We start from the raw sequence: 57,671 nt of genomic DNA on the forward strand, positions 1-57,671 counted from the left end.
GATCGCTGCCGTCAGAGACGTCTTGCCGTGGTCAACGTGGCCGATCGTGCCGATGTTAACGTGCGGCTTGTTGCGCTCAAACTTACTCTTTGCCATTTCGGCTCTCCATTCTTGCTAGTCCCCGAGGGACTTAATTCTTGTTATCGGTCAATTGGTATTCCGGTCACTTCTGACCGGAATACTTTGCCTGGATCTCGGTCGCGACGTTCGACGGGACCGGCGAGTAGTGATCGAAGGTCATCGTGTACTGAGCGCGGCCCTGCGACATGGAGCGCAGGTTGTCGACATACTTGAACATGTTTGCCAGCGGAACGTTCGCGTTGATGACAACAGCGATACCGCGGCTTTCCTGGCCCTGGATCTGACCACGACGCGAGTTCAAGTCACCGATAACGTCACCGACGTAATCTTCGGGCGTCACGACCTCGACCTTCATCATCGGCTCGAGGAGCTGAGCGCCGGCCTTCTTGGCTGCTTCGCGGAAGCAGGCACGCGAAGCGATTTCGAACGCCAGAACCGACGAGTCAACGTCGTGGAAGGCACCGTCGATGAGCGTCGCCTTGACGCCGAGCATCGGGAATCCAGCCAACGGACCGGACGACAGAACGCTTTCGATACCCTTCTGAACGCCCGGGATGTATTCCTTCGGAATAGAACCACCAACGATCTTGGATTCGAACTTGAAGTCGTCGCCTTCTTCATTCGGTTCGAAGACGATCTTGACGCGCGCGAACTGACCGGTACCACCGGACTGCTTCTTGTGCGTGTAGTCTTCTTCGTGCTTCTTCGTAATGGTTTCGCGGTAGGCAACCTGCGGCGCGCCGACAGTTGCTTCGACCTTGAATTCGCGACGCATGCGGTCAACCAGGATATCGAGGTGAAGCTCACCCATGCCTGCAATGATCGTCTGGCCAGATTCCTGGTCGGTCTTTACGCGGAACGACGGATCTTCAGCGGCCAGACGGTTGAGCGCGAGGCCCATCTTTTCCTGGTCGCCCTTGGTCTTCGGCTCGATCGCGATCTGGATGACCGGCTCGGGGAATTCCATGCGCTCGAGGATAACCGGCTTCAGCGGATCGCAGAGCGTATCGCCAGTGGTGGTTTCCTTGAGGCCTGCGAGAGCAACGATGTCGCCGGCAAAGGCCTCTTCGATGTCTTCACGCGAATTGGAGTGCATCTGAAGCATACGACCGACGCGCTCGCGCTTGTCCTTGACCGTGTTGATGACAGATGTGCCCTTCTCGAGCTTGCCCGAGTAGATGCGTGCGAAGGTGAGCGAACCGACGAAGGGGTCGTTCATGATCTTGAATGCCAGCATGGACAACGGTTCGCTGTCGTCGGCATGACGTTCGATTTCGGCTTCGGTCTTGAAGTCGATGCCCTTGATGGCAGGAATGTCCATCGGCGAAGGCAGGTAATCGCAGACGGCGTCGAGCAGAGGCTGGACGCCCTTGTTCTTGAAAGCCGTGCCGCAGAACATCGGATGGAACTTGACATCGATCGTACCGCGGCGAACGAGCGCACGGATCTGATCGTTGTCAGGCAGAACGCCTTCGAGGTAGGCTTCAGTCGCGGCTTCGTCGATCTCGACAACGGTCTCGATCAGCTTTTCGCGATATTCCTCTGCCTTGGCCTTCATGTCATCGGGGATCTCGACGACGTCCCACTGAGCGCCGAGCGATTCGTCGCGCCAGATGAGCGCGTTCATCTCGATCAGATCGATGACACCCTTGAATTCGGTTTCCGCACCGATCGGCAGCTGCATGACAACAGCCGTGGCGCCGAGACGGGTCTTGATCATCTCAACCGAGCGGTAGAAGTCCGCGCCGGTCTTGTCCATCTTGTTGCAGAAAATCATCCGCGGAACGTTGTACTTCTCAGCCTGGCGCCAGACGGTTTCCGTCTGCGGCTCTACACCGGCGTTGGCATCGAGAAGAGCGATCGCACCGTCGAGAACGCGCAGCGAACGTTCGACTTCAATGGTGAAGTCGACGTGGCCGGGGGTGTCGATGATGTTGAAGCGGCGGGTCTTGCCGTCGCGGCCCTTCCAGTAGGTCGTGGTCGCAGCGGAAGTGATCGTGATCCCACGCTCCTGCTCCTGCTCCATCCAGTCCATCGTGGCTGCGCCATCGTGCACTTCGCCGATCTTGTGCGACTTGCCGGTGTAATAAAGGATACGCTCCGTCGTCGTCGTCTTGCCGGCGTCGATGTGCGCCATGATACCGAAATTCCGGTAGTCTTCGATTTTATATTCGCGAGCCATGATGGACTGCCTTTCGATACCGTTCGGGATTACCAGCGATAGTGCGAGAACGCACGGTTGGCATCAGCCATCTTGTGCGTGTCTTCGCGCTTCTTCACGGCGCTGCCACGGTTGTTGGATGCATCGAGAAGCTCGCCCGAAAGGCGATCGACCATAGTCGTTTCGTTGCGCTTGCGAGCAGCAGCGATCAGCCAGCGAATTGCGAGTGCCTGACGGCGCTCCGGGCGAACGTCGACCGGAACCTGGTAGGTGGCACCACCGACGCGGCGCGAACGGACTTCGACGTGCGGGGCAATGTTGTCCAGCGCGGAATGGAACACGACAAGCGGTTCCTGCTTGGACTTACCTTGCACGGAGTCAAACGCACCGTAGACGATGCTTTCAGCGACGGACTTCTTGCCGTCGAGCATGATGGCATTCATGAACTTGGTGACGATGAGATCGCCGAACTTCGGGTCCGGGTTGATCTCGCGCTTTTCTGCTCTGTGACGTCTGGACATAACTTCTCGTCTCTTAATCGTTAAGGCGCTTTATCACGCGGAGGACCTCACGCAGCGCCGGATTTTCCAAAACCGAATTACTTCGGACGCTTTGCACCATACTTGGAGCGGCGCTGCTTGCGGTTCTTGACACCCTGGGTATCGAGAACGCCGCGGATGATGTGGTAACGAACGCCTGGCAAGTCCTTTACGCGGCCGCCACGGATCATGACGACAGAGTGTTCCTGAAGGTTGTGACCTTCGCCGGGAATGTAGCCGATGACTTCGAAGCCATTGGTCAGGCGGATCTTGGCAACCTTACGCAGAGCCGAGTTCGGCTTCTTCGGGGTCGTCGTGTAGACGCGGGTGCAAACACCACGCTTCTGCGGGTTTTCCTGCAGTGCAGGAACCTTGTTACGCTTTACGTTCGGCTGGCGCGGCTTGCGGATCAGCTGGTTTACGGTAGGCATTCAACCATCCCTTACGTTTGTATCTCAGACCCTTGCGGGCGTAATTCACGCCGTCTCCGGCAAGATCACACGCTTGTATCAATGCGCAAAACGTGGCCCGATCCGCTTTCGCAGATGGACCACAGAGAGCAGAGGACGCAAAAGAAATGCGTCATGCGTGCAGGCAACATATCTTCAACGTGCGTTTCGAACCTTGTTTGAGGTGATCTCCTGAGCGTGTCGCCCAGAATGGCCATGCCTCACATGGGTTCCGATGGCGCGGGTACTACTGGTTTCCCGCCGTCCCGTCAAGGCTGTTAAGAAATAATCTTCGCCGGAACGGCCTGAAACGCGGCCTTTCGGCCTGCTTTTGGGGTCCTTGAACAAATTCGCCGGCGGCAGGCAAGATAAACTTGGGCATTGTGGCGAAAGCGGCTAAGGAATCACAGATTGCAGACGCCGTGCTGCTGGAACAGATTCAAATCTCGAATCGAAGGACGAATGATGATTACTACCCCCGACAACGACAACAACACGGAAGGCCCGATGGTTTTCATCATCATCGGTAAGGGATACGAAACCGATGGCAGCGACGCCGTTGACCTTCATATCATGCTGAAAGCCGCCGACGACGACAGTGCCGTGCGCGAAGCGCTCAACGCACTGGCCGAGGAAGGCTTCATCGAGGCCGATCTCGACCAGATCGGGATGCTGACCGAGATCCCGGAGGAGGAGCCGCATGCCTCGGCCTATCAGGGTGCCGTCGACGGCGAAGTTGCGATCATTCGCTTCAGCTGAGTCCATCGATGAAGCCGGATGCCTTGAAGGTTCTGATCTATGCAACCTGGCGCGACCGGCTTCTTGTTTTCGACGAGCCCGACTTTCCTCACGTCCAGTGGCAGGTGCCGGGCGGCACTGTCGAGGACAGCGAGGATGTGGCTGACGCCGCCAGCCGCGAGTTTCAGGAAGAAACGGGCCTAACGCCGCCGGCTCCCCTCACCCAGCTCGCCGTTCACGACTATCACTTTTCATTGAAGAGCGGCGATACCGTCTTTCACCGCCGTCACTATTTTCACATCGGCCTCGACGGCAATCAGTCAACGGGCTGGCTTCACCAAGAGCTCACCCCCTTCGGCGGTGGCGCGCCTGTCCTGTTTCGTTTCTTCTGGATCAGCCTTGCAGAGGCGAAAGTGAGGCTCGGCTATGGCATGGAGGAGTGCTTGCCGCTGATCGGATGAGGATTTTTTGCCGCCGGCAGTACAGACCCCTACCCCGTAAAATCAGCTGAAACAAAAAACCGCCCGGATCGCTCCGGGCGGCTTTCAATTTCAGACCGTGTGCCGATTATTCGGCAGCTGGTGCGGTCTCGCTTGCGAGATCCTGAAGCATCGGGGTTGCAACATCTGCACCCGTGCCCTTGCGGCGCTCTTCCAGGATCATCTCGTCGCGCGACGTGGCGATACGGCGGATCTGGGTCATGGTGCCACCAGTACCGGCCGGGATAAGGCGGCCGACGATGACGTTCTCCTTCAGACCCTGCAGGCCATCGGTCTTGCCAGCGATCGCAGCTTCCGTCAGCACCTTCGTCGTTTCCTGGAAGGAAGCGGCGGAGATGAAGGACGGCGTCTGCAGCGATGCCTTGGTGATGCCGAGCAGAACCGGATCGCCGTAGGCAGGCTTCTTGCCCTGTTCGATCAGGCCGTCGTTGACGTCCTCGAGCTCGATACGGTCGACGTTGTCGCCAACGATATAGGTCGAGTCGCCTGCATCGGTGATTTCCACCTTCTGCAGCATCTGACGGACAATCACTTCGATGTGCTTGTCGTTGATGACAACGCCCTGCAGGCGGTAGACTTCCTGGATTTCGTTGACCAGGTACGAAGCGAGTGCTTCGACGCCCTTGATCGCCAGGATGTCGTGCGGAGCCGGGTTACCGTCGAGGATGTAGTCACCCTTTTCGATGTAGTCGCCTTCCTGAAGGTGGAAGGGCTTGCCCTTCGGGATCAGGTATTCGACAGGCTCGACACCGTCTTCAGCCGGCTCGATGATGACGCGACGCTTGTTCTTGTAGTCGCGGCCGAGGCGGATCGTACCATCGATCTCAGCGATGATGGCGTGGTCCTTCGGACGGCGAGCTTCGAACAGTTCGGCAACACGCGGCAGACCACCGGTGATGTCCTTGGTCTTGGCGCTTTCCAGTGGCGAACGTGCAAGCACGTCACCCTGAGAAACCTTCTGACCAGGCTCGACCGAGAGGATCGCATCAACCGACAGCTGGAAGCGTGCATCGGCACCGCGCGGCAGCTTCATGACGTTGCCGCTGGCATCCTTGACGACGATTGCCGGCTTGAGGTCCGAACCGCGCGGGGTCGAACGCCAGTCGATAACCTGACGCTTGGTGATGCCCGTGGATTCGTCGGTTGCTTCGAGCACCGAGAGACCGTCGACAACGTCTTCGAACTGAACGGTACCGGCTACTTCCGTCATCATCGGACGTGTGTAGGGGTCCCACTCGGCCAGACGCTGACCGCGCTTGACCTTGTCGCCTTCGTCGACGTGCAGCTTCGAACCGTAAGCGACGCGCTGCGAGGAGCGTTCGACACCGCGCTCGTCCAGGATCTGGACGGTCATGTTGCGGCCCATGGCGACGAGAACGCCGTCCGAGTTACGCAGCATGTTGCGGTTCTTCATCTGCACCGTACCTTCGTACGACGCTTCGAGGAACGACTGGTCGACCACGGTTGCCGTACCACCAAGGTGGAACGTACGCATGGTGAGCTGGGTGCCCGGTTCACCGATCGACTGAGCCGCGATGACGCCGACTGCTTCGCCCATGTTGACTGGCGTACCGCGAGCAAGGTCGCGGCCGTAGCAAACTGAGCAAACGCCGGTCTGGACTTCGCAGGTCAGTGCCGAACGGATACGGATCGACTGGATACCAGCCTTTTCGATCTCGATGACATCGGGCTCGAGGATCATCTTGCCGGCATCGACGATACGCTCGCCCGTGACCGGATGATCGATATCGTCGAGAGCCGTACGGCCGAGAATACGGACGCCGATGGAAGCAACAACCTGACCGGCATCGACGATGGCAGTCATGGTGAGGCCCTTGTCGGTGCCGCAATCGACCAGGTTGACGATGCAATCCTGTGCGACGTCAACGAGACGACGTGTCAGGTAACCGGAGTTGGCCGTCTTCAAGGCGGTGTCCGCCAGACCCTTACGAGCACCGTGCGTCGAGTTGAAGTACTCGTTGACGGTCAGGCCTTCCTTGAAGTTCGACGTGATCGGCGTTTCGATGATTTCGCCCGACGGCTTGGCCATGAGGCCGCGCATGCCGCCCAGCTGGCGCATCTGGTTCGGAGAACCACGAGCGCCCGAGTGCGACATCATATAGATGGCGTTCATCGGCTTCTGGCGGCCGGTTGCCGGATCGAACTCGACAGCCTTAATGCGGGCCATCATGTCTTCAGCGACCTTCTCGGTGGCCTTGCCCCACGCGTCGACGACCTTGTTGTACTTTTCGCCCTGGGTGATCAGGCCGTCATTGTACTGCTGCTCGTATTCCTTAACCAGGTTTTCGGTGTCACCGACAATTTTCGCCTTGGTTTCCGGAATGACCATGTCGTCCTTGCCGAACGAAATGCCGGCGCGGCAAGCATGGCCGAAGCCGAGCTGCATGATGCGGTCGCAGAAAATGACCGTGTCCTTCTGGCCGCAATGACGGTAGACCGCGTCGATCATCTTGGAGATGTTCTTCTTGGTCATTTCCTGGTTGCAGACGTCGAAGGTCACCTTGCCGTTCTTCGGCAGGAGTTCACCGATGAGAAGGCGTCCAGGCGTCGTCTCATAGATCTTCGAGTAGGGCTTGCCTTCCTCGTCGACCGACTTGAAGCGGCCGCGGATCTTGGTGTGCAGCGTGACAGTCTTGGTCTCGAGCGCATGATGCAGTTCACCGAGGTCGGAGAAGGCCATGCCTTCGCCCGGCTCGTTCTGGTTCATGATCGAGAGGTAGTACAGGCCGAGAACCATGTCCTGAGACGGAACGATGATCGGTGCACCGTTTGCAGGGTGCAGGATGTTGTTCGTCGACATCATCAGAACGCGTGCTTCGAGCTGGGCTTCCAGCGAGAGCGGCACGTGAACAGCCATCTGGTCACCGTCGAAGTCGGCGTTGAAGGCCGTGCAGACGAGCGGGTGCAGCTGGATCGCCTTGCCTTCGACCAGGGTAGGTTCGAAGGCCTGGATACCCAGGCGGTGCAGCGTCGGTGCGCGGTTCAAGAGAACCGGATGCTCGCGGATGACCTCGTCGAGGATATCCCAGACTTCCGGCTTTTCCTTTTCGACCAACTTCTTGGCCTGCTTGACGGTCGAGGAATAACCCTTGGCGTCGAGGCGGGCATAGATGAACGGCTTGAACAGTTCGAGCGCCATCTTCTTCGGAAGACCGCATTGATGAAGCTTCAGTTCCGGACCGGTCACGATGACCGAACGGCCGGAGTAGTCGACGCGCTTGCCGAGCAGGTTCTGACGGAAGCGGCCCTGCTTGCCCTTGAGCATGTCGGACAGCGACTTCAGAGGACGCTTGTTGGCGCCGGTGATGACGCGGCCGCGGCGGCCGTTGTCGAACAGGGCGTCAACGGATTCCTGCAGCATGCGCTTTTCGTTGCGGATAATGATACCCGGCGCACGAAGCTCGATCAGGCGCTTCAGACGGTTGTTACGGTTGATGACGCGGCGGTACAGATCGTTCAGATCCGACGTCGCGAAACGACCGCCATCGAGCGGAACCAGCGGACGCAGGTCCGGCGGGATGACCGGGACGACCTTCATGATCATCCATTCCGGACGGTTGCCGGACTCCATGAAGTTCTCAACGATCTTCAGGCGCTTCATCAGCTTCTTCTGCTTGAGATCCGACGTGGTGTCAGCCAGATCCGAGCGCAGGTCGCCGGCAATCTTCTCAAGGTTCATCGATGCCAGCATCTCGAAGATGGCTTCGGCGCCTATCATGGCAGTGAACTGGTCTTCACCGTATTCGTCGACGGCCAGCATGTACTCCTCTTCCGAAAGAAGCTGATGCTCCTTCAGGGCGGTGAGGCCTGGCTCGGTAACGATGTAGTTTTCGAAGTAGAGAACGCGCTCTACGTCCTTCAGCGTCATGTCGAGCAGCGTCGAGATGCGGCTCGGCAGGGACTTCAGGAACCAGATGTGGGCAACGGGAGCGGCGAGCTCGATATGACCCATACGCTCACGACGAACGCGCGACAGCGTGACTTCAACGCCGCACTTTTCGCAGATGATGCCCTTGTACTTCATGCGCTTGTACTTGCCGCACAGGCACTCGTAATCCTTGATCGGTCCGAAGATGCGCGCGCAGAAAAGACCATCGCGTTCAGGCTTGAACGTACGATAGTTGATCGTTTCCGGCTTCTTGATCTCACCATAAGACCAGGAGAGAATCTTCTCCGGAGACGCAATCGAAATCCGGATGGAATCGAAATTCTGCGCAGGCACCTGCGGATTGAAAAGATTCATGACCTCTTGGTTCATGCCTGTCTCCTTCATGGGCTTAGCGCCCTCAATTGCGATGGTCAGCGGCAATTCCCGGGCGCCGCGCCATAGCGAAAAACGACAATAACCGCAGAATGCGGCGAAATCGTCCCTGCCCGGCCGACACGAAATGGGGCCAAGCGGGAACGGTGCGCGCTGCAGGACAGCGCGCACCCTATCGGTGATTACTCGGCGGCGTCCGGCAACTGGCCGGCCTGCTGCTCGTCAATCTTGGAGTTCTCCAACTCGACGCTAAGACCCAGCGAGCGCATTTCCTTGACGAGAACGTTGAAGCTTTCCGGAATACCGGCTTCGAACGTATCGTCGCCACGAACAATGGCTTCGTAGACCTTGGTACGGCCGGCGACGTCGTCCGATTTCACCGTCAGCATTTCCTGCAGCGTGTAGGCTGCACCGTATGCTTCCAGAGCCCAGACTTCCATTTCGCCGAAACGCTGACCGCCGAACTGCGCCTTGCCACCGAGCGGCTGCTGGGTGACGAGCGAGTAAGGACCGATCGAACGGGCGTGGATCTTGTCGTCGACCAAGTGGTTCAGCTTCAACATGTAGATGTAGCCAACGGTCACCTGGCGGTCGAACTGTTCGCCGGTACGACCGTCGTACAGTGTCGACTGGCCGCTTTCCTTGAGACCAGCGAGAGCCAGCATGTCGTTGACGTCACCTTCATGCGCACCGTCAAAGACAGGCGTCGCAATCGAAACGCCACGCTTCCACTGGTCAGCCAGACGAAGAACAGAGTCATCGTCGAAGTCCTTGACCTGTTCGGCCTTCGGACCGTCGCCGACAACGTCGCCGATCGTCTTGCGCAGCGGCTCGATGTTGCCGTTGGCCTTGTACGCTTCGATCAGTTCGCCGATCTGGCGGCCCATGCCGGCGCAAGCCCAGCCCAGGTGCGTTTCGAGGATCTGACCGACGTTCATGCGCGATGGCACGCCCAGCGGGTTCAAGACGACGTCGACGTGCGTGCCGTCTTCGAGGAACGGCATGTCTTCGACCGGAACGATACGTGAAACAACGCCCTTGTTGCCGTGACGGCCGGCCATCTTGTCGCCTGGCTGGATCTTGCGCTTTACGGCGACAAAGACCTTGACCATCTTCATGACGCCCGGAGGCATTTCGTCGCCGCGCTGGACCTTTTCGACCTTGTCCATGAAGCGCTGTTCAAGGCGCGACTTGGATTCGTCGTACTGACCACGAAGCGCTTCCAGTTCGGACTGAACCTTCTCGTCTTCGACGGCGAACATCCACCATTGCGAACGCGGATACTCGGAAACGACGGCGTTCGACAGCTCGGCGCCCTTCTTGAAGCCCTTCGGGCCTGCGATGGACGACTGGCCACGGAGCATCTCGATCAGACGGCCGTAGACGTTACGGTCGAGGATTGCCTGCTCGTCGTCGCGGTCCTTTGCAAGACGCTCGATCTCTTCGCGCTCGATCGCCATGGCGCGTTCGTCTTTTTCAACACCGTGGCGGTTGAAGACACGGACTTCGACGATCGTGCCGTAGGTGCCCGGAGGCATGCGCATGGATGTGTCGCGAACGTCGGAAGCCTTTTCACCGAAGATGGCGCGCAGAAGCTTTTCTTCCGGCGTCATCGGGCTTTCGCCCTTCGGCGTGATCTTTCCGACGAGGATGTCGCCAGGAGCAACTTCCGCACCGATATAGACGATACCGGCTTCGTCGAGGTTCTTCAGCGCTTCTTCCGAGACGTTCGGAATGTCACGCGTGATTTCTTCCGGACCAAGCTTGGTATCACGCGCCATCACTTCGAATTCTTCGATGTGGATGGAGGTGAACACGTCGTCGGCAACGATACGCTCGGAGAGCAGGATCGAGTCTTCGTAGTTGTAACCGTTCCACGGCATGAACGCGACGAGCGCGTTGCGGCCGAGTGCGAGATCGCCCAGATCCGTCGACGGGCCGTCGGCGAGAATGTCGCCGCGGTTGACTTCGTCACCGACGGTGACTAGCGGACGCTGGTTGACGCAGGTGTTCTGGTTCGAACGCTGGAACTTCTGCAGACGGTAGATATCGACGCCGGACTTGCCGGCTTCGAGGTCTTCCGTTGCACGGATAACGATACGCGTCGCATCGACCTGGTCGACCACACCGCCGCGGCGGGCGCCGATAGCAGCGCCGGAGTCGCGGGCAACGACCGGCTCCATGCCGGTACCGACGAACGGAGCTTCAGCACGCAGCAGCGGAACGGCCTGACGCTGCATGTTCGAGCCCATGAGCGCGCGGTTTGCGTCGTCGTTTTCCAGGAACGGGATGAGAGCGGCTGCGACCGAAACGACCTGCTTCGGCGAAACGTCCATCAGGTTCATGCTGTCGCGCGGAGCGAGCATAACTTCGCCAGCGTGACGGCAAACGACGAATTCGTCGGTGAACGAACCGTCAGCACCGAGCTCGGCGTTGGCCTGCGCGACGTAGTACTTCGCCTCTTCCATTGCGGAGAGATAAAGAACGTCGCTCGTCACCTTGCCATCGACGATGCGGCGGTACGGGCTCTCGATGAAACCGTACTTGTTGACGCGCGCAAAGGTCGCCAGCGAGTTGATCAGACCAATGTTCGGGCCTTCAGGTGTTTCGATCGGGCAAATACGGCCGTAGTGGGTCGGATGAACGTCGCGGACTTCGAAGCCAGCGCGCTCGCGGGTCAGACCACCCGGACCAAGTGCCGAAAGACGACGCTTGTGGGTAATTTCCGAGAGCGGATTCACCTGGTCCATGAACTGCGACAGCTGCGAGGAGCCGAAGAATTCGCGGACGGCAGCAGCCGCCGGCTTGGCGTTGATCAGGTCCTGCGGCATGACAGTGTCGATTTCGATCGAGGACATACGTTCCTTGATCGCACGCTCCATGCGGAGCAAACCGAGACGGTACTGATTTTCCATCAGTTCGCCGACAGAGCGAACGCGACGGTTGCCGAGGTTGTCGATGTCGTCGATCTCGCCCTTGCCGTCGCGCAGTTCTACCAACATCTTGACCACGGCCAGGATGTCGTCCTTGCGCAGGACACGAACGGTGTCTTCGACATCGAGGTCGAGGCGCATGTTCATCTTGACGCGGCCGACGGCCGAGAGGTCGTAACGCTCGGCATCGAAGAACAGCGAGTTGAACATCGCTTCAGCCGAATCCATTGTCGGCGGTTCACCCGGGCGCATGACGCGATAGATATCGAACAGAGCGTCCTGGCGGTTCTCGTTCTTGTCTGCGTTCAGGGTGTTGCGGATGTAAGCGCCCACATTGATGTGGTCGATGCCGAGAACCGGAATCTCTTCGAAGCCGTGGGACAGGATGACCGGCAGGGTCTTCTCGTCGATCTCGTCGCCTGCCTCGAGGTAGATTTCGCCTGTCGAGTAGTTGACGATGTCTTCGGCCAGGAAGTTGCCATACAGGTCTTCGTCGGATGCCTTCAGGGCCTTGAGGCCCTTGTCGGAGAGTTGGCGAAGCAGACGCGGGGTCAGCTTCTTGCCGCCTTCGACAACGACTTCGCCGGTGTCGGCGTCAACCATATCGGTGATCGTCTTCGCGCCCTTGAGGGTCTCGGGCGTGAACGGAATCCGCCAACCCTTGCCATCACGAACGTAGTCGGACTTGGTGTAGAAGGTCGACAGGATTTCTTCGCCATCCATGCCGAGCGCCATCAGTAGCGACGTTACCGGCAACTTGCGGCGGCGGTCGATACGGGCGTAGACGATGTCCTTGGCGTCGAATTCGATATCGAGCCAGGAACCGCGGTAAGGGATGACGCGGGCAGCGAAGAGCAGCTTGCCGGAAGAATGGCTCTTGCCCTTGTCGTGGTCAAAGAAAACGCCCGGCGAACGGTGCATCTGAGACACGATAACGCGCTCGGTGCCGTTGACGATGAACGTACCGTTGTTGGTCATGAGCGGCATGTCGCCCATGTAAACCGACTGTTCCTTGATGTCCTTGATGGACTTCGCACCCGTATCTTCGTCGATATCGAACACGATCAGACGGAGAGTCACCTTCAGCGGCGCGGCATAGGTCAGGTCGCGCTGGCGGCATTCATCGACGTCGAACTTTGGCGGCTCGAACTCGTAGGACACGAATTCCAGCATGGAAGCGCCGGAAAAATCCGTGATCGGAAATACGGACTTGAAAACGGACTGAAGGCCCTCGTCAGGGCGACCGCCCTTGGGCTCTTCAACCATCAGGAATTGATCATAGGATGCCTTCTGAACCTCGATGAGGTTTGGCATCTCTGCGACTTCTGGAATCTTACCGAAAAACTTGCGTACGCGCCTACGACCATTGAACGAAAGGGTCTGAGCCATCGTCGCTCCTTCAAAATTGCATCCGGGCCTGCAACGGACGGGAACCGATGGCCAGTCGACCCCGTCAACACAATGTGAACTTCAAACTCGTCTCACTTCCCGAAACCACGAGGCCGGATTGCCTACGCGTCTCGGTTCGAGACCATCCTCTTGAAGAACCCATTACCCAAAAGCCGTTTTCACGTGGCTTTTGGGTAATTTGTTCCGGAAACGGCAAATGGGAGGCGGGAAACCCGCCTCCCAGATGTATTTCAAGCTTACTTAACGTCGGCCTTGGCGCCAGCGTCTTCAAGCTTCTTCTTGATGTCAGCAGCTTCAGCCTTGGAAACAGCTTCCTTGACAGCCTTAGGAGCGGCTTCAACGAGGTCCTTAGCTTCCTTCAGGCCGAGGCCTGTGATCGCGCGGACTTCCTTGATGACGTTGATCTTGTTAGCGCCAGCTTCGACGAGGATAACGTCGAACTCGGTCTTTTCTTCTTCAACGACAGCAGCAGCAGCACCGCCGCCAGCAGCAGCAACGGCTACCGGTGCAGCAGCAGATACGCCCCACTTTTCTTCGAGAAGCTTGGACAGTTCTGCGGCTTCCAGAACGGTCAGCGCGGAGAGGTCGTCAACGATCTTTACGAGATCAGCCATGTTATCAGTTCCTTTTGTTCGGTTCGAACCGGTTGTTTATAAACAGCAAAAAACCGCCTTATGCGGCTTCGTCCTTCTTGGCGTAAGCCGAAAACACGCGAGCAAGCTGGCTTGCCGGTGCTGCAACAACGCCTGCGATGCGGGTAGCTGGCGTCTGGATCATGCCCAGCAGCTTCGCGCGCAGTTCGTCCAACGAAGGCAGGGTCGCGAGCGACTTGACTGCATCGGCGTTGAGCGTGGTTGTTCCCATGGCGCCGCCGAGGACAACGATCTTATCGTTGGTCTTGGCGAAATCCACGACGACTTTCGGAGCGGTGATCGGGTCATTGCTGTAAGCAATGAGCGTCTGACCGTTGAAGAGATTAGAAATCCCTTCCGCTTCCGTACCCTGAAGGGCGATCTTGGCCAGGCGGTTCTTCGCGACTTTGACGGTACCGCCAGCAGCACGCATCTTTGAACGGAAGTCGTTCATCTGCGCGACTGTAGCACCAGCATAGTGGGCCACGACGACTGAGCCCGAAGCCTTGAAGACTTCGTTCAGTTCCGTGACGAATTCGCGTTTTTCCGCTCTTTCCACTGCCTATCTCCAGTAGATGGGACCGTAAACGGACCCATCGGGTTGCCTTTGCCTCTTGGGATCAGAAGAGAACCCAAGCGACGCTTGAGGATCCTGTCCCCTCGCGCTCCGCGCCAGTTAAGGCTGAGAGGCACAAGGCATCCTAGGCTCGAACCAAATTCATCGAAGCAGAGCTTCATGCAATTCGGGTCTTACCCGTCTCATGCAGGCATCGTGATTAAGGGAAAACCACCTGCAATCTCGGACAGGATTCCGGATTTCTCCGGAATATTCCGGCCCCTTGCGAGGCCGGAATTCGTGAACCGGGCCGAAGCCCGGCAAAATTTGTTACGCCGTAACCGAAGCGAGTTCGATCTTGACGCCTGGGCCCATGGTCGAAGAGATCGCTACGCGCTTGACGTAGTTGCCCTTTGCACCAGCCGGCTTTGCCTTGATGACTGCGTCGGCGAAAGCCTTGATGTTTTCTTCAAGAGCCTTGGCATCGAACGAAGCCTTGCCGATGCCAGCGTGAACAATACCGGCCTTCTCGACGCGGAACTCGACAGCGCCACCCTTGGAAGCCTTGACGGCACCAGCGACATCCATCGTAACCGTTCCGACCTTCGGGTTTGGCATCATGCCACGCGGGCCGAGAACCTTACCGAGGCGACCGACCAGCGGCATCATATCAGGCGTTGCGATGCAACGATCGAAGTCGATCTTGCCGCCCTGAACGATTTCAACGAGTTCTTCGGCGCCGACGATGTCCGCACCAGCAGCCTTGGCTTCATCAGCCTTGGCGCCACGTGCGAAGACAGCAACGCGAACGTCGCGGCCAGTGCCGTTCGGCAGGTTGACCACGCCGCGGACCATCTGGTCTGCGTGACGCGGATCGACGCCGAGGTTCATCGAAACTTCGATGGTCTCGTCGAACTTGGCGACAGCCCGTTCCTTGACCATGCCGATAGCAAGGTTCAGATCGTAGAGCTTCGTAGGATCAACACCTTCGTTGATCTTCTTAGTGCGCTTGCCTGCCATGGTCTTATCCTACCACTTCCAGGCCCATGGCGCGGGCAGAGCCCTCGATCATCGCCATTGCACCTTCGATATCAGCTGCGTTCAGGTCCTTCATCTTGGCTTCGGCGATCGACTTGATCTGAGCCTTGGTGAGCTTACCTGCGGTTGCGCCCTTACCAGGCGTCTTCGAACCGGACGAGATCTTCGCTTCCTTCTTCAGCCAGTAGCTGACCGGAGGCTGCTTCATCGCGAAGGTGAAGGACTTGTCCTGGTAATAGGTAATGACGACCGGGATCGGCATACCCTTTTCCATTTCCTGCGTAGCGGCGTTGAACGCCTTGCAGAATTCCATGATGTTAATGCCACGCTGACCAAGCGCCGGGCCGATTGGCGGGGACGGGTTTGCCGATCCTGCCTTGACCTGAAGCTTGAGCTGGCCTGCAACTTTCTTAGCCATATCTCTCTGCCTTTCACTGATGACCGGTTGCCCGGTCCGTATGCCGGATCGCTCCAGCGGCTGCGGTTGCGTGGTGCGGCTCGCAGGTCCGGCTAAGCCCCCTCGCCTTCCACGCGCTAGCGGAAAATGTCCGCTAGAGGATCAGCCAAGGCCGACCCCCATTCGAAAAATCAAACCTTCTCGACCTGAGCGTATTCCAGCTCAACCGGCGTCGCGCGACCAAAGATCGAAACTTCCACCTTCAGGCGCGAACGCTCTTCGTCGACATCCTGGACCGTACCATTAAAGGAGGCGAACGGACCGTCAGAAACGCGAACCTGCTCGCCGATCTCGAAGCTGACAGAAGCCTTCGGCCGCTCGACACCTTCCTGGACCTGGCCGAGAATGCGCTCGGCTTCATAATCCGGAATCGGAACAGGCTTATTGTCGGAGCCGAGAAAGCCGGTAACCTTCGGCGTGTTCTTGATCAGATGATAGGCTTCATCCGTCAGGTTGGCGCGAACGAGGACATAACCCGGAAAGAACTTGCGCTCGGAATCGACCTTGCGACCGCGGCGAACCTCGACGACCTTCTCAGTCGGGACAAGAATCCTTTCAAAAAGGTGCTCCAGCCCCTTCTGCCTGGCCTTGTTTTCGATGTCTTCCGCGACCTTCTTTTCAAAATTAGAATACGCGTGGACGATGTACCAACGTGCCGCCATGTTACTTCTCCGCCCGATCAATTGCCAAAGTTGAGCACAAAGCCCAATAGCCAGCCGATCAGCTGGTCCGCGGCAAAAAAGAACAGCGCGGCGAAAACCACCATAACAAGCACCATGACCGTCGAGATCATCGTCTCACGGCGCGACGGCCAGGTAACTTTAGACGTCTCCGTGCGGACCTGCTGGAGAAACGTAAACGGATTGGATTTGGATGCCATCGACTGCCCACGCAATTACGGCGCGTAAAGCTGAACATATCAGCCCCACGCACCGCGTGTCTGTTGAACCCTACATAAACGCCGATTCCCAATTAAACAAGAGGGGAACCGAAGTTTAACGAAATTAGCCATTCGTCGCCTCCCGGCTCAAACGCTGCGACTTAGCGCGCTGTCCGTCCGAAGATGATGGCAGGGGCAGAGGGGCTCGAACCCACGACCTGCGGTTTTGGAGACCGCCGCTCTACCAGCTGAGCTATACCCCTTTACGCTTTACATTCAGCTCCTTGACCCAAAGGGTTCGAAGCACCACTGCAAGCATGGCGCACCCTTTAAGGCTGCCACGCAGGATTGGCAAGTGCGTTTTTCGTTTTTTCCAATCCTGCGTGGCGTTGAATGGGTCGATCAGACCTTCACGTACTTCCGCCAGTCATGCTCCTCCTTGAAACCAAGGACGTCGCGGATCTTGCGGTTCGAGAGCAGGCCCTCATATTCGCCGGTGTCGCGCGTGAAGGGCACGCTCGGGAAGAACCGCCGAGCGAGCTCCATCGAGGGTGTGTTGGCGGATACCGTGTCATTGGCGGCGTTGAAAACCTGATAGCCCAACCCGTCCTTCTGGATGCAGAGATGGCAGATCTGGCCCAGGTCGCGGGCATCGATATAGCTCCAGGCGATGCGTTTGCGCATTTCCGGATTCGCGAAGAACGTCGGGAACTTCTCATATTCATGCGGTTCGATGACATTGCCGATGCGTAGCGCGTATATGTCGGCGCCAGTTCGCTCCGCAAAGGCGCGGGCGGTCTTTTCGTTGACGACCTTGGAGAGACCGTAAGAATCCATCGGGTTGACGTCGTAGTCTTCCTCCAATGGGAACTGATGGAAGTCGCGATGGCCTTCGGCGAAACAGACCCCGTAGGTGGTTTCACTTGAGGCGACGATGATCTTGCGGATGCCGAGCTTCGCCGCCGCTTCTATGACATTGTACGTGCCCATCGTATTGATACGGAAGGTCTCGTTGTCAGACTTGATCAGAATGCGCGGGACGGCCGCGAAGTGCACGACCGCATCGAAAGGCTGGACGCCCTTGCCTGCTTCCAGATCAGGAAAATCGCGGTGCATGGATAGCGCATTGAAGACCTGGCCGCTGTCGGTGATATCGGCAATCAGATTGGTGACGCCTGGGCTGTCGAGCGGCACGAGATCGATATTGTGGACCTCGTAGCCGGCGTTGACGAGCCACGGCACGGCATGACGCCCCGCCTTGCCCGAACCGCCCGTGAAAAGAATGCGCTTCTTCATCGAAAATCCTCCACCCGTGAAATCGGAAGGATAGATAACGGCTTTGCAATCAAGCGCAAGGCCGCTGGTGGAATCGCGGCCTCACCATTGAGTGACCCGGTTCGCATTCCTGCGCGACAAAGAAAAGGCCCGCTGTTTCCAGCGGGCCCGCTTGACGTCTCGCAACACCCACGTTGCGAAATCCTTCAGTCGACGTCGTCCAAGACAGCATCCGGTTTGCCGCTGATGCGGTGTGCAAGGGCTGCTTCCATGAACTCGTTGAGCTCCCCGTCGAGCACATCATCTGGTGCGGTGCTGGTAACACCGGTGCGAAGGTCCTTGACGAGCTGATACGGCTGCAGGACATACGACCGGATCTGGTGACCCCAGCCGATATCCGACTTCGAGGCCGCTTCGGCGCTCGCGGCGTCTTCGCGCTTCTTCAGCTCGGCCTCGTACATGCGGGCACGCAACATGTCCCAGGCCTTGGCGCGATTCTTGTGCTGTGAGCGTTCCTGCTGGCACTGCACTACGATACCGGAGGGAATATGGGTGATACGCACTGCGGAGTCAGTCGTGTTGACGTGCTGGCCACCGGCGCCCGATGAGCGGTAGGTGTCGATGCGGCAGTCGCCTTCGTTGATGTCGATCTGAATCGAATCATCGATGACCGGATAGACCCAGATGGACGAGAACGATGTGTGACGGCGCGCGTTGCTGTCATAGGGCGATATACGCACTAGGCGGTGAACGCCCGACTCCGTCTTCATCCAGCCATAGGCATTGTGACCCTTAACGAGAAGAGTGGCGGACTTGATGCCAGCTTCTTCGCCGTCATGAACTTCAAGCAGTTCGACTTTGTAGCGTTGGCGTTCGGCCCAGCGGGTGTACATGCGCAGAAGCATGTTGGCCCAGTCCTGGCTTTCCGTGCCGCCGGCGCCTGAGTGAACTTCGATGTAGGTATCGTTGCTGTCGGCCTCGCCTGAAAGCATGGCTTCGACTTGCTGGCGTGCGGCTTCGGTCCTGAGGGCTTTCAGCGCGTCTTCGGCTTCCTTGACAATGCCTTCGTCGCCCTCTTCCTCGCCCATTTCGATGAGTTCGATATTGTCGTTCAGCTGCTGCTCGAAGCGCTTCACGCCATTGATGCCATCATCGAGTTGCTGGCGCTCGCGCATCAGCTTCTGCGCTTCCGCCGCATCGTTCCAGAGGTTGGGATCCTCTGACTTGTTATTCAACCAGTCCAGTCGTCTTACCGCCTGGTCCCAGTCAAAGATGCCTCCTCAGCAGGGTGATAGCCTGCTTGGTTTCATCGACTACGTTCTGGATTTCCGCTCGCATTTTCCCGCTTCTCTGCGTTGCTTTGAAAGGTGCCCGTCAAATAGTTGCGGCGGCCGCGGATGTAAAGAGCCGCAGCCGCCACCAGTATTTGCGCAAAGGCTTAGTAGAGACCGCCGGACCCCGACTGGACCGCCTGGTTCGCCTGGGGCGAGGTCTTCAGAATCTCCTCGGGCGCCATGGTGTTGTCCATGCCGATAACGGAGAAGCTGTCAGCCGGGCCGGTACCGGGCTTGAAGGCCTCGATGATGGTGCTCGGGTCACCCTGGGCAGCGGCCATACCGGTCTTGCGATCGATCGGAATGAGATTCATGCCGGCCGGAATGACGAATTTAGATGCCGGCATATCCTTTACGGCTGCCTGCATGAATTCGTTGAATACCGGCGCCGACAATGAGCCGCCGGTGCCCCCGCGTCCAAGCGTCGAGGGCGAATCGAAGCCGATGTAGAGGCCAGCAACGAGATCCGGAGTAAAGCCCACGAACCACGCGTCCTTTTCGTCGTTGGTGGTCCCCGTCTTGCCAGCGACATCACGGTCGCCAAGCAAGACCTTGCCGGCAGCGGTGCCACGCTGGACCACACCCTGCAGCATCGAGGTGATCTGGTAGGAGGTCATGGGATCGAGAACGGTCTCGCGATTGTCGACCACATTCGGTTCTTCCTGGTTCTGCCAATCGCTGGCATTGCAGCCTTCGCAGACACGTTCCTCATGCTTGAAGATCGTTTTGCCATAGCGGTCCTGAATTCTGTCGATGAGGGTCGGCTTGATCTGCTTGCCGCCGTTGGCAATGACCGAATACGCCGAAACCATCCGCAGAACAGTCGTCTCGCCGGAGCCGAGCGACATCGCTAGAACAGGCATCATGTGATCATAGATGCCGAAGCGCTCGGCATACTCGGCCACGACGTTCATGCCAAGGTCGTTGGCAAGCCGAACGGTCATGCGGTTGCGCGAATGCTCGATGGCAAAGCGCAGCGTATTGGCGCCCCCGCCCTCACCCTCGTAGTTGTCTGGTGCCCATACCTGGCCGTTGCCGGTCTGAATCTGCAGCGGATCGTCGCTGACCACCGACGCCGGGGTGTAGCCGTTGTCCATCGCGGCGGCATAGACGAAGGGCTTGAAGGACGAACCGGGCTGGCGCATCGCCTGCGTGGCGCGATTGAATTCGGATTGAGCGTAGGAGAAGCCGCCGACCATCGCCAGCACGCGGCCGGTCTTCGGATCCATGGCGACCAAACCACCCTCGACCTTCGGTGGCTGGCGAAGGCGGTAAGAGGTCGAGTTCTCTCCGTCGAGCGGCTCGACGTAAACAACATCCCCTGGAGCAAGCACGCCTTGCGGCGATTTTGCAGTCTTGCGGCCGGCGGAGGAGCGGTAGGCCCACTGCATGTTCTTGGCCGCTATGACGCCACGTTCGCGCTCGGCCGGAACCTTGCCCGCGCCGTCTTTGTCAGGCTGCAATCCGATGTCGACGCTGTCGTCGGCAACGGCCAGCACGACCGCGAGACGCCATTCGGGCACATCGGTAAGCGCCGGAATATCGGCGAGCGTCTTACCCCAGTCGGCGGTCGTATCAATCTGCTTCAACGGCCCATGGAAACCTCGACGCTCGTCATAGGTTATCAGGCCATCTTGCAGCGCCTTTCGCGCGAACACCTGCATTTGCGGATCGAAGGATGTGCGGACGGAGAGACCACCTTCGTAAAGTGCCTTTTCTCCATACTGGTCTATCAGCTGGCGGCGGACAGCCTCGGCGAAATAACCGGAAGCAAACAGTGACGGGCCGCTGTTGCGACCAGTCACACCGAGTGGCTGCTGCTTCGCCTCCGCACCGTCCGCCTGGCTGACATAGCCGTTCTCCACCATGCGATCGACAACCCAGTTGCGACGCTCGAGCGCGGCTTCGGGGTGGCGGAAAGGATGGTAATTGGCGGGGCCTTTCGGAAGCGAGGCAAGATAGGCCGCTTCGGCAACGGTCAATTCAGTAACGGACTTGTTGAAGTAGGTAAGTGCTGCACTGGCAATGCCATAGGAGTTGAGTCCGAAGAAAATCTCGTTGAGATACAGTTCGAGAATCTTGTCCTTGCTGTAGGCCTGCTCGATGCGGAAGGACAGGATCGCTTCCTTGATCTTGCGGTCGATGGTCTGATCCGACGTCAGGAGGAAGTTCTTCGCAACCTGCTGGGTGATCGTCGATGCCCCGACCGGGCGGCGGCCCGAGCCGAAATTCTGCAAATTGACCAGGATGGCACGACCGAGACCGGTCAGATCGACGCCCGGATGATTGTAAAAATTCTTGTCCTCGGCAGAGAGAAAGGCGGCCTTCACGCGGTCGGGGATCGCCTGAATTGGTAGGAAGAGACGACGCTCCTTCGCATACTCGGCCATCAGGGCGCCGTTGCCGGCATGAACGCGCGTCGTGACCGGTGGCGCATAGCTGCTCAGGACCGCGTAGTCGGGGAGATCCTTCGCGACGTTGGATAGGTACACGGCAACGACCGCGGCCACGCCCAAAAACAGGACGCAAGCCACTCCGAAGAAATATCCAAGAAGTCTGATCATATCTTAAGCTACCGGTATCTCAATCATCGATCGGCGCGAGCACAACAATCGCATGGATCGGGGCATTTTGCACGTTGCGCGACTTACTCCATGAGCGTTGCCGCCACAAGACGTTTCCGTTTCGTCTGTCGAAACATAGCGGCGAGTAACGGCGCGAATGTGGGAAAAATAGGGCCCGCGCGCGCTATTCCCACGATATAGTGACGTTACCCGCGCGAGTGTCACATCTGCGCCACGCCGTCGGTCAGCCCCCATTCGCCAACATTGCCGTGCGGTAGCGCTTTACCGCCTCGGTCAGAAGGTCCGCCATCCTGCCGCGCCATTGGTTGTCGAGCAGCAACTTCTCGTCCTCCCTGTTGGAGAGAAAGCCCAGTTCCAGCAGGATCGACGGCACGTCCGGAGCCTGAAGAACGCGAAAGCCTGCGTGGCGGTGTGGATTGTTGATGGTCCCCACCTGGTCCTTGAACGAGCCCAGTACGCTTTCGGCGAGGGATATGGAAAATGCCTGCGTCTCCCGCCGTGTCAAATCGAGCAGGATATCAGCGACTTCCGGTGGCTCGGTCGCGGCCTCCTTGCCAGCGATCTGGTCGGAAAGATTCTCGCGGTCAGCAAGATCGGCAGCGAGCTTGTCCGATGCCCTGTCGGAAATCGTGTAGACGGTCGCCCCGCGGATATCCTTCTGCCTCAGCGTGTCGGCATGCATCGAGATGAAGAGACCTGCGCGGTTTTGCCGGGCGATCTCCACTCTTTCGGAAAGGGACAGGAACGAATCGTCCTTGCGCGTCAGAAAGGCCTTGATACCGGCCTCGCGGTTCAGGCGATCGACAAGCGCATTGGCGAAAGCCAGCGTTACGTCCTTTTCCTGGGTCTTCGTGTCGATGCCGATCGCGCCTGTGTCGATCCCGCCGTGACCGGCGTCGACGGCAATGATGAAGTCTCGATCAGACAGCTTCTCCGGGGAAGGAATGGCGTTGGTCGCCTGCTGCGCCCTTGCCGCATCGTTCCAGGTCTGCGCCTTGACCAGTTCCGCAAACTGATCCGTGTCGGTCATCTCCGCATCGAGAACGAGACGATGCCCCTTGCCGCCCTCGTCAGCCTGCACCTTGGCAAGTTGCATCTTCACCGGCTTCGTCGTCGTCAAAACAATACGGGCACTGTCCTCGTCCATCGTGCCGTAGCGAATGTCCTTGAAAAGCCCCCTCGCCTCGAGATCCTTGGCCGGAAAGCCGAACGCCGTCGCGGGAAGATCGATGACGATGCGCTCCGGATTGGCGATGTAGTGAATGGAAAAGGTCGGGGCGCGATCGAAGTCGATAACAATCCGCGTACGTGCATCGTCGCCGACGATCCGGGCACCATAGGCCAATAGAGTGTCTCGTTTCGCCGCAGCGACCGCACGCGATGCCTCGGGAACAACGAAGGCGATTACCATCGCCGCGGCAAGGAAAGCGGTCGCAAACCTCTTCCTTCTCCACGCGGATGTCACCATGATAGGCAGTCCACTCTCAGACAATCGCCCGCCACATCCTATACATTGCCCCTGACTGCTCCCTCGCGGCTAACGCGTACACCTGCGGATAGGCCGGGCGTCCACCGCCAGCCGAATCGGCATATCTCAGCCCCGATTTTCTATGCGTTTCAAAATCCATCAATATTATGGCACATTTGGCTTTTCCCTTGCTATTGTGACAGAGAAAACATACAAGGATTTTCAGGGTAGAAGTACTGACGGGATAGAGTCGCCGACACGGCAGCCAAACCGAGAAGGACCTGGCGCCACAACCGGCAATCGTCCGCCGTCGTATGTGTTTCAACTCGAAAATGGATCCTGAATTTTCCGGCGTATGCGGAAGCTTCATCGGTGGATATCCACCAAATGCTCTTTAACAAGAGAGCAAACTCATCGGACCTTAACACGGTCTTTGTTTTGTCGATCTCGCTTGGTCTTTGATGGTGTCGCAGCAGGTTTTATCTGAAGTCTACAGGCCCCGGGAGAAAAGTTTCCCCGCTGTTGTCTGGCTGCTGCTTTCCACACCGCACCAATCGCGACTTTCAATATCCGGCGCAGCAATGACGGGCCGCCCCCATTCTGTTTTATCGACAGTGAGGAATGCCACCGTTCGACTGTGCCGAGGAGCTCAGCTTACATGGCAGACAAAATGCTTATCGACGCGTCTCACGAGGAAGAGACGCGCGTCGTTGTCGTTCGCGGAAACCGCATAGAAGAATTTGACTTCGAGTCACAGCACAAGAAGCAAATTCGCGGCAACATCTATCTCGCAAAGGTAACGAGGGTAGAGCCCTCGCTGCAAGCCGCATTCGTCGATTACGGCGGCAACCGGCATGGCTTCCTGGCCTTTGCCGAAATCCATCCCGACTACTACCAGATCCCGCTGGCCGACCGTCAGGCCCTGTTGCGTGCGGAAGCCGAAGAGCATCGTCGCGACGACGATGTCGAGCAGGTCGAAACCGCGACGATGGATCCTGCAACCCAAGCGCAGCCTGATGTCGGAATCGTGGCCGAGGGCGACCCGGCCACCATGGCCGAAGGGGCCATGCCGGCTGTCGAAACAGCAGAAAGCGTAGCCGAAGAGGGCCCCGTCAAGAAAGCCAAGCCGCGCCGTAGTCGCAAGAAGGTTGTACCGGTTGCCGATACCGAAACGGCGGCAGCGAGCACCGATAGCGAGGTCACCGCTGCGACCGGCAGTGAGGACGACGGTTCTTCCGGCGGCGAAATGGCAGCGATGGTCGAGACGGACTCGATCTCCGAGGACGTTGACGCCCGCCGCCGTGGCGGTGATGACGATGACGATGATCATGATCACGAAGAAGAAGTGATCGAGAACGTCGGCGCCGAAGACGCGATGGAAGAAGTTCCCGATCGCGTGCAGCGCAAGCCGCGCAAGCAGTACCGCATCCAGGAAGTCATCAAGCGTCGCCAGATTCTGCTCGTTCAGGTCGCCAAGGAAGAACGTGGCAACAAGGGCGCTGCCCTGACCACATATCTTTCGCTAGCTGGCCGCTACTCGGTTCTTATGCCGAACACGGCACGTGGCGGGGGTATCTCCCGCAAGATCACCAATCCTCAGGACCGCAAGCGCCTCAAGGAAATCGCACGGATGCTCGAAGTGCCGCAGGGCATGGGCGTCATCCTGCGCACCGCAGGCGCCAATCGCACCAAGGTCGAGGTCAAGCGCGATTTCGAATATCTGATGCGTCTGTGGGAAAACGTACGCACACTGACGCTGGCGTCGACGGCTCCCTGCCTCGTCTACGAAGAAGGCTCGCTGATCAAACGCTCGATCCGGGACCTCTACAACAAGGATATCAGCGAGGTCATCGTTTCCGGCGAGGAAGGCTATCGTGAAGCGAAAGACTTCATGAAGATGCTGATGCCGAGCCACGCCAAGGTGGTTCAGCCCTACCGAGACATTCACCCGATCTTCTCGCGCTCCGGCATCGAAGCGCAGCTCGATCGCATGCTTCAACCGCAAGTGACGCTTAAGTCCGGCGGCTACCTGATCATGACCCAGACGGAAGCACTGGTCTCGATCGACGTCAACTCGGGCCGTTCAACGCGTGAGCATTCGATCGAAGACACCGCGCTGCAGACGAACCTCGAGGCTGCGGAAGAAGTCGCGCGCCAGTTGCGCCTGCGCGACCTTGCCGGCCTGATCGTCATCGACTTCATCGACATGGAAGAAAAGCGCAACAACCGCGCCGTCGAGAAGAAGCTCAAGGAATGCCTGAAGAACGACCGCGCCCGCATCCAGGTCGGCCGGATCTCGCACTTCGGCCTGCTCGAGATGTCGCGCCAGCGCATCCGCGCATCCGTTCTCGAATCGACAACCCAGGTCTGCTCGCATTGCGGCGGCACGGGTCACGTCCGATCGCAGTCCTCCGTCGCGCTGCATGTGCTTCGCGGCATCGAGGAGTACCTGCTCAAGAACACGACGCACGACATAACGGTCCGCACCACGCCTGAGATTGCACTCTACCTTCTCAACCACAAGCGCCAGACGATCATCGACTATGAGGCACGCTTCGGTGTTGCCATTATCATCGATGCCGACGGCTCTGTTGGAGCGCAGCATTTCGCAATCGACCGCGGTGAGCCCGTCGAAAATCCGGTGAAGATAGAAACCCTCTTCAATTTCGCGGCCATTCCTGAAGACGACGACGACGATGTCGTGATCGAGGCGGACGAAGACGAGGATGAAGAACTGGAAGAAAAGCCGGTTGCTGCCGAGCGTCCTGTGGCTGCTCGTGCCGAGAGCGAAGGCGATGGCCGCAAGCGCAAACGCCGCCGCCGCCGTCGCGGCCGCACTGGCAATGCCGAGCAGCAGTCGTCTGTTGACGCCGTTTCCGGGGAAGCTCTGGAAGGCGAAGACGATGATGGCGACGACGAGACCAGCGATGGCGAGGAGGACGTTTCCGCATCCGAGGCTCGCGACGAGAGCGACGAATCACAACGCCGCAAGCGCCGCCGGCGCGGCAAGCGGGGCGGACGCCGCAACCGCGAGGACGGCGATCTGGAAACATCGTCCGCAGGATCTGAAGACGACGAGAGCCCAGTGGCTGCCAACGCGGGGGCGACCGAAGCTGTCAATCCGGCAACGGCTGCAGTCGAAGTGATCGAGACCGTAGCCGAGGAGGCGGTCGAAAGCCTGTCAGCCATGGCAGCCGTTGAGACGGGAGCATCTGTCACCGAGGATGTAAAGCCGAAGCGTGCGCGCCGTAGCCGCAAGGCCTCGCCAATCGAAGAGCCTGTCGTGGAAGATGCCATCGCTGAGACAGCTCCCCAGGCCGAGACCGAATCGGTCGCCGCCGCTGCGGACCTTGATGCACCGACCGAGGAAGAGGCAAAGCCTGTCCGTGCCAACAGAGGATCAAACATCTCCTCGTCGGAACCGACGGTTAAGTCGACGCGCGGCGAAGCGGTCGAGGCCGAAGGTGATGGAAAGCCGAAAAAGGCCGGGTGGTGGCAACGCCGCGGTTTTTTCTGAGATTGATCTTCGGACGTAAATGACGGAATCCGGCTGTGGCGACGCAGCCGGATTTTTTGTCGGCGCCCAGACCCGTTTAAGTTGGCTAGCTGGCCGGAATGTAGGTCAGAACCAAGTTGCCGTTACCAAATGCGCGATTGCCGGTCAGTTGCAGCCGTATCGTCTCGCCAATATCGGCGAACACGGACTGCCCGCGCCCGAGCACAATCGGCACGACAACGAATTGAAAGCCGTCGACCAGCCCCGCGGTCGCCAGTTGGCGGACGATGCTACCGCTGCCAAGCACGACGAGATCCCTTCCCTGCTCTCGCTTGAGGACGCGGATCGTGTCGACAGGATCGTCGTTAGTCAGCCTCGTGTTCGCCCAGGTCGCCTCGCGCGTCTTTCTAGAGAAGACGAGCTTGGGAAGGCTGTTCATCCCTTCCGCCACAACCGGATCGTTTTGCTTGGCGACGGCGGTTGGCCAATAGGCCGCCATGAGGTCGTAGGTCACCCGTCCCATCACCAGTTCGCCGCCGGCGCTGGCGTTGCCGGCGACAAACGCGTTGAATTCCGTGTCGTCGCTGTGAGCCCAGTTCAGGTCACCATTTTCATCCGCAAAGTAGCCGTCGAGTGAAATGCTGAGGAATATTCGGAGTTTGCGCATGGAAAGGCTCCCGGTCCGCTAGCGTCCTACAAAGGACGCCGGCACCTGACTGGTTCCGACAACAAGCCGCCTATTATCTCGTGACAACGACGAACCCCGTCCCCGACGCCGCTTGTTTAATCCCGCTCGGCGATGGCGGTCGCGTGCGGATACTCGCCATAGAAGCCGCGCCAGTTTGCGACGGCAAACCCAAGGACTACGAGCGCACCCGCCTGATGCAGCAGTCCCCAATGAAGAGGGACCGCCAACAGAAGCGTCATGATTCCGATTGCTGCCTGGATCGTCACCAGCACGAACAGCACGACGGCGCGCCGCGCGTGCGTAGTCGAAGGCGTCGCCCAAAGCGTGATGATCATATTGATCAACACCAGCGAAAATAGAGCATAGGCGCCAAGGCGATGAACGAACTGCACGGTCTTCGGATTCTCGAAGAAGTTGATCCAGCCCGGCTGTTGAATCAAAAGGTCCGAGGGAATGACGGCGCCATCCATCAAGGGCCAGGTGTTGTAGGTGAATCCGGCGTCCAGTCCGGCAACCAGTGCACCAAGATATATCTGGAATAGCGCGAAAATGGCAATTGCTGCCGCCCATACGTGGGAACGCCTCGTCGGGGCAGCATCGTCCGAGTGGGGAGAGAGCCCGCGCGCGATCCACATACAGGAGACGAAGATCAGACAGGCCATGACAAGGTGCGTGGCGAGCCGATATTGGCTGACATCCGTCCGCACGGACAGGCCGGATGACACCATCCACCAGCCGATCCCACCTTGCAGTCCGCCCAATGCGAGAATGCCAACGAGCGGCCAGCGCAGACGCCGCTCGACCTTTCCGGTCGCCCAGAAATAGATGAGCGGCAAAGCAAAGATCACGCCAATGCCACGGGCGATCAGGCGATGCGCCCATTCCCACCAGAAGATGCTCTTGAACTCATCGACGGTCATGTCGCTGTTGAGTTGATGATACTCGGGGATGCGTTGGTAGAGCTTGAACTCCTCCTCCCACTCCGCGGCACTCAAAGGAGGAATCACGCCATGGATCGGCTTCCACTCCGTGATTGACAGACCCGAGTTCGTTAGCCGTGTGGCGCCGCCGACGATCACAAGACAGAACAGCGCCAGCAGCACGAATCCAAGCCAAATACGGACGGCGCGACGATCGCTGTCCTGCTTGTGCACCTGACGCAAAATTTCCTGTTCCGTCGGTGGGTTCGCGATAGCCATGCCTGCTCCTTGTGTCGGGCAGTTGATTTGCCTTAGCGGCTCATGCAAAACAAGCCCCGAACCTTTGCGGCATGCCGTCGCGGTCGTTCCGAACCCAAGAGTGGAAAGTTTTAGATGCCAGTCCGCCTTCGTAAATTCATCGGCACGATCGTCATCGTCGTTCTCGTGCTCGCCTACGCGGTACTGGCGAACACAATTGCCGTCGCAACACTCGGCAACGCGCCCTGGTGGGGCCACCTGCTCTACTTTTCCCTGACCGGCTTGCTCTGGGTGCTCCCTGCCATGGTCATCATCAAGTGGATGGCTGGACCCAAGCAACGATGAAGCGTTAACGGCGAACTAACCCTGATACAGGGAAAGCCGGACTGCGCGCAGTTCATAAACGAAATGAACGCTTCTGCCCCCTATCCTCTCCGCTCACCAAGTAGACTGGAGAGATGTCGTGTTGACACGGAGTGTTCCCGTTCCGGATAGACCGGACGTGCCGGAGACCGAAGGGGGCATTTCTCGCGTTGAGTCGCTGGACGCACGATTTACCAACGCCAATCTCGACGTCGTCGTCATCGATGCGATGCCGACACTGGAGCAAGCCTGGCGTGAACTTGAGTGCGACGATCTGAACTCGTTGCACCAGGGCTATGACTGGTGCCTGGCCTGGGTACGAGCCTATCAAAACCCGCTGGCAATCCTTTGGGGCAAGCTGGCCCACGAGACCGCCTTCATCCTGCCGCTCGAGATCACGAGGTCGCACGGCGCGCGAGTTGCCACGTTCATCGGCGCCGACCACAGCAATATCAATACCGGCCTGTTTTCGAACCGTTTCCTGGAAGGAACTGGCGATCTCGATGCACATCGCTTCGCCGACCTGCTGCGGCAAGCACTGGCCGGTCTGGCCGACTTACTGCTGCTCCAGAATATTCCTCTGGAATGGCGCGGGCGCCAGAATCCGCTTGCTCTCCTGCCCATGGTCCAGAACCAGAACCATGCATACCGGCTTCCTCTTCTCGACAGCTTCGACACTACGCTCAGGCAATTGAATGCAAAAAATAGACGCAAGAAGTTTCGCGTTCAATCCAAACGTCTGGAGGCCCTTGGCGGTTTCGAGTATGTCGCCGGCGGCACCACCAACGAGCAGCATCGGCTCCTTGATCTCTTTTTCAAACAGAAAAGCGAACGCTTCGAGACACTTGGCTTGCCGGACGTATTTGCCCGCCCCGAAACGAAGCAGTTCCTGCATGGGGCGATCGACATCCGCGACGCGGACCGGCAAATCCTGGGCCTCGAGATGCACGCGATTCGCCTCAAGGGTCAACGCGATGGATACATTGCGGCACTTTCCGGCATTTCACGGAAAGGCGATCACGTCATCTGCCAGTTCAGCTCGATTGACGAGAGCGTCGGTGCGGATGCGAGCCCCGGCGAATTCCTGTTCTGGCAAATGATCGAAGGTCAACACAACAAAGGCGTCAGCATGTTCGATTTCGGCCTTGGCGATCAGGGATACAAGCGCTCGTGGGCGCCTGTCGAAACAGCGCACTACGACGTCGTCCTGTCCCTTACGGCGCGCGGTAGCGTTGCCGGTCTGGCGCACCGCGCGATCACACGCGGCAAGGCCTTCGTAAAATCACATCCTCGGCTCTACAGGATTGCGCAGCGCACGCGCAGGATGATTGGCGTCTGATCAAGCGGCATGACGCGAAAGCCCACGTTCGACCGGCTCTTGGCTGCCCGACATCAGGATGACGCGCTCATAGCCCGCCGCTTCAAAGTCGGTCATTGCCGAGACGAACTCTTGCTCGGCAATCTCGGGCATGGAGAGAATGATTTCGATATCCTTGCTTCCCGTCAGGCGGGAGACGCCCGCTACGTCAGCAACCCCACATTCGACGATCACCAGATCATAGGCGGACACCAGCGCATCGAGTAGCAGCGAAAGCCGATCGGCGCCACGCATTGCCCGGCGCACATCGCTCGCGCCCTGAGGGATGAAATGCGCGTCTGAGCGGCAATCGCCGTGGATAGTATCTCCGAAGGCAGCGCGACCGCAGAGCAAATCCGTTATGCCAAGTACGCTCTGATCGCCCGCCATGAGTTCGCTAGGATGACCCGAACCGGTCATATCGACCAGAATCACCCTTGAGCCCTCTTTCGCCAGGTGGCGGACAAGCCCTACCGTCGCTGCTGAACCGTCATCGCCGGTCGGCGAGATGGCAATGGCAAGCGGCGCGCGGCTACCGCGAAGGTAGTCCGCAACAGACGCGATCGAAAACTCGTTGGCCGCTGGGGCGTCCACCTCCTCATCTTCGATATCCTCCGCTTCGGCGGGCGTCGCCAGCATGCTTTGCATGGCGGGAAGCGCATCGGTGCCCGGACTGTCGTCCTCCTCTGTACGCGACACAACCTGGGGGATAACGACAGGACGCAGAGCGCGGCCGCTGAACAGTTCGGCCAGCATGATCGCAATCGACGTCATGATAAACGTTGCGAGAGCAGCCACGATCACGATCGGAACCACCTTCGGGAAATATGGATCGACCTGCTGGATCGCCTTGGAGACGATACGGGCATCTGCAGGGCTCGAGTTCTTGTCGGCGCGCGATGCAGCCTCGCGGTACCGCGACAGGTATGTCTCGAGAAGCTGGCGCTGGGCGTTGGCTTCGCGACCAAGGGCGTTGAGGCCGACCTCGTCCTCGCCCGCCCGTGCACTGTTCGCCTTCAGCTTGTCCAGCTGCTGCTCGAGTTCCTTCTGCCGAAGGCTGGCAACCTTCGCCTCGCTCTCGATGCTTGCCAGAATCTTCTGCGTCTCCTGGCGGGTCTGGGCCTTGATGTCAGCCAACTGGGCACGGAGGCCCTTGAGCCGTGGATGGTTGTTCAGCAATGAGGTCTGCAGGTCAGAGATCTGCGACTGCAGTGCCGACTCCGTCCCCTTCAGGCGTTGCATCGACTGCGAGTTCATAATGTCCTGAAGCGTATCGGACGGCTCGCCGGAGGACAAAGCGTTGCGCACAGACTGCGCCCTTGCCTCGGCATTCGCCCGATCACCGCGAACGCGGGTCAGTTCGGCGGAAATGTCGTTCAGCTGCTGTGTCGGAAAGTTGGTGCCACCGGTCGTCGGCAGCAGGCCGTGCTCGGCGCGATACTCGGCAACCTTCTGCTCGGCTTCATTCACCTTCTGGCGAAGACCCTCGATCTCGGGCTCCAGCCAGCGAGTGGCCTCCGAATTGGAGTCGAGCTTCGCGCCGCTTTGCGCGGCAAGATAAACGGCGGCCATTGCATTCGGGATCGTCGCAGCCAGTTTCGGATCCTTCGACGTGAAGGTGATGCCGATCACGCGCGATCCCGGCACCTGATAGACCTGCAGCCGCTCGGTGAATGCATCGATGACCCGCTCCTCGGGCGGATTTTCGAAAGGGTTCTTCTTGAGATGGAGCGCGACGAGAATATCCGTGAGGGCCGAACCATTCGCGGCCGCGTCGAATTCAGGCAGCTCAAAAAGCTTCTGGCTGTTGATGACCTGCTTTATCAGGTCGGCCGATTGCAACAGTTGGACCTGGCTTGCGATGTTGAGTTCATCGAGTAACGGGCTAGCGCTGGCATCATTCGTCTGTGCGTTGGAGAAGGCGGCGGCACGCGGCTCAATGAGGATGCGTGTCTCGCTCCGGTATTTCGGCGAGATCATCGCGGCGCCCGCGAAGGCAACGCCCGCCCCGAGCAGCGTGATCGCCGCTACCTTCAGCCGGCGCGCCCAGACAGCGCGAACCAGCTGCCCAAGGTCAATATCGACATCCTGATTACGCGTTACGCCGGACATGCCTGAACTCCGAGAACAAACTCGCGGCGATCGTAAATGACTATAGTAACCCAACGGTTAATGTTCGGGCTTTGGGCACGACGGCGCAGCAAGGCAAAGCACCGGTAAAAAAATCGCAGGCTTTTACCAGCTATTAACCCTAACGGATCGATAACGACTGAGATTGAATTCGTTTCCCATGAGCAAGCACGGATGCCTTTCGTACAGCCCAAATTATTGATGGCATTGAGCCTTGCCGCCATGACAGTGGCAGTGAGCGGCTGCAATAGCTACAAGCCCGCACCACGCGCTTTCAATGAGGCGACGATCCAGCCTTACGCACTGGACAGCGGTGACCGGCTGCGGATAACCGTGTTCGACCAGCCGAGCATGACCAACACCTACACGATCGACCAGGCCGGTTATATCGCGTTTCCTCTCGTCGGCCAGGTGCCGGCCCGGGGTCGCACTCTCCAGCAGCTGTCCGGGCAGATCGCCCAGAAGCTCAAGCAGGGTTACCTGCGGGATCCGGACGTGACAATCGACGTCGACCGTTACCGTTCCGTCTTCATCATGGGCGAAGTCGGGCAATCGGGCCAATACGCCTATGTGCCTGGAATGACCGTCCAGAATGCCGTAGCTGTGGCCGGCGGCTTCACCTCGCGCGCCAATCAGAGCGCTGTCGATGTAACACGAAAAATCAACGGGCAGGTGATGACAGGACGCGTCAACATCTCCTCGGCGATCGTTGCCGGCGATACGATCTACGTCCGCGAACGGCTGTTCTGATCGCAGATGGCCAACCAACGTCCGCTTCGCATCATCCATTGCTTCAGATCGCCCGTCGGCGGGATTTTCCGTCACGTCCGTGATCTGGTGCTGGAGCATAGCAAGGCGGGACACGAGGTCGGCATTCTCTGCGATAGCTCGACTGGCGGCAAGCTTGAGGACAGACTGTTCGATGAGATCCGGCCCCATCTGGCGCTGGGACTGACGCGGGTTCCGATCCGCCGCTCGGTCAGCCTCTCAGACATCGGCGTCATCTGGGAGACATACAAGAACATTAAGAGTTTGCGGCCGGACGTGCTGCACGGACACGGCGCCAAAGGCGGTGTGCTCGCGCGGCTTGCCGGCTCAGCTCTGCGGGTGAACAGGTATCGCGTTGCCCGCCTCTATACCGCACACGGTGGAAGCCTGCACTACTCGCGCAGGTCGTTTCTAGGGCAATTCGTGCTTCGCATGGAGCGCCTGCAGGAATACTTCACGGATGCACTCGTTTTCATCTGTGAATACGAGCGTGATGCCTACATCAAGAAGGTCGGCCGGCCTCGAACGGAGACGCGGCTGATCTACAACGGCATCGCGGACCGCGACTTCGAGCTCATTCCGACGCGATCGGATGCCGTCCACTATATCTATGTCGGTATGTTGCGGGACCTTAAGGGTCCCGATCTCTTTGTGGATGCCTTTGCAAAGGCTGAGCGGATTGTCGGACGGCCGCTCTCCGCCCTGATGATCGGGGACGGGCCGGATCGCGACAGATACCGCGACATGATGGTCGAGCGCGGATTGGGCAAGCGCATCGGCATGCTGCCGGCAATGCGTGTCCAGCAGGCCTTTGCAATGTCGCAGAACCTTGTCGTGCCATCGCGCGCAGAGGCAATGCCCTATATCGTGCTTGAGGGTCTCGGCGCCGGGAAGACAATCATCGCGACGCGTGTCGGGGGCATACCGGAAGCACTGGGCCGGGATAGCCCTGCCCTTGCGCGGCCCGAAGACGCCGATGATCTTGCACGGGTCATGGCGGATGCCATCCGGATACCGGGCTGGCACGAAGCGATCATGCCGCCGATCGAACAGGTCAAGTCGATATTTTCGGCCTCCGTCATGGCAACCGACGTACTGCGGCTGTACCACGATCTGCTGGAACGCGAAGTCAAGCAGCCCGCTATTGCGGTCGCCTCGTAAACGTTTCTTAGGGGCTTTCTGCTATTGCCGTTGCTTTAACGAGCGGCGGTAGCCTCATGAACAAGGCAGAGAACAACGATCAGTTCGATCTGGAAGCACTGCGCAAGCAGCTTTCCGACGTCAATCGGCCCAAGGACGACCCCAGCGAGCAGGCATCGCCGGAACCGATCAACGCCTACGCGCGACAGATCGCGGAGCAATTCAGCGACGGAACGCGTTCGCCTGCAATCATAGTCGGCCAGTTTCGGCTGTTCGAGTTCCTGTCGCAGTTTTCGATCGGCCTTCTCGCATTCCTCATCTGGCCACCAGAAGGAGCGGAGACCCTGCTGACGCGCGCTGTCAGTGCCGTTGTCGTTGCCGCGGCCCTCGTCGGTGCGCTGCAGATTGCCGACACGTATTCCATTCCGGCTCTTCGTTCCCGCGTCCACCTCCTGCCACGCGTCTTCGCTGGCTGGGCATTCGTTTTCCTGCTCGCTTCCGCTTTCATCGCGGTGTTCACCAACGTAGATCTGAGAGAGGAGCAATCTTACCTTGCGTGGTTCGTGCTTGGCGCCCTCTTCCTGCTCGGTGCACGATTCCTTCTTGCCTATGGCATTCGCAATTGGGCGCGCAATGGCATCATGGAGCGCCGTGCCGTCATTGTCGGAGGCGGAGCGCCGGCCAGAGACCTGATCCGTGTCCTTGAGCAGCAGGTCGACAACGACATCCGTGTGTGCGGCATCTTTGACGACCGGGGCGAGAAACGATCACCGATCATGGTGGCGGGCTATCCCAAGCTCGGGACGGTCGCGGAGCTCGTCGAATTCGTACGCATGACGCGGATCGATATGCTTATCATCGCCCTTCCGCTGAGTGCGGAGGCCCGCATCTTGCAACTGTTGAAGACGCTGTGGGTGCTGCCGGTGGATATCCGCCTCGCAGCGCACGCGAACCGCCTGCGTTTCCGCCCCCGTGCCTATTCGCATGTGGGCTCGGTGCCAATGCTAGACATCTTCAACAAACCAATCCGCGATTGGGATTCAGTTGCCAAGCGGTGCTTCGACATCTTCTTCGCCCTGATCGCGCTGGCGCTTCTCTGGCCAATCATGTTCGGGGCGGCAATCGCCATCAAGACGACCTCGAAAGGGCCGGTCTTCTTCATGCAGAAGCGTCACGGCTTCAACAACGAGATCATCAATATCTTCAAGTTTCGCTCGATGTATGCCGACAAGGGCGACCCGACAGGCCGGGCTGCCGTCACGAAGGGCGACCCGCGTGTTACTCTGGTCGGGCGCTTCATCCGCAAGTCATCGATTGATGAGCTGCCGCAATTGTTCAACGTACTGAAGGGTGACCTCTCACTCGTCGGGCCGCGTCCGCACGCTGTTCTCGCCCAGGCGCGCGACCGCCCTTTTGGCGACGTCGTTGAGGGCTATTTTGCGCGGCATCGCGTGAAACCCGGCGTGACCGGCTGGGCACAGATCAACGGCTGGCGCGGCGAGGTCGACAACGACGACAAGATCAAGTTCCGCACCGCCTACGATCTCTACTATATCGAGAACTGGTCGCTTTGGTTCGATCTCAAGATCCTGTTCCTGACACCGTTCCGGTTGTTCAACACGGAAAACGCCTATTGAGCGCGATCGAGGCGATATCTCCGCGCGTCCCGCAGCCGCAACGCGCAACGTTGCGCCTGATCGGCTCTGCGATGGTCGCGTTCGGCGTCTTTCTCTCGGGTTTCGTCATCGATGAACCCGCACCGTACGAACTCTGGATGGCTGCCCTCGTTGGCATATGGTTCATTCTGGGCCTCCGTATCTCCCGGTATACAGCCCCGCTGCTCGCCCTGCTGCTGGCGTTCAACGTCGGCGGCATGCTCTCGCTGACGCAGATGAAGGACCTTGCGACCGGTCCCATGTATGTTGCCGTTTCGACCTTTCTGGCCCTGACCGCGATTTTCTACGCTGCGATCATCGAAGATAGCCACCGCCGCCTCCCTCTCATCTTCAACGCCTGGGCGTTCTCTGCAGTCATAACGTCGCTGCTCGGTATTCTGGGTTACTTCCACGCCTTCCCCGGTGCGGAAGTCTTCACCCTTTACGATCGTGCCAAGGGGGCTTTCCAGGACCCCAACGTCTTCGGGCCGTTCCTTGTGCCGCCATCGTTGTATCTCGTTCACGGCATCCTCACCGGGAACCTAAGGTCCACACCCATCAAGGCGGCCGCCTTGTTGATCTTGGCCCTTGGCGTCTTCCTGTCCTTCTCCCGCGCTGCCTGGGGGCTTTTCTTTCTCGGCATCGTTCTTCTCATCTTCATCATGCTGCTCAAGGAGCGCAGCGGTGCATTCAGGCTTCGCATCCTAATCCTGTCGCTGGCCGCGATCGTGATGCTCGTCGTATCGCTGGTCGCAGCGCTACAGTTCCCGAAGGTGAACGAACTATTCTCGGCACGTGCCCAGTTGGTGCAGCAATACGACGGTGAACACCTCGGACGATTCGACCGCCACCGCATTGGCCTTGCAATGATGATGGAACGTCCGCTTGGAATCGGGCCACTGGTCTTCGGCACCATGTTTCCGGAAGACGAGCACAATATCTGGCTTAAGTCGCTGACGACATATGGCTGGCTTGGCTTCGTTAGCTACGTCGCCCTGCTTGGCTGGACCTTTTGCCTTGGGTTCAAATATCTGCTCAGAGACCGACCGTGGCAGCCCTATATGATGATCGGTTGGATCAGCATACTCGGCCATGCTGCGATCGGAAATGTTATCGACATCGATCACTGGAGGCATGTCTACCTGCTTTTCGGCGTCGTCTGGGGCTGCGCTGCACTGGAGCAGCGGCATTTGCGCGATTGGCCCGCTTAAGCGTGGCCTGCCCCTTGCGTACGTCGGTGCGCGCGCTAGACTTCCCCCATGATCACAGCAACACAACTACGCGGCGCGCGCGCCATGACCGGCATGAGCATCGAGCAACTGGCAGCGGCATCCGGGCTGCCGGCTGATACAATCAAAACCCTTGAGCACAACGAGGCGGATGGGGAACCTCACGCCCTGCTTGCGGTCAAGGATGCTCTGGAAAAGGCGGGGATCATCTTCATTGCCAGCGGCAATCAGGACGAAGGCGGCCCCGGCGTGAGATTGAAGACGCGCTCTGCGGCCGATGAAGGCATCCGCCCCGAGAACCTCAACGCAGCAAACGACGACTGACCGTCGGAACCAATATCAATCCCGCGCGTTTTACTGCACGTTATCAAAACGTTGGGGGGAAATTCTGTGAGCCGCAATAACGGTCTCTACTTCATCATAGGCGTACTCGTCGTCATTGCTGCCGGGCTCGGCGCTTACGTTTTCCACCAGGAAAGCAAGCCGGACGGCGTCGAGATGAGCATCGGCAAAGACGGCATTTCCATTCAGGAGAATTGAAGCCTAGAGATAGGCCTTAGCCAAGCTGGCAAGTTTCGCTCGGTCCTTAACACCCTGGCGGTATAGCTGGATGATAAGGGCTCCTATCTGCTGCGCTTCCGGCGTGTTTCGCGGCAGGTCCCTGATCTTGCAGACATCGTCAAGCACCTCGCACAAGAGATCGAGGTCGTCCGAGAAAAGTGGCAAGTCGCGCGGAAGAATTGGGGATTTGAGCATCACGACGCACGTCCCGTCGAGGGCTACCTACACAAGCTGCCACATCATCGGCCGCCCATTCATAGCCGAGAATGCAGCAATTATGCGCGTGGCATGCCCAATTATCAACAGCACATTTTGCTGTGAAACATTTAAGTGATCGGCGTTTACGGTGACGTCGATAGTCATCGCGCAGCGAAGGAACGCTCAGTTCTTCAGCCGATCAAATGTCGATTGCGAATGGTGGGAACCGTCGATGATGACGCTCGCGCTCACTTTCACGATATAGGCCTCTGCCAATTCCGCCAGCACTAGCGCGACTTCATGCTCGGGCCATCCGGACAAGACAGCCCGGTCGGACAAAGCTTTAAAGCCTTCCGAAAGCGTTTCCCGGCACGTCTCGCCCGTTTCGCGGTTCAACATTGTGTCACACGCCAATATATCAACCCACGCTACATTATCTCAGTTAAATGAAATATTCGAGAGGTTGCGGTTCGATACGAGCGACAATATTTCTCGCGCGTTACGATATTCAAAAGCATTTTAAGCAAACACTGTTTCAGTCACTACCAGAAAACGTGCGCACATTGGCTTCCACTAAATGAAGCTAGTGATCCCACCTGGAAACGGCCCTTGAATTTCTGAAGCAACTCCCAATACCTTAGCCGAAGTAGAGCGACCATTCACAAACCCCGGGAAAGCGTGCATGCCTCATGACCTTGCAATAATCGGTGGCGGCATTGTCGGTCTTTCCGCCGCTCTTGAAATCTCCGGTCGCTACCCCGGTCTCTCCATCGTCGTCGTGGAGAAGGAGCCGCAAGTCGCCTTGCATCAGACGGGCCGAAACAGTGGCGTCATTCACGCCGGGGTCTACTATCAGCCAGGAAGCCTCAAGGCCCGCTTCTGCCGGGATGGCGTCGAGGCGACCATCAGCTTCTGCAGGGAGCACGGCTTGCCATTCGAGCAATGCGGAAAGATGCTTGTGGCCACCAATACCGTCGAGCTCCCGCGGATGGCCGCCTTGCACGAACGTTGCAAACAGAACGGGCTCCCGGTCGAGCAGCTAGACGCGGTGGAGCTAAGCCGGCGGGAACCGCACATTCGCGGCGTTGGTGCCTTGTTCGTGCCAACCACTGGTATCGTCGACTATGGCTTGATCGCGCGAACGATGGCGACCCTCCTGGCCGATCGGGGCGTCGAAGTTCGCACCGGGGCGGCGGTCGAGACAATCCGGGAGGAGCCGGCCGGCGTGGTCATCGGCGTTGGCGATGCCGTCGTCAGGGCGAAGAACGTGATCGCCTGCGCAGGCATCATGGCAGATCGTCTCGCCAAGCTCTGCGGTCTGAACCTTGATTTCCAGATCGTGCCATTCCGGGGCGAGTACTATCGTCTCGCTGCGGCCAAGAACAATATCGTGAACCACCTGATCTACCCGATCCCGGATCCGGCACTGCCCTTCCTCGGTGTTCATCTGACGAAGATGATTGGCGGCTATGTGACGGTAGGGCCAAATGCGGTGCTTGCCTTCGCCAGAGAGGGGTACCGCTTCTTCGACGTCAGCGTCACGGACCTCGCGGAGATGGTTCGCTACCAGGGATTCCGGCGCGTCATTCGTTCCAATCTCCGATCCGGTCTTTCGGAAATGTGGAATTCGCTGAACAAGCGGGGCTACCTGGCGCTATGCCAACGGTACTGCCCCGAGCTCCGGCTGAGCGATCTCGAACCTTATCGCGCCGGCATACGGGCCCAGGCGGTTCTGGCGGACGGCACGCTTGCCCATGATTTTCTCATACGCGAGACCAACCGAACGATCCACGTGTGCAACGCTCCGTCGCCGGCTGCTACATCGGCAATACCGATTGCCAGGGATCTGGCCTCGCGCGCGGCCGCGCGGTTCGGCTGGCAAACATCCAAAGCGGTCCAGCACTAAATGGCCAAGAGGCCGCGTGATGCGGGCAGAACGTTTCAGGCCTGACTCGGTCGCAAACAACGTCGTTTCTGTCCACGGACAGTGGGACCGACCGAAAAAAACCGCGCTATAACACGCTGGTGATCCTCGTGGCGGGATGGACGTCGAGCCATTGAGTTGCATATGGCTTGTTCATGGCGTTGAAGTGGTTGAAGTGGTGGGCATCAGCAAGGAACAAATTCAAATGAACCGATTTCTCACAATCATAGTGGCCATAACGATTATCAGCGTCGCCACTAGCTCATGCGCAAACTACCCGATGTCGATGGGATCGGCATCAGGCTACGTGCCGGGAGATTCCATGAACCGAGCATGCAGCGACGGATTCAGGCCCAGCGACGGTCGGTCTTGCAGTTACTGACGAGCAGAACTCCATCCGCGCCGTGCATCTCCCCTTGGCGGTTTTCCGCGAGCAAGCCACCGGTGGGTGTTGGCCGAACCATCGACGCCACAAATGCCATTCCGCATCTATCAGTCTGACTGATCAGTACGGATATGAACTTTCTACCGAGTTGTGCATTCACCTAGCTTGATCGTAGGAGTTGGGAGGCATCCATGCGATACGCGGTTATTCAAGGTTCCGACCTGTGTATTGTTTCGCGCATCAGAGCCGAAGCTGAAAGGGAGCGCGAATTCTTCACTTCAGGCCGGAGCGCGGCACAGGTCGTTGAAATTGGCGAAAGCCCGGAGGACCTCTGCTCGTTGTTACGGGAACTGGCTCGCCAAGGTCTCCTGGGCGCGACCAGACGAAATCTGGAAAACGAACTGTCAAAGGACCTTGCAGGGAAGCCGCTATAAGTAGCTCCGGTGCGGAGGCGACTATCGGACGGATCGCGACGGCGGGACGATGGTTTTAGCGGGAAGACCTAAGAGATAAAGTAGGCGCGCTGTCTGCGTCAGAGGACTAATACAGTCCCAATACGCGTATCAGGCTGACCAGGAAACCGGCCACTGCGCCAACGACCGCAATGGCGACCAAAATGTACAAGGCTCGCTTTATCATTCTCGTCTTTCGGCGTTTGTGGCCGGATCACCGTGCAGCGTGTGACCGTTCGGAAAGCGTACGTTCCTGATCAGACCTCTTCCTTCTTTTTGATCTTCACCTTCTGTTCTACCGGCGTTTCAGGTGTTGGCGCGAGCAGCTTGCGCAATGAGGAGATCTGGTCCTTCACGAGCGGTCGAAACCGTGTGGCGCGAAACGGCATGTCCGCCGCGCCATAACCTTCCGGCCCGTCGTCGTTGCCGCGATGAAGCTCCTCAAGCTTCACGCCGAAAAACGTGCCATCGATGTAGTGCGTATACTCGCCCACCCACCGCAGAGTGTAGATCTCGCCCTTTCGAATACCCTGATCGATACTGACATTCTTGAATTTGTCATCGATGCAGACGACCTTCTGGCCCACATGGAATTCGTAGCTCATTGTGTCATTCACCTCTAGCCACCAGCCCTGGAGGAGCATAGCTCTCCAGATACATTGGGGACTGCACAGTCTCCAACTGGTTGATGTCGATCGACATCTGAGACGCACGAGTGCCAAAGTATCTGGCAAAATATTCGGCTGAAAGAAAGATAGCCAGCTCCGGGGAACTGGCTATATATCAGCTTAGATTGGTCGGAATGGCCGGATTTGAACCGACGACCCCTTGACCCCCAGTCAAGTGCGCTACCAGACTGCGCTACATTCCGTCACTGCAAAATCCCGACCGGTTCAAGAGTCTCGCAAGTCCACTTGGTGGACCAGAGATACTGCCTGCGCCTGCCGAAACAGCTTGATCCTGTTAGTCTGTTGAGATTTTTGGCGCAAGTGAAAAATATGACGGCGAAGACAAAAACAGCAACTGACTACGGCCTCGGGAAACCCGTGAAGCAATATCCAGCGGGCGCTTCCACTCGAAAGAACTTGCTCAATTGTTGCCGCCCGATTAAGGACTGCTGAAAATCCGAAGAGTTTGGAAAATACGCATGCAGATCGAGATCCCCTGCCCCAAATGCAGGAATACCAGAATGAAATTCGAACGCCCTGAGCCGTTGGACACAGACATCCTGACTTGCTTCACCTGCGGGCATGAGCTCGGTACTCTTGGGTCGGTGAAGGCTAAGATGCTGGCTGCCTTCGAGCGCATGAAGACGCAGGCCCCACCGCGCAAACACTGATCGCTGCGTCTAAGCGGTCAAAGCTATACGGCCTTCAATGGCTGAAACGCGACAGCTCGAATAATCCGGCATGGAGAAATGCGGCGTCTCAAAGGGCGTCGCGTGGGTAGCGGTGATGACGGCAACATCCGCGCCGGCAGCCTCCCCTGCCAGGATTCCGGCTACTGCATCTTCGAAGACCAAGCACTTGGACGGGTCGACGCCGAGCCTGCTCGCGCCCAGGAGGTAGCATTCCGGGCTCGGTTTTCCAGCGGCGACCTCCTCGCCACTAACGATAACCGCTGGCATTGGTATACCCGCTGCCGCCATCCGCCGTCGGGCGAGCACAATCGGTGCCGACGTCACAATAGCCCATTTCTCAGGCGGCAGGCTGTTCAGCAAGGCGACTGCGCCGGGGATGGGAATGACACCTTCGACGTCTTCCATTTCCTCATCAAGAAGTTGCTTTGCCTCGCGATCGGCGTCGACCCCGGGCAACGCGAGCTGGCGGATCACATCGACGGCACGTATGCCGTGGATCGTCTTGAGAAAGACCTCGGGTTCGAGCCCGTGCCGCAGCGCCCAGCCACTCCACACACGTTCAACCACCGCGATCGAGTTCAGCAAGGTGCCATCCATGTCGAACAGAAAAGCATCATAGGATTTGCCAAGAACTGAATGAGACGCGGTCACCGGGAGTTTCCTTGATTTGATATCTAGATCGCTGCACGGCTAAGGCAGCCTGCGTCTCTCGCAAGAGACGGAAACCGAATGGCGGCTGCAGGTTAATTGATCAACGAACCTGATCCAACAGGCGTTTGCACTCGAGCAGGTCGTAGAGCGCCTCCTGCAGGAGCGCACGATCCTCCTTGCCGACGCTCGATTTGCCAATCGACACTTCTGGCGATTCCTCTTCGCCCCCGACGAAGTTGAAGAATCGGCGCGTGATCGGCGGCTTGGCTCGGCCGACGACCTGATCTTCGTCGGAAAGGCCTACCCGCGGATCGTCGGAATCACCGCTATCCTGCTGGCCACCGGTCAGCGCCTGGACGCTGGCAAGATCGCCATGACCGATCGCGATGACAAACTTGTTGCCATTCGTCTTCAGGAGCTTCTGCACGCCTTTGATCGTGTAACCGTGATCGTAAAGCAGATGGCGTATGCCTTTGAGCAGGTCGATGTCTTCCGGCCGGTAGTAACGACGGCCACCGCCGCGCTTCATCGGCTTGATCTGTGGAAACCGCGTTTCCCAGAAGCGCAGGACATGCTGCGGAAGGTCGAGGTCGTCCGCCACTTCGCTGATGGTGCGGAAAGCATCCGGGCTTTTATCCAACATCCTAACTCCCTACGCGACCACCTGGCGCGCCGCAGGTCGCGCGGTCGCAAGCGAGACGCAACCGCATCCCACCAGCGACGAACCAAGCCGCGACTCACCATATTTCAACGGTTTGACGCCTTGAATTCAAGTCACGTTTGAAATACCGCACAGGTCACTGACTGAAAGGTAGAGCCAATCCTGCAGTTGCCGGAAATTCGGCCTTGCGCGGACACCATCAGGATGCCGGATTGGCGACCTTTAGCTTGGTCTTGCGCAGCGTGTGGGCCTTCAGTATCCGCGTCTTCAGGACATTCGATGCCTTGAAAGTCATGACGCGACGGGGAGAAATCGGCACTTCCTCGCCGGTCTTCGGATTGCGCCCAATGCGCTCGTTCTTGTCGCGCACCTGGAAGGTTGCAAATGACGACAGCTTGACGGTCTCGCCGCGAACGATCGCGTTGCAGATCTCGTCTATGACAGTTTCCACGAGCTCGGCAGATTCGGTTCTCGAAAGACCGACCTTGCGAAAAACCGATTCAGCCAGGTCTGCTCGCGTCACTGTCTTTCCGGTCATGGTTTCCCCGCCCATTTGCCAATTATTATGAAAGAGAACAAAGAGTATTTGTCTTGCGCCTTACGGTCAAGCTCTTGTTCGTCGGTAGTTTTTTAGGATTTTAGGATTACCAGCGCAGAAGCACGGCGCCCCAGGTGAAGCCGCCGCCCATCGCTTCCAGCATCACCAGATCGCCCTTCTTGATACGGCCGTCACCGGCAGCCGTCGCAAGTGCGAGGGGAATGGAGGCCGCAGACGTATTGCCGTGCAGATCTACCGTGACGACGACCTTTTCCGGAGCGATGTGGAGCTTCTTGGCCGAACCGTCGATAATCCGGCGGTTGGCCTGATGCGGGACGAGCCAGTCAAGATCATCCGCCGTCGTTCCGGTTGCATGGAACGCTGCCTCGATAACATCAGTGATCATCCCGACGGCATACTTGAAGACCTCCCGGCCCTCCATGCGCAGCTTGCCGACCGATCCGGTGGTCGATGGTCCACCGTCGACATAGAGCTTGTCCTTGTGGGAACCATCGGAGCGCAGATGCGCCGTCAGCACTCCACGGTCCGCTGTCGTGCCTTCCCCTTCGGACGCTTCCAGCACGATTGCGCCTGCGCCATCTCCGAAAAGCACGCAGGTCGTGCGGTCGTTCCAGTCCAGGATGCGTGAGAAGGTTTCCGCGCCGATAACCAATACGTGCTTTGCCAAACCACCGCGAATATAGACATCGGCCGTCGTGACTGCGTAGACGAAGCCGGAGCACACTGCCTGAACGTCGAAGGCGAAGCCATGCGTCATGCCAAGCCGGTTCTGAATGTTGACGGCGGTTGCCGGAAACGTATTGTCCGGGGTCGATGTGGCACAGATAATGAGATCGATGTCGGCCACCGTCAGTCCAGCCTTGTCGAGCGCAGCGCGCGCGGCAGCCTCGCCAAGAGAGGACGTCGTCTCGTCATCGCCCGCTATATAACGCTGGCGGATACCGGTGCGCTGTACAATCCATTCATCGGAAGTGTCTACGACATCCTCCATGTCGCGATTGGTCATAACGCGCTTCGGAAGTGCGGCTCCGAACCCGCGAACCACTGAACGGATCATATTCATCAAACCCTGTCGCTCACGCGGCTTCCGGCCCGATCGGGGGCTGTCGCTTGGCGTGATACTCTTGAAGATCTTTTTCTATTTTCTGATTGAGGCCATTCTTGGCCATGTCATAGCCGACCTCGATGGCAGCGGCGATGCCCTCCGCGTTGGCGCCGCCGTGGCTCTTTATGACGACACCGTTCAAGCCGAGGAAGACACCGCCATTGACCTTGCTGGGATCCATTTTCTCCCGGAGCATGTCGAAAGCACCCTTGGCGAACAGGTAGCCTATCCTGGCCAGCAGCGTCCGTGACATTGCCGCGCGCAGATATTCAGCAATCTGCCGCGCCGTACCTTCGGCCGCCTTCAGCGCAATGTTGCCGGCGAAGCCTTCCGTGACGACGACGTCAACGGTTCCCTTGCCAAGGTCGTTGCCCTCGACAAAGCCGAAATATTCCAGCGAATGCAGATTGGCCTCGCGAAGCAAACGGCCGGCTTCCTTGACCTCTTCCTGCCCCTTGACCTCCTCGACACCGACGTTCAGCAGGCCGATGGTCGGGCGCTCGATCTCGAACAGAGCCCGCGCCATCGCGCCGCCCATCAGCGCAAAGTCCATCAACTGCTGGGAGTCCGCGCCAATCGTCGCGCCGACGTCCAGCACGATGCTCTCGCCCTTTAGCGTCGGCCAGATTGCAGCGATCGCCGGTCGCTCGATGCTGGCCATCGTGCGCAGGCAGAACTTCGCCATGGCCATCAAGGCACCAGTATTGCCGGCCGAGACCGCGACGTCCGCTTCCTTGGTTTTTACCGCCTCGATCGAACGCCACATGGTGGAGATGTAGCGGCCGCGGCGCAACGCCTGGCTCGGCTTCTCATCCATCCGTACAGCCAGCTCGCAATCATGGAAAACCGATCTTTCCTTCAGCTTCGGGAAGCTGTCGAGAACGGGCTCGCACTGCTCCTTCAAACCGTACATCACGAACGAAATGTCCGGATGCCTTTCCAGCGCCTTGGCAGCGCCCGGGATGACGACCTGGGGGCCATAGTCGCCACCCATGAGGTCGAGAGAAATTCTGATCACGCGTCCCTGATCCTTGCTTTTCGCCTCAGAGGGCAAAATTTCGGCCAAAATACCGGTTTTCCCGTCGCTTACAACTGAATTGTGTCAAATCCCCAATGGGGTTCAGTCCTTTTTCCAATCCTTCAGCACGGCGAAGGCGGATGGCTTTTTATCGTTCTCTCCGGTGTCTTCTATGTGACTGCCGAACTCGACGCCGGCTTTGCGAGGATAAGGATCTATGCCAAGCGCCGCGAATTCGGCGACAACCTCCCCGACGTCGATTGTGTCACCAGAAAAACTCTCCGGCAGGTCAGGACCATCGGGATCAAGGACCATTTCACCCGTGTCGTTAGCGGGTTTGCGTGCCAGTTTCGAATTCTCGGGTACAAAGATTTGCTCGAAGCTTTCGTCGATCTCAGACGGAACAGGCCCGAGCGTGACGATGCAGGATTGAACAATCTTCGCGCTCACCTTGCCCTTGACCCGAATACCATCCCGCTTCCAGCGCGCAATCTCAAGGTCGGCGCTCAGATCGTTCACGGAAACAACGTTCCAGCTCTTCGCAAGCGCCTCCAGCTCCTTCTTGTCGGCTTCAACGTGCACCTCGACCGGGTTGGCCGAGATATGGCCCACTTTCACGAGATAGGAGAAGGGCACGTCATCTCTTGAGTTCTTCATCATCCACTCCTCACGCTGCTTTTGGAAGTGTCGCAGATCCGGTCGCAACGATTTCCTCGGACTGGGCCGAAAGATGCGCTTCTGCCTGAAACATCCAGTCCGCGAGAGCCTTCATGTCGACGGCTTCCGTCGCTTTCGGGTGAATGTTGCGGCCCAGTGCGACAGCCAAGCTTTCGACATCGGTCGCGTCCATCGCCTTTGAATAGGCTTCCAGGCGACCGTAAAACATCCCGGCAAGCTTCTTCATGCGCTTCGGAATGCTGTTGTCGCCAATGCCGAGCTCACGGATCGAATAGTCGATATCCTCAAAAAAGGCATCGACGATTTCCTGCGCGATCTCCTGCCCGCTCGTTGCAGATGTACGTGTGCGGCGAAAGAACAGGATCATTACCAGGGACAGCATTTCGAACCGGCCCATGACCGTGTCCGGTACATTCATTCGCTCATAGAATTCCGGCATGCGCGCAGCCGACGTCAGTACCGAGTACTGACGTTCCACGATTGCCTTATTGTTGTTTTTCTTGCCAAAGAGCCCGAAGATCATTGTTTTTTCCGGAAAGCCCATATTCTTCGCGCCAAGCTGCGTTGGGCCTTGTTGCATGATTTCGAAAGCTGGTTTACCGAAGCAGGCGCGAATTGCAATGCCGAACGTGGCCACTTTCGGGACAGCGTCTTTACAGGCCTGCGCGTGGGCGAATGGGGGTTCGACCGTGGAATGGCCACAATGGTTTTGCATCAGCGCTCTTGGGCCGATGGCTGCTATTGATATTTCAAGGGAGTAGATGTCGTTGAAGAAACGGTATTTCAAGTCTGACAAAAAATTCCTCAGCAATGCCGCCATTGCCATCATGATCGCTTCAGCCGGGCTCTCGGGCTGCCAGACGGGTACGGTTCTCAACGGTGGATATGTCGCCGACGAGCAGTCATTAAATCTCGTCCCGGAGGGATCGAGCCGCGAGCAGGTTCTCTTGTCTCTCGGCACTCCGTCCACAACAGCGACGTTCGACACCGAGGTCTTCTATTACATTTCGCAGCGCCGCGAACGCTCCATGGCCTTCCAGAAGCTGAAGGTCGTCGATCAGAGTGTCCTTGCTATCTATTTCGACAAGGACGGCGTCGTATCGCGTCGCGCGAACTATACGCTCAAGGATGGCCAGGTCTTCGACACCATTACCCGCGTAACGCCGACGGGCGGCAAGGATCTCACCTTCCTTCAGCAGCTCCTGTCCGGCGGCAGTGCGGCGAACGCGGCCAAGGGCCTCTTCGGCGGCGGCGCAACGCAGCCGGCCTCGCCACAGAATCCGGCCAGCTTGCGCTAATACCGGGACAACACATCTCAAACAAAAACCCGCCGGATCGCTCCGGCGGGCTCTTTATTGGGCGCTCGTGCGTGATCAGGCCAGGACGGCGAGAAGCAGCAGCGCGACGATGTTGGTGATCTTGATTGCAGGGTTGACGGCAGGACCTGCCGTATCCTTGTAGGGGTCACCGACGGTGTCGCCGGTCACCGATGCCTTGTGAGCGTCGGAGCCTTTCAGGTGTCTAACACCATCCTTGTCAACGAAACCGTCTTCAAACGACTTCTTGGCATTGTCCCAAGCTCCGCCGCCTGAGGTCATCGAGATCGCAACGAACAGGCCGTTGATGATCACGCCGAGCAGCGATGCGCCGAGTGCCGCAAATGCGGATGCCTTGGAGCCGGAGATGACCAAAACGCCGAAGTAGACCACGATCGGCGCCAGCACCGGCAACAGCGACGGCAGGATCATTTCGCGGATCGCAGCCTTCGTGAGCAGGTCGACAGCCCGACCGTAGTCCGGCTTTTCCGTGCCCTGCATGATACCCGGCTTTTCCTTGAACTGCCTGCGCACCTCCTCGACAATCGCGCCGGCGGCGCGACCGACGGCGGTCATCGCGATGCCGCCGAAGAGGTACGGAATCAGCCCACCGAACAGAAGACCGGCCACGACGTAGGGATTTGAAAGGTCAAACGAGATTTGCCCCACATCTGCGAAGTATGGGTACTTGTCACCGTTTGCCGCAAAGTATTTGAGGTCGTTCGAATAGGCAGCGAACAGGACCAGTGCACCGAGGCCTGCGGAACCGATAGCATAGCCTTTCGTCACCGCCTTCGTCGTATTGCCGACAGCGTCGAGCGCATCCGTCGACTTACGAACCTCCGGCGGCAGATGCGACATCTCGGCGATACCGCCGGCGTTGTCGGTCACCGGGCCGAAAGCGTCCAGTGCGACGATCATGCCGGCAATGCCGAGCATCGCGGTAACGGCAATGCCGGTACCAAAGAGACCGCCGAGCTGATAGGTCGCCAGAATCCCGCCAACGATGACGATAGCCGGAAGCGCGGTCGATTCGAGTGACACCGCCAGCCCCTGAATGACATTGGTGCCGTGGCCGGTTACCGATGCCTGCGCAATGGAATTGACCGGGCGCTTGTTCGTCCCCGTATAGTATTCTGTGATCACAACGATCAGTGCGGTGACGATGAGACCGACCAGACCGCAAAGGAACAGGCGGGTGCCAGTGACATCAGCGCCGTCGACAATGCCGATGGAGCCCCAGCCAATGGTCAGCGACGTCGCTGCGCCGAGGCCGATGATCGACAACAGGCCCGTCACGATCAGGCCCTTGTAGAGAGCACCCATGATCGAGCCATTGCTGCCCAATTTGACGAAGAACGTGCCGATGATCGAGGTGATGATGCAGGCGCCGCAGATCGCAAGCGGATAGATCATCGCGGACTGCAGGATCGGGGCTCCCGCGAAGAAGATCGCGGCCAGAACCATCGTGGCGACGACGGAAACGGCATAGGTTTCGAAGAGGTCGGCAGCCATACCGGCGCAATCGCCAACGTTATCGCCGACATTGTCCGCGATCGTCGCCGGGTTGCGCGGATCATCCTCCGGAATGCCTGCCTCGACTTTACCGACGAGGTCGCCGCCGACGTCAGCACCCTTGGTGAAGATACCGCCACCGAGACGGGCGAAGATCGAGATCAACGACGCGCCGAAACCGAGCGATACGAGGGAATCGATAACTTCGCGCGAACCGGCCTCGTGACCGAGGATGGCGGTCAGTACGTAATAGTAGATGGAGACCCCGAGCAAAGCGAGACCGGCCACCAGAAGCCCGGTGATGGCACCCGACTTGAAAGCAATTTCAAGTCCTGCGGCAAGGCTGTGAGACGCTGCCTGAGCCGTGCGCACGTTGGCACGGACCGAGACGTGCATGCCGATGAATCCGGCGGCCCCCGAAAGGACGGCGCCGATCAGGAAGCCGATTGCAGCTGTGCCGGAGAGAAGCAGCCAGGCTGCGATGAAGACAACGATACCAACGATGGCAATGGTTTTGTACTGGCGCAACAGGTATGCCTGCGCGCCTTCGCGGATATAGCCCGCGATCTCCTGCATGCGGCTATTGCCCTGATCAGCGGCCAGCACCGACCGGGTTGCCCAGATGGCATAAACCACCGAGAGCAGACCGCATGCTATTACGCATAAAAGAATGGTCATTTCGCTCTTTCCTCCAAAAAAGCCGGAGCTCACTCCCTCTCCGGCTGCGAACACGCCGACTCGATTTCCTCCCACAGAAATGCTGCAACGCGGGGTGGAGATTGCTTTGAGGAAAACGGCGCGTCAAGCCCGCAAAGGCTGAAAACCCTTGCGGAGCAACGGGAAAGACGGAATTGCTATTGTAGAGGTCGGGTCAACTGACCAAGCGCAAGGCTTACTTCTTGGCTTCGCCTCGAACCTGCTTTGCAATGCGGTCAAGAACCGCATTGACGAGCTTCGGCTCATCGTCGCTGAAGAAGGCCTGCGCAATCTCGACATACTCTGTGACGATGACCGCGACGGGGACGTCCTTGCGTTCGATGAGTTCGAAGACACCCGCGCGCAGGATAGCACGCACGGTGCTGTCGAGGCGCGACAGCGCCCAATCGTCCTGCAGGGCAGACGCGATCAACGGATCAAGACGAAGCTGCTCGCGCACCACACCCGAAACGATCGACCGGAACCAGGAGGCGTCCGCCTTTAGGTAGGTCTCGCCGTCGATCTCCTGGCCGAGCCGATGTGCTTCGTATTCGGCGACAATCTCGAGAACACCAGTGCCGCCGATATCCATCTGATAGAGCGCCTGAACGGCAGCAAGGCGCGCAGCACCCCGCTGGTTCGCAGTCTTGACCGGACGCTCCGAGTTTTCGTTGGTCATTCGCTATGCACCCAATTTCTTCTTCAGCTCAATCATCGTGAGAGCTGCACGGGCAGCAAACCCGCCCTTGTCTTTGTCAGAGCGGCGAACGCGCGCCCAAGCCTGCTCGTCATTTTCGACTGTCAGGATACCATTGCCTATGGCAAGGGACTCGCTGACAGCGAGATCCATCAATGCACGCGAGGATTCATTTGATACGATATCGAAGTGGTAAGTCTCGCCGCGAATGACCATGCCAAGCGCTACATAGCCATCGTAGTTCGTGCCTTCATTATCCGCTCCGTCGAGCGCCATGGCAATTGCCGCCGGAATCTCGAGTGCGCCGGGCACTGTCACGACGTCGTAAGTCGCTCCACCGTCCTTCAAGGCAAAGGTCGCCCCCTCGAGAAGGGCATCAGCCATGTCGTCATAGAAGCGAGCTTCGACGATCAAAATATGGGGAGCGGTTTCTCGCGCCATGCTTCACCTTCAATTCTAGAGGACCTAGCCGTTCGGCAGGTCGCGGTCAAAACACGCCTTCAATCGAATGGCAAGCAAATTCCGATCATGGCTCAAATGCAAAATCGCAAATCACCGCAACGGAATAGCCGCCGTACTTTGCCGGCAATTTGGAGACAACCGTGCAACGCCTCGAAAGTGGCGAACAGAAGGCGCCGAGACTAAACAATTTGTAATTAAAGTTCAGCTGTTTACCTATTGATTGACTGCGTTTGAGACGCCAACTCCAATCGGTAACGCCGACGATCCCTGCCAGACAGGCGACCGTCCCCAGCAGATGAAAGGATACCCCATGAATCGCGTTGCCGCTATCGCTTCCGCGGTTTCCGTTCTTGCTTTCCCCGACGGCAGCCACGCAGAAGCCTCGGGGATGAACGCCCGCAATATCGAACATACACTTCGCACCTTCGATGGCACCGACTTCGATGTCCGGCGTATCTCCCATCACGCCGATCAGCACGGCGTGGGTATGTCGCCGCACTTCAAAGGCCGCAGTGTCGAAGAGGTTTACAGAATCCAGGTCGCTATTGCTGCCAACCGGCCACTCGCCCGCCGGCTTCGGGAGCGCGGCGTGAGTGTAAGAACCATCTTCAATGCCGACCAATCCGGGGATGGAAGCATCACCCTGTATTATCTTTAGGCGAAGGGGCGGCAGCAAAACTGCCGCCCAGAGAACGAGAATCCGCAGTTGTATTTTTCATGGGAATGATGCCTCTTCTGGGAAAACAGGAGGCACGGAATGACCAAAACTGCAAAGCCCGTCGTCAATGTGGCCGATCTGGAACTCGAATACTGGAAGCAGGGTGAGTTGTACGAGAGCGCGGACACCTCGTTCGGGGCTCTTCTCGGTCTTGCCGGTCTAGGCATCAGTTACAATGAAGTGCCGCCGGGGAAAGCGAGCTGCCCGTTTCACAATCACCACGTCGAGGATGAAGCATTCTTCATAATCGACGGTAGCGGCGAATACCGCTTAGGTCCCGAGCGTTTCGCGATCAGCAAGGGCGACATGCTGGGTGCGCCCGCCGGCGGCCAAGAAACCGCGCACCAGATCATCAACACCGGATCGACACCGCTGGTCTATCTCGGCCTCTCAACCATGGCGAAAACCGAGATCGTCGAGTATCCCGATTCTGGAAAGTTCCTCGCCAAGACCACCCACGTAGGGGAACAGCCTCATCGGTTTCGCTTCATGGCGAGGGAAAACGAAAGCCTGGACTACTGGGACGGCGAGCCGAAGGCATGACACGCCTTGCCGAGATCCATTGACATGGCGACTATTCCCACAATTGAAACCGACCGATTGATACTGCGCCCGCATAGGCTTGATGACTTCGAAGAGTATCAGACGATGTGGAGCGACGATGCTGTCGTGCGCTTCATCAGCGGTGTTCCGTCTACGCGCGAACAGTCCTGGGCCCGCTTGTTGCGCGCTGCCGGGATGTGGCACCATCTGGGCTTCGGCTTTCTCGCAATCGAGGAGAAGGTCAGTGGTCGCTTCATCGGCGAAGCGGGATTTCTCGAGATGAAGCGCGATATGCGCCCTCTCAGTACCGAAGGCACATTGGAAACGGGCTGGGCTCTCGTTCCGGAGGCTCAGGGCAAGGGTTATGCACTGGAAGCGCTGCAGGCACTGATCTGCTGGGCGGACACGCGTTTTCCGTCGAAGCCAATGACGTGCATTATCGATCCTTCGAATGCAGCATCACTCCGCCTTGCCCATAAGCTCGGCTTTGGGGAAGCCAGGCGCACCCACTACAATGGAGAGGTCATTATGCTTTCGCGGCCGGGAATTCTGCCAACCTAGCGGCATACCGCGCCATGGTATCAACTTCGAAGTTGACGAGGTCGCCCGCCTTGCGCTCGCCCCAAGTCGTCACCTCGAGCGTGTGGCGAATGATAAGCACGTCGAAGTCGGTGCCATCGACCGCATTTACCGTCAGCGATGTGCCATCCAAGGCAATCGATCCCTTGGGCGCGACGAACTTTGCAAGGTGTTCCGGTGCCCGCAGGCGGAAGCGTGTAGCGTCGCCCTCCTCCGTAACGGCGAGGATTTCGGCTTTTCCATCGACGTGGCCGGAGACAATGTGACCGCCAAGTTCGTCGCCGATCTTCAGCGATCGCTCAAGATTGATCTGGCTACCCCGCTCCCACGTGCCGATGGTGGTCAGGCGCAGCGCCTCTTCCCAGGCCTCGACTTCAAACCAGCGGCCGTTGCTGCCTTGGCTCGGCAGGCCGGTCACTGTCAGGCAGATACCGGAATGAGAGATCGATGCGCCCATGTCTATTGTCGTGGGGTCATAGGCCGTCGCGACGCGCAACTTGATGCCCTCTTTCAACGGCGAGACGGACTCGACCGTGCCAACGTCGGTAACAATTCCGGTAAACATCAAACTTCTCTTTCGTATTCGTCCAGACGATCATCGCCAAAATTGAATGTGGCGACATGGGCAAAGCCGACTGGCATATCGGTCTTCGAAACGGGCGATTCAATACCGCCCTCTCCTATTGTGGCTGGCCCCTGATAGAGCAGGATGCGGTCCACGTAGCCTGAATCCAGGAATAGTTTCGCCGTGTTGGCTCCGCCTTCGATGACGAGTGAGGAAACGCCCCGCGAGGCGAGAGCCGAAAGAAGTTCGTCGGGGCGATAGGGATTGCATTGGACGACTTCGGCACCGGCTGCATCGAGCGCCGCGCGCCTCGCGAGGAAAGCCACATCATCACTATCGCCAAAGCCAGGCGGTTCAGCCGCGACAACAACCAGTGGAACATCCTTGGCCGTCCTGACCAGCTTGCTTTGCAACGGCAGGGAAAGACGCTCGTCAAGCACAATGCGCAGCGGTGACCGCTCTTCAAGACCGTGTGTGCGGACGGTCAGTAGTGGATCATCCGCTATCGCCGTGCCGATACCAACAAGGATCGCGTCGGATTCGGCGCGGAGTTTCTGGACGTCAGCGCGAGCGGCGGCGCCAGTGATGGCAACCTGCCCTTCGCCCTGCCTCCCGATCATGCCGTCAGCAGAAACGGCAAGTTTGAGAGTCACATACGGCCGTTTCCTTGTCTGTCGCATGAGGTATCCGGCGAGCGAACGCTTCCCCTCTTCTTCCAGAACTCCAGTATCGACCTCGATCCCGGCATCGCGCAGCATGGCGATACCTCTGCCAGAGACACGCGGATCCGGATCGGTCACGCTGACGACGACGCGACCGATGCCAGAGGCAATCAAGGCCTCTGAACAGGGTGGTGTTTTGCCATAATGCGAACACGGCTCGAGGGTGACATAGGCGGTTGCGCCACGGGCTAGCTCGCCGGCCGCGGCAAGCGCCTGCGGCTCGGCGTGCGGACGACCGCCAATGGCTGTGGTGCCCTCTCCGACAATCTTTCCGTCGCGGACGATGACACAGCCGACAGAGGGATTGATGGATGTCTGGCCGAGATGCAGGAGACCGAGGCGGATCGCCTCCTGCATGAAATGCGCGTCGTCGGGCGAAGCGCTCATCGGTCAGGTATCCAGCGGATCGCGCGCGATCTTGGCGTTGATTTCCGAGATGACATTCTCGAAGTCCTCGGCATGAGAGAAATCACGATAGACCGATGCATAGCGGACGAAGCCGACATCATCGAGGCTCTTCAACGATTCCAGCACCTGAAGGCCGATCTGCTCGGAACTGATCTCGACCTCGCCCGAGCTTTCAAGGCGGCGGACGATGCCGGAGACGGCACGTTCAATGCGGTCGCGGTCAACCGGACGCTTGCGCAGGGCGATCTCGAAAGAGCGCACCAGCTTGTCGCGGTCGAACGGCACCTTTCGGCCGGTCTTCTTGACGACCATCAACTCGCGCAGTTGCACTCGCTCGAACGTCGTGAAGCGGCCACCACAGTCGGGACAGATACGCCTGCGGCGGATGGACGTGTTGTCCTCCGCCGGGCGTGAATCCTTGACCTGTGTGTCTTCCGATCCGCAGAATGGGCAGCGCATCCGCTATCCTTAACCCAGGTAGTCGTACATTGGGAAGCGACCGGTGAGGTTCGTCACCTTGCCTCTCACAGCGGCTTCGACGCCGGCGTTGCCTTCGTCGGAGTTGGCAGCCTTCAGGCCATCGAGAACCTCGACGATGAGGTTGCCGATTTCCTTGAATTCCGCTTCCTTGAAGCCACGCGTCGTGCCGGCCGGCGTGCCGAGGCGGACGCCAGAAGTGACGAACGGCTTTTCAGGGTCGAACGGGATGCCGTTCTTGTTGCAGGTGATGTAGGCACGGCCGAGCGCCGCTTCGGCGCGCTTGCCGGTCGCGTTCTTCTTGCGAAGATCAACCAGCATCAGGTGGTTGTCGGTGCCGCCGGAGACGACGTCGAGGCCGCCTGCGATCAGTGTCTCGGCAAGGGCCTTGGCGTTCTTGACGATCTGCGCGGCGTAGTCCTTGAAGTCCGGCTGAAGCGCCTCGCCAAAGGCAACGGCCTTCGCAGCGATGATGTGCATGAGCGGACCACCCTGGAGACCCGGGAAGACGGCCGAGTTGAACTTCTTGGCCAGCGCCTCGTCGTTCGTGAGGATCACGCCACCGCGCGGACCGCGCAGCGACTTGTGGGTCGTGGTGGTGGCAACGTGGCAATGCGGGAACGGCGACGGATGCTGGCCGCCGGCGACGAGACCAGCGATGTGGGCCATATCGACCATGAGATATGCGCCAACGGAGTCGGCGATCTCGCGGAAACGCTTCCAGTCCCAGATACGGGAGTAAGCGGTGCCGCCAGCGATGATGAGCTTCGGCTTGGTTTCCTCTGCCTTGCGCGCAACTTCATCCATGTCGAGAAGATTGTCGCCTTCACGAACGCCGTAGGAAACGACGTTGAACCACTTGCCGGACATGTTGACAGGCGAGCCGTGCGTCAGGTGACCACCGGAATTGAGGTCGAGACCCATGAAGGTGTCGCCCGGCTGCAGCAGCGCCAGGAACACGGCCTGGTTCATTTGGCTACCGGAGTTCGGCTGAACGTTGGCGAAGTTGACGCCGAAGAGCTTCTTGGCGCGTTCGATCGCGAGTTCTTCAGCGATATCGACGAACTGGCAGCCGCCATAGTACCGCTTGCCCGGATATCCCTCGGCGTACTTGTTGGTCATGATGGAGCCCTGGGCTTCCAGAACTGCACGGGAAACGATGTTTTCCGAGGCAATCAGTTCGATCTCATGCCGCTGGCGGCCAAGCTCCTTTTCGATCGCACCGAAAATTTCCGGATCGGTATCGGCGAGCGAGCGATTGAAGAAGGTCTGGGTGGAAGCATTTGTCATGGCCGGGCTCCTCAACTGGAATGCGCGAAGGTATTAGCCTTCCGCCCTGTCTAGGGCAATACGAAGAACGACATTTGCTGGGCAATCTACGCGCAACAAAAAACCGCGCCGGAAAAGCGCGGTTTTCAAAGCAAATACGCTGGCCGATGGCCTTACTGGACCGGCTGCTCGGTCGTTGCCGTCGTGTCGAGCGCCAGTTCGGCATTGCCGTCCATCTGATAGATATCGTCGCGGAACTGCACGACGCCATCCGGCATGCCCCATGCCGAGATGTAGACGAAATACACCGGCACTTCTTCGGAAAGCTTGATCGGCGTGTTGACGCGGGTGGTGATGACCTGCTCCATCTGCTGACGCGACCAGGGCGGAGTGTCGCGAAGCAGCCAGTTCGTCAGGTCGCGGACATTCTGGACACGGACACAACCCGACGATTCAAAACGCATGAGCTTGTTGAACAGACCCTGTTGCGGCGTGTCATGCATATACTCGCCGTTCTTGTTGTAGAAGTTGATTTTCGTCGACGCCATGGCGTTGATCTTGCCAGGATCCTGCCGGAACATCAGGTTCGGTGCCTTCTCCGCATTCCAGTCGATCGTTTCCGGCGGTACCTCGTTGCCCTTGCCGTCGATCAGTCGAATGGCATTTCTCTCAAGATAGGTCGGGTCCTTGCGCATCAGCGGAACGATGTCCTTCTCGACGATCGAGCGCGGCGCGGTCCAGTAGGGATTGAGGATGACCTCATAGATCTTCGAGTTCACGAGATGCGTTGGGCGGCTGATGCGGCCGACAACCGCTGCATGGCGCGTTGC

General features: G+C 58.6%; 54 protein-coding genes and 2 tRNA genes (1 of these 56 running past the window's edge). 16 read left to right on the top strand and 40 right to left on the bottom strand.

The features are described 5' to 3' along the window. The 4 genes from ASC90_RS27895 to rpsL form a co-directional block, all read right to left on the bottom strand. Positions 1-96 (bottom strand): GTP-binding protein (locus ASC90_RS27895; protein WP_133624442.1); only part of this gene is annotated, 96 nt, incomplete at its 3' end. Between the two features lie 67 nt (positions 97-163). Continuing rightward, positions 164-2,263, bottom strand: a complete 2,100-nt coding sequence (fusA, locus tag ASC90_RS08325) for an elongation factor G (protein WP_056538156.1) — start codon at positions 2,261-2,263, stop codon at positions 164-166. A 29-nt stretch (positions 2,264-2,292) separates the two neighbouring features. After that, the gene (gene rpsG / locus ASC90_RS08330; protein ID WP_056538158.1) at positions 2,293-2,763 is read right to left on the bottom strand and encodes a 30S ribosomal protein S7; all 471 of its coding nucleotides are present in this window, start codon (positions 2,761-2,763) and stop codon (positions 2,293-2,295) included. A gap of 77 nt (positions 2,764-2,840) precedes the next feature. Then, entirely contained in the window at positions 2,841-3,212 is a 372-nt protein-coding gene (rpsL, locus tag ASC90_RS08335; RefSeq protein ID WP_018902683.1) for a 30S ribosomal protein S12, read from the bottom strand. Positions 3,213-3,695: 483 nt separating this feature from the next. On the opposite strand from rpsL, the gene ASC90_RS08340 reads away from it, so the two are divergent. Together ASC90_RS08340 and ASC90_RS08345 are read left to right on the top strand one after the other, a co-directional pair. Beyond that, positions 3,696-3,989, top strand: a complete 294-nt coding sequence (locus ASC90_RS08340) for a hypothetical protein (protein WP_056538380.1) — start codon at positions 3,696-3,698, stop codon at positions 3,987-3,989. A gap of 8 nt (positions 3,990-3,997) precedes the next feature. Then, complete coding sequence (locus ASC90_RS08345) at positions 3,998-4,429, top strand: NUDIX hydrolase (protein WP_056538162.1); 432 nt, start codon at positions 3,998-4,000, stop codon at positions 4,427-4,429. Between the two features lie 106 nt (positions 4,430-4,535). On the opposite strand, the gene rpoC is transcribed toward ASC90_RS08345, so the two are convergent. The 13 genes from rpoC to ASC90_RS08410 form a co-directional block, all read right to left on the bottom strand. Next, positions 4,536-8,747 (bottom strand): DNA-directed RNA polymerase subunit beta', encoded by a 4,212-nt coding sequence (rpoC, locus tag ASC90_RS08350; RefSeq protein WP_056538165.1) that lies wholly within the window; start codon positions 8,745-8,747, stop codon positions 4,536-4,538. Between the two features lie 185 nt (positions 8,748-8,932). Beyond that, positions 8,933-13,072: a DNA-directed RNA polymerase subunit beta gene (rpoB, locus tag ASC90_RS08355; RefSeq protein ID WP_056538168.1), complete on the bottom strand. Its 4,140-nt coding sequence runs from the start codon at positions 13,070-13,072 to the stop codon at positions 8,933-8,935. 257 nt (positions 13,073-13,329) lie between these two features. Continuing rightward, positions 13,330-13,707 (bottom strand): 50S ribosomal protein L7/L12, encoded by a 378-nt coding sequence (gene rplL / locus ASC90_RS08360; RefSeq protein WP_056538171.1) that lies wholly within the window; start codon positions 13,705-13,707, stop codon positions 13,330-13,332. Between the two features lie 58 nt (positions 13,708-13,765). Further along, a complete protein-coding gene (gene rplJ, locus ASC90_RS08365) occupies positions 13,766-14,284 on the bottom strand; it encodes a 50S ribosomal protein L10 (protein ID WP_056538174.1) in 519 nt (172 codons plus the stop codon). Positions 14,285-14,611: 327 nt separating this feature from the next. After that, positions 14,612-15,301, bottom strand: coding sequence for a 50S ribosomal protein L1 (rplA, locus tag ASC90_RS08370; protein WP_056538176.1), 690 nt, complete (start codon positions 15,299-15,301; stop codon positions 14,612-14,614). Between the two features lie 4 nt (positions 15,302-15,305). Continuing rightward, entirely contained in the window at positions 15,306-15,737 is a 432-nt protein-coding gene (gene rplK / locus ASC90_RS08375; RefSeq protein WP_056538179.1) for a 50S ribosomal protein L11, read from the bottom strand. 170 nt (positions 15,738-15,907) lie between these two features. After that, positions 15,908-16,438, bottom strand: a complete 531-nt coding sequence (gene nusG, locus ASC90_RS08380) for a transcription termination/antitermination protein NusG (protein WP_056538182.1) — start codon at positions 16,436-16,438, stop codon at positions 15,908-15,910. Between the two features lie 17 nt (positions 16,439-16,455). Continuing rightward, positions 16,456-16,656 carry a preprotein translocase subunit SecE gene (gene secE, locus ASC90_RS08385; RefSeq protein WP_056538184.1) on the bottom strand — a complete coding sequence of 67 codons (201 nt, stop codon included), beginning with the start codon at positions 16,654-16,656 and terminating at the stop codon, positions 16,456-16,458. A gap of 187 nt (positions 16,657-16,843) precedes the next feature. Further along, positions 16,844-16,919, bottom strand: a tRNA-Trp gene (locus ASC90_RS08390). 139 nt (positions 16,920-17,058) lie between these two features. Continuing rightward, on the bottom strand, positions 17,059-17,952 hold the full coding sequence (locus ASC90_RS08395) for an NAD(P)-dependent oxidoreductase (protein ID WP_056538187.1): 894 nt from the start codon (positions 17,950-17,952) through the stop codon (positions 17,059-17,061). Between the two features lie 185 nt (positions 17,953-18,137). After that, positions 18,138-19,269 (bottom strand): peptide chain release factor 2 gene (gene prfB / locus ASC90_RS08400; protein ID WP_156392881.1). Its coding sequence is split into 2 segments (ribosomal slippage): positions 18,138-19,199 and positions 19,201-19,269, totalling 1,131 coding nucleotides; the frame shifts between segments, so codons are not numbered across the junction. Positions 19,270-19,369: 100 nt separating this feature from the next. Beyond that, the gene (locus ASC90_RS08405; protein ID WP_056538193.1) at positions 19,370-21,829 is read right to left on the bottom strand and encodes a penicillin-binding protein 1A; all 2,460 of its coding nucleotides are present in this window, start codon (positions 21,827-21,829) and stop codon (positions 19,370-19,372) included. Between the two features lie 244 nt (positions 21,830-22,073). Then, on the bottom strand, positions 22,074-23,318 hold the full coding sequence (locus ASC90_RS08410) for an N-acetylmuramoyl-L-alanine amidase (RefSeq protein WP_056538196.1): 1,245 nt from the start codon (positions 23,316-23,318) through the stop codon (positions 22,074-22,076). Between the two features lie 658 nt (positions 23,319-23,976). Between ASC90_RS08410 and ASC90_RS08415 the strand changes: the two genes are divergently transcribed. After that, positions 23,977-26,835, top strand: coding sequence for a ribonuclease E/G (locus tag ASC90_RS08415; RefSeq protein ID WP_056538200.1), 2,859 nt, complete (start codon positions 23,977-23,979; stop codon positions 26,833-26,835). A gap of 85 nt (positions 26,836-26,920) precedes the next feature. On the opposite strand, the gene ASC90_RS08420 is transcribed toward ASC90_RS08415, so the two are convergent. Further along, entirely contained in the window at positions 26,921-27,481 is a 561-nt protein-coding gene (locus ASC90_RS08420) for a dihydrofolate reductase family protein (RefSeq protein WP_056538204.1), read from the bottom strand. Between the two features lie 116 nt (positions 27,482-27,597). Further along, positions 27,598-28,701, bottom strand: coding sequence for a COX15/CtaA family protein (locus ASC90_RS08425; RefSeq protein WP_056538208.1), 1,104 nt, complete (start codon positions 28,699-28,701; stop codon positions 27,598-27,600). A 114-nt stretch (positions 28,702-28,815) separates the two neighbouring features. Between ASC90_RS08425 and ASC90_RS08430 the strand changes: the two genes are divergently transcribed. After that, entirely contained in the window at positions 28,816-29,025 is a 210-nt protein-coding gene (locus ASC90_RS08430; protein WP_056538211.1) for a DUF2842 domain-containing protein, read from the top strand. 157 nt (positions 29,026-29,182) lie between these two features. Further along, positions 29,183-30,382 carry a GNAT family N-acetyltransferase gene (locus ASC90_RS08435; RefSeq protein WP_244480351.1) on the top strand — a complete coding sequence of 400 codons (1,200 nt, stop codon included), beginning with the start codon at positions 29,183-29,185 and terminating at the stop codon, positions 30,380-30,382. Here ASC90_RS08435 and ASC90_RS08440 read toward each other — a convergent pair whose 3' ends face one another. Continuing rightward, positions 30,383-32,512, bottom strand: coding sequence for a Wzz/FepE/Etk N-terminal domain-containing protein (locus ASC90_RS08440; RefSeq protein ID WP_056538216.1), 2,130 nt, complete (start codon positions 32,510-32,512; stop codon positions 30,383-30,385). Positions 32,513-32,704: 192 nt separating this feature from the next. Between ASC90_RS08440 and ASC90_RS08445 the strand changes: the two genes are divergently transcribed. The 6 genes from ASC90_RS08445 to ASC90_RS29275 all read left to right on the top strand — a co-directional run bounded on the left by ASC90_RS08445 (position 32,705) and on the right by ASC90_RS29275 (position 37,862). Further along, positions 32,705-33,280: a polysaccharide biosynthesis/export family protein gene (locus ASC90_RS08445; protein ID WP_056538219.1), complete on the top strand. Its 576-nt coding sequence runs from the start codon at positions 32,705-32,707 to the stop codon at positions 33,278-33,280. Between the two features lie 6 nt (positions 33,281-33,286). Further along, complete coding sequence (locus ASC90_RS08450) at positions 33,287-34,459, top strand: glycosyltransferase (protein WP_056538222.1); 1,173 nt, start codon at positions 33,287-33,289, stop codon at positions 34,457-34,459. A gap of 56 nt (positions 34,460-34,515) precedes the next feature. Then, positions 34,516-36,075 carry an undecaprenyl-phosphate glucose phosphotransferase gene (locus tag ASC90_RS08455; RefSeq protein ID WP_056538224.1) on the top strand — a complete coding sequence of 520 codons (1,560 nt, stop codon included), beginning with the start codon at positions 34,516-34,518 and terminating at the stop codon, positions 36,073-36,075. Continuing rightward, entirely contained in the window at positions 36,072-37,304 is a 1,233-nt protein-coding gene (locus ASC90_RS08460; RefSeq protein WP_056538227.1) for an O-antigen ligase family protein, read from the top strand. Before ASC90_RS08455 ends, ASC90_RS08460 begins: the two co-directional genes overlap by 4 nt. 48 nt (positions 37,305-37,352) lie before the next feature. After that, positions 37,353-37,646, top strand: a complete 294-nt coding sequence (locus tag ASC90_RS08465) for a helix-turn-helix transcriptional regulator (RefSeq protein WP_056538230.1) — start codon at positions 37,353-37,355, stop codon at positions 37,644-37,646. Positions 37,647-37,712: 66 nt separating this feature from the next. Beyond that, positions 37,713-37,862, top strand: a complete 150-nt coding sequence (locus ASC90_RS29275; protein WP_200950865.1) for a hypothetical protein — start codon at positions 37,713-37,715, stop codon at positions 37,860-37,862. Positions 37,863-37,865: 3 nt separating this feature from the next. Here ASC90_RS29275 and ASC90_RS08470 read toward each other — a convergent pair whose 3' ends face one another. Together ASC90_RS08470 and ASC90_RS08475 are read right to left on the bottom strand one after the other, a co-directional pair. Beyond that, positions 37,866-38,078, bottom strand: coding sequence for a hypothetical protein (locus ASC90_RS08470; RefSeq protein WP_056538233.1), 213 nt, complete (start codon positions 38,076-38,078; stop codon positions 37,866-37,868). Positions 38,079-38,264: 186 nt separating this feature from the next. Beyond that, positions 38,265-38,480 (bottom strand): hypothetical protein, encoded by a 216-nt coding sequence (locus ASC90_RS08475; protein WP_056538236.1) that lies wholly within the window; start codon positions 38,478-38,480, stop codon positions 38,265-38,267. A gap of 283 nt (positions 38,481-38,763) precedes the next feature. On the opposite strand from ASC90_RS08475, the gene lhgO reads away from it, so the two are divergent. Next, positions 38,764-39,987: an L-2-hydroxyglutarate oxidase gene (lhgO, locus tag ASC90_RS08480; protein ID WP_056538239.1), complete on the top strand. Its 1,224-nt coding sequence runs from the start codon at positions 38,764-38,766 to the stop codon at positions 39,985-39,987. Positions 39,988-41,099: 1,112 nt separating this feature from the next. Here the strand turns inward: lhgO and ASC90_RS08490 are convergent. Both ASC90_RS08490 and ASC90_RS08495 read right to left on the bottom strand, forming a co-directional pair. Further along, positions 41,100-41,447: a hypothetical protein gene (locus ASC90_RS08490; protein ID WP_056538383.1), complete on the bottom strand. Its 348-nt coding sequence runs from the start codon at positions 41,445-41,447 to the stop codon at positions 41,100-41,102. Between the two features lie 189 nt (positions 41,448-41,636). Further along, positions 41,637-41,713, bottom strand: a tRNA-Pro gene (locus tag ASC90_RS08495). Between the two features lie 318 nt (positions 41,714-42,031). On the opposite strand from ASC90_RS08495, the gene ASC90_RS29280 reads away from it, so the two are divergent. Further along, entirely contained in the window at positions 42,032-42,181 is a 150-nt protein-coding gene (locus tag ASC90_RS29280) for a hypothetical protein (protein WP_200950866.1), read from the top strand. A 9-nt stretch (positions 42,182-42,190) separates the two neighbouring features. On the opposite strand, the gene ASC90_RS08505 is transcribed toward ASC90_RS29280, so the two are convergent. The 7 genes from ASC90_RS08505 to ASC90_RS08535 all read right to left on the bottom strand — a co-directional run bounded on the left by ASC90_RS08505 (position 42,191) and on the right by ASC90_RS08535 (position 47,454). Further along, positions 42,191-42,853 carry an HAD family hydrolase gene (locus ASC90_RS08505; protein ID WP_056538247.1) on the bottom strand — a complete coding sequence of 221 codons (663 nt, stop codon included), beginning with the start codon at positions 42,851-42,853 and terminating at the stop codon, positions 42,191-42,193. A gap of 100 nt (positions 42,854-42,953) precedes the next feature. Further along, complete coding sequence (locus ASC90_RS08510; RefSeq protein ID WP_056538250.1) at positions 42,954-43,496, bottom strand: MerR family transcriptional regulator; 543 nt, start codon at positions 43,494-43,496, stop codon at positions 42,954-42,956. Between the two features lie 217 nt (positions 43,497-43,713). Further along, positions 43,714-44,052: an integration host factor subunit alpha gene (locus ASC90_RS08515; RefSeq protein ID WP_056538253.1), complete on the bottom strand. Its 339-nt coding sequence runs from the start codon at positions 44,050-44,052 to the stop codon at positions 43,714-43,716. Between the two features lie 106 nt (positions 44,053-44,158). Next, positions 44,159-45,130, bottom strand: a complete 972-nt coding sequence (locus ASC90_RS08520; RefSeq protein ID WP_056538387.1) for a beta-ketoacyl-ACP synthase III — start codon at positions 45,128-45,130, stop codon at positions 44,159-44,161. Between the two features lie 19 nt (positions 45,131-45,149). After that, entirely contained in the window at positions 45,150-46,196 is a 1,047-nt protein-coding gene (plsX, locus tag ASC90_RS08525) for a phosphate acyltransferase PlsX (protein ID WP_056538391.1), read from the bottom strand. Between the two features lie 102 nt (positions 46,197-46,298). Further along, positions 46,299-46,853 carry a DUF177 domain-containing protein gene (locus ASC90_RS08530; protein WP_056538393.1) on the bottom strand — a complete coding sequence of 185 codons (555 nt, stop codon included), beginning with the start codon at positions 46,851-46,853 and terminating at the stop codon, positions 46,299-46,301. A gap of 10 nt (positions 46,854-46,863) precedes the next feature. After that, the gene (locus ASC90_RS08535) at positions 46,864-47,454 is read right to left on the bottom strand and encodes a ubiquinol-cytochrome C chaperone family protein (RefSeq protein WP_200950867.1); all 591 of its coding nucleotides are present in this window, start codon (positions 47,452-47,454) and stop codon (positions 46,864-46,866) included. Positions 47,455-47,635: 181 nt separating this feature from the next. Between ASC90_RS08535 and ASC90_RS08540 the strand changes: the two genes are divergently transcribed. Continuing rightward, positions 47,636-48,172, top strand: a complete 537-nt coding sequence (locus ASC90_RS08540; protein ID WP_056538257.1) for an outer membrane protein assembly factor BamE — start codon at positions 47,636-47,638, stop codon at positions 48,170-48,172. A 75-nt stretch (positions 48,173-48,247) separates the two neighbouring features. Here the strand turns inward: ASC90_RS08540 and ASC90_RS08545 are convergent, their stop codons facing one another. From ASC90_RS08545 to ASC90_RS28715, 4 genes are all read right to left on the bottom strand, one after another. Then, positions 48,248-50,383 (bottom strand): sodium-translocating pyrophosphatase, encoded by a 2,136-nt coding sequence (locus ASC90_RS08545; RefSeq protein ID WP_056538260.1) that lies wholly within the window; start codon positions 50,381-50,383, stop codon positions 48,248-48,250. A gap of 214 nt (positions 50,384-50,597) precedes the next feature. Further along, on the bottom strand, positions 50,598-51,080 hold the full coding sequence (gene nusB / locus ASC90_RS08550; RefSeq protein WP_056538262.1) for a transcription antitermination factor NusB: 483 nt from the start codon (positions 51,078-51,080) through the stop codon (positions 50,598-50,600). Positions 51,081-51,083: 3 nt separating this feature from the next. Next, positions 51,084-51,539, bottom strand: coding sequence for a 6,7-dimethyl-8-ribityllumazine synthase (gene ribH, locus ASC90_RS08555; RefSeq protein ID WP_056538265.1), 456 nt, complete (start codon positions 51,537-51,539; stop codon positions 51,084-51,086). Between the two features lie 85 nt (positions 51,540-51,624). Beyond that, the gene (locus tag ASC90_RS28715) at positions 51,625-52,236 is read right to left on the bottom strand and encodes a hypothetical protein (protein ID WP_156392882.1); all 612 of its coding nucleotides are present in this window, start codon (positions 52,234-52,236) and stop codon (positions 51,625-51,627) included. An 81-nt stretch (positions 52,237-52,317) separates the two neighbouring features. On the opposite strand from ASC90_RS28715, the gene ASC90_RS08565 reads away from it, so the two are divergent. Further along, a complete protein-coding gene (locus ASC90_RS08565; RefSeq protein WP_056538269.1) occupies positions 52,318-52,821 on the top strand; it encodes a cupin domain-containing protein in 504 nt (167 codons plus the stop codon). Between the two features lie 24 nt (positions 52,822-52,845). Next, on the top strand, positions 52,846-53,382 hold the full coding sequence (locus tag ASC90_RS08570) for a GNAT family N-acetyltransferase (protein WP_056538272.1): 537 nt from the start codon (positions 52,846-52,848) through the stop codon (positions 53,380-53,382). Here ASC90_RS08570 and ASC90_RS08575 read toward each other — a convergent pair. The 5 genes from ASC90_RS08575 to ASC90_RS08595 all read right to left on the bottom strand — a co-directional run. Then, positions 53,348-53,965: a riboflavin synthase gene (locus tag ASC90_RS08575; RefSeq protein ID WP_056538276.1), complete on the bottom strand. Its 618-nt coding sequence runs from the start codon at positions 53,963-53,965 to the stop codon at positions 53,348-53,350. The genes ASC90_RS08570 and ASC90_RS08575 overlap by 35 nt on opposite strands. Beyond that, positions 53,965-55,074 (bottom strand): bifunctional diaminohydroxyphosphoribosylaminopyrimidine deaminase/5-amino-6-(5-phosphoribosylamino)uracil reductase RibD, encoded by a 1,110-nt coding sequence (gene ribD / locus ASC90_RS08580; RefSeq protein ID WP_056538279.1) that lies wholly within the window; start codon positions 55,072-55,074, stop codon positions 53,965-53,967. Before ribD ends, ASC90_RS08575 begins: the two co-directional genes overlap by 1 nt. A 3-nt stretch (positions 55,075-55,077) precedes the next feature. Further along, the gene (gene nrdR / locus ASC90_RS08585) at positions 55,078-55,554 is read right to left on the bottom strand and encodes a transcriptional regulator NrdR (RefSeq protein ID WP_056538282.1); all 477 of its coding nucleotides are present in this window, start codon (positions 55,552-55,554) and stop codon (positions 55,078-55,080) included. A 9-nt stretch (positions 55,555-55,563) separates the two neighbouring features. Next, a complete protein-coding gene (gene glyA / locus ASC90_RS08590; protein WP_056538285.1) occupies positions 55,564-56,862 on the bottom strand; it encodes a serine hydroxymethyltransferase in 1,299 nt (432 codons plus the stop codon). A gap of 152 nt (positions 56,863-57,014) precedes the next feature. After that, on the bottom strand, positions 57,015-57,671 hold the 3' portion of the coding sequence (locus ASC90_RS08595; protein WP_056538289.1) for a L,D-transpeptidase family protein. 648 nt of this gene lie beyond the right edge of the window; the window shows 657 of its 1,305 coding nt (coding positions 649-1,305); the start codon falls outside the window, past its right edge; the stop codon is at positions 57,015-57,017.

It is taken from the genome of Rhizobium sp. Root1220 (assembly GCF_001426265.1).
In the GTDB taxonomy this organism is placed as follows: Bacteria; Pseudomonadota; Alphaproteobacteria; order Rhizobiales; family Rhizobiaceae; genus Rhizobium.

Bases quoted from the DNA above. Each gene is read 5' to 3' on its own strand.
- ASC90_RS08515 (WP_056538253.1), bottom strand. From the start codon at position 44,052: ATGACCGGAAAGACAGTGACGCGAGCAGACCTGGCTGAATCGGTTTTT.
- ASC90_RS08340 (WP_056538380.1), top strand. From the start codon at position 3,696: ATGATTACTACCCCCGACAACGACAACAACACGGAAGGCCCGATGGTT.
- rplA (WP_056538176.1), bottom strand. From the start codon at position 15,301: ATGGCAGGCAAGCGCACTAAGAAGATCAACGAAGGTGTTGATCCTACG.
- ribH (WP_056538265.1), bottom strand. From the start codon at position 51,539: ATGGCGCGAGAAACCGCTCCCCATATTTTGATCGTCGAAGCTCGCTTC.
- ASC90_RS08530 (WP_056538393.1), bottom strand. From the start codon at position 46,853: ATGAAGAACTCAAGAGATGACGTGCCCTTCTCCTATCTCGTGAAAGTG.
- rplK (WP_056538179.1), bottom strand. From the start codon at position 15,737: ATGGCTAAGAAAGTTGCAGGCCAGCTCAAGCTTCAGGTCAAGGCAGGA.
- ASC90_RS08540 (WP_056538257.1), top strand. From the start codon at position 47,636: ATGTCGTTGAAGAAACGGTATTTCAAGTCTGACAAAAAATTCCTCAGC.
- ASC90_RS08520 (WP_056538387.1), bottom strand. From the start codon at position 45,130: ATGATCCGTTCAGTGGTTCGCGGGTTCGGAGCCGCACTTCCGAAGCGC.
- ASC90_RS08430 (WP_056538211.1), top strand. From the start codon at position 28,816: ATGCCAGTCCGCCTTCGTAAATTCATCGGCACGATCGTCATCGTCGTT.
- nrdR (WP_056538282.1), bottom strand. From the start codon at position 55,554: ATGCGCTGCCCATTCTGCGGATCGGAAGACACACAGGTCAAGGATTCA.
- ASC90_RS08345 (WP_056538162.1), top strand. From the start codon at position 3,998: ATGAAGCCGGATGCCTTGAAGGTTCTGATCTATGCAACCTGGCGCGAC.
- ribD (WP_056538279.1), bottom strand. From the start codon at position 55,074: ATGAGCGCTTCGCCCGACGACGCGCATTTCATGCAGGAGGCGATCCGC.
- ASC90_RS08450 (WP_056538222.1), top strand. From the start codon at position 33,287: ATGGCCAACCAACGTCCGCTTCGCATCATCCATTGCTTCAGATCGCCC.
- ASC90_RS08565 (WP_056538269.1), top strand. From the start codon at position 52,318: ATGACCAAAACTGCAAAGCCCGTCGTCAATGTGGCCGATCTGGAACTC.
- rpsG (WP_056538158.1), bottom strand. From the start codon at position 2,763: ATGTCCAGACGTCACAGAGCAGAAAAGCGCGAGATCAACCCGGACCCG.
- ASC90_RS08470 (WP_056538233.1), bottom strand. From the start codon at position 38,078: ATGCTCAAATCCCCAATTCTTCCGCGCGACTTGCCACTTTTCTCGGAC.
- glyA (WP_056538285.1), bottom strand. From the start codon at position 56,862: ATGACAAATGCTTCCACCCAGACCTTCTTCAATCGCTCGCTCGCCGAT.
- ASC90_RS08415 (WP_056538200.1), top strand. From the start codon at position 23,977: ATGGCAGACAAAATGCTTATCGACGCGTCTCACGAGGAAGAGACGCGC.
- ASC90_RS08455 (WP_056538224.1), top strand. From the start codon at position 34,516: ATGAACAAGGCAGAGAACAACGATCAGTTCGATCTGGAAGCACTGCGC.
- rpsL (WP_018902683.1), bottom strand. From the start codon at position 3,212: ATGCCTACCGTAAACCAGCTGATCCGCAAGCCGCGCCAGCCGAACGTA.
- ASC90_RS08475 (WP_056538236.1), bottom strand. From the start codon at position 38,480: ATGTTGAACCGCGAAACGGGCGAGACGTGCCGGGAAACGCTTTCGGAA.
- fusA (WP_056538156.1), bottom strand. From the start codon at position 2,263: ATGGCTCGCGAATATAAAATCGAAGACTACCGGAATTTCGGTATCATG.
- ASC90_RS08510 (WP_056538250.1), bottom strand. From the start codon at position 43,496: ATGTTGGATAAAAGCCCGGATGCTTTCCGCACCATCAGCGAAGTGGCG.
- ASC90_RS08410 (WP_056538196.1), bottom strand. From the start codon at position 23,318: ATGGTGACATCCGCGTGGAGAAGGAAGAGGTTTGCGACCGCTTTCCTT.
- ASC90_RS08425 (WP_056538208.1), bottom strand. From the start codon at position 28,701: ATGGCTATCGCGAACCCACCGACGGAACAGGAAATTTTGCGTCAGGTG.
- ASC90_RS08465 (WP_056538230.1), top strand. From the start codon at position 37,353: ATGATCACAGCAACACAACTACGCGGCGCGCGCGCCATGACCGGCATG.
- ASC90_RS08575 (WP_056538276.1), bottom strand. From the start codon at position 53,965: ATGTTTACCGGAATTGTTACCGACGTTGGCACGGTCGAGTCCGTCTCG.
- secE (WP_056538184.1), bottom strand. From the start codon at position 16,656: ATGGCATCCAAATCCAATCCGTTTACGTTTCTCCAGCAGGTCCGCACG.
- ASC90_RS08545 (WP_056538260.1), bottom strand. From the start codon at position 50,383: ATGACCATTCTTTTATGCGTAATAGCATGCGGTCTGCTCTCGGTGGTT.
- ASC90_RS08440 (WP_056538216.1), bottom strand. From the start codon at position 32,512: ATGTCCGGCGTAACGCGTAATCAGGATGTCGATATTGACCTTGGGCAG.
- rpoB (WP_056538168.1), bottom strand. From the start codon at position 13,072: ATGGCTCAGACCCTTTCGTTCAATGGTCGTAGGCGCGTACGCAAGTTT.
- nusB (WP_056538262.1), bottom strand. From the start codon at position 51,080: ATGACCAACGAAAACTCGGAGCGTCCGGTCAAGACTGCGAACCAGCGG.
- ASC90_RS08420 (WP_056538204.1), bottom strand. From the start codon at position 27,481: ATGCGCAAACTCCGAATATTCCTCAGCATTTCACTCGACGGCTACTTT.
- ASC90_RS08445 (WP_056538219.1), top strand. From the start codon at position 32,705: ATGCCTTTCGTACAGCCCAAATTATTGATGGCATTGAGCCTTGCCGCC.
- rpoC (WP_056538165.1), bottom strand. From the start codon at position 8,747: ATGAACCAAGAGGTCATGAATCTTTTCAATCCGCAGGTGCCTGCGCAG.
- ASC90_RS29280 (WP_200950866.1), top strand. From the start codon at position 42,032: ATGAAATTCGAACGCCCTGAGCCGTTGGACACAGACATCCTGACTTGC.
- ASC90_RS08405 (WP_056538193.1), bottom strand. From the start codon at position 21,829: ATGATCAGACTTCTTGGATATTTCTTCGGAGTGGCTTGCGTCCTGTTT.
- nusG (WP_056538182.1), bottom strand. From the start codon at position 16,438: ATGGCGGCACGTTGGTACATCGTCCACGCGTATTCTAATTTTGAAAAG.
- ASC90_RS08395 (WP_056538187.1), bottom strand. From the start codon at position 17,952: ATGAAGAAGCGCATTCTTTTCACGGGCGGTTCGGGCAAGGCGGGGCGT.
- ASC90_RS08535 (WP_200950867.1), bottom strand. From the start codon at position 47,454: ATGCAACAAGGCCCAACGCAGCTTGGCGCGAAGAATATGGGCTTTCCG.
- lhgO (WP_056538239.1), top strand. From the start codon at position 38,764: ATGCCTCATGACCTTGCAATAATCGGTGGCGGCATTGTCGGTCTTTCC.
- ASC90_RS08570 (WP_056538272.1), top strand. From the start codon at position 52,846: ATGGCGACTATTCCCACAATTGAAACCGACCGATTGATACTGCGCCCG.
- ASC90_RS08490 (WP_056538383.1), bottom strand. From the start codon at position 41,447: ATGAGCTACGAATTCCATGTGGGCCAGAAGGTCGTCTGCATCGATGAC.
- rplL (WP_056538171.1), bottom strand. From the start codon at position 13,707: ATGGCTGATCTCGTAAAGATCGTTGACGACCTCTCCGCGCTGACCGTT.